This is a genomic window from Burkholderia alba (genome assembly GCF_034721475.1).
Classification (GTDB): Bacteria; Pseudomonadota; Gammaproteobacteria; order Burkholderiales; family Burkholderiaceae; genus Burkholderia; species Burkholderia alba.
The window spans coordinates 1-56790 of sequence record NZ_JAWJWL010000013.1 but is presented as its reverse complement, the minus strand read 5'-3'; the positions used below and the strand labels follow the sequence as shown (position 1 = coordinate 56790).

The 56790-nt window shown below is 66.7% G+C and carries 54 protein-coding genes and 1 tRNA gene (1 of these 55 only partly in view); 23 read left to right on the top strand and 32 right to left on the bottom strand.

Annotated elements, in window-relative coordinates; all coding sequences use genetic code 11:
* Positions 1 to 122 carry the final stretch of an aldose epimerase family protein gene (locus RZR99_RS16420; RefSeq protein ID WP_323120828.1) on the top strand. It extends 787 nt beyond the left edge of the window, so only the last 122 of its 909 coding nucleotides appear in the window; the start codon falls outside the window, past its left edge; its stop codon occupies positions 120 to 122.
* A gap of 170 nt (positions 123 to 292) precedes the next feature.
* Positions 293 to 1006 carry a peptidoglycan DD-metalloendopeptidase family protein gene (locus RZR99_RS16415; protein WP_323120827.1) on the top strand — a complete coding sequence of 238 codons (714 nt, stop codon included), beginning with the start codon at positions 293 to 295 and terminating at the stop codon, positions 1004 to 1006.
* A 73-nt stretch (positions 1007 to 1079) separates the two neighbouring features.
* Here RZR99_RS16415 and RZR99_RS16410 read toward each other — a convergent pair whose 3' ends face one another.
* Positions 1080 to 1253 carry a hypothetical protein gene (locus RZR99_RS16410; protein WP_323120948.1) on the bottom strand — a complete coding sequence of 58 codons (174 nt, stop codon included), beginning with the start codon at positions 1251 to 1253 and terminating at the stop codon, positions 1080 to 1082.
* 101 nt (positions 1254 to 1354) lie between these two features.
* Between RZR99_RS16410 and RZR99_RS16405 the strand changes: the two genes are divergently transcribed.
* From RZR99_RS16405 to RZR99_RS16395, 3 genes are all read left to right on the top strand, one after another.
* Entirely contained in the window at positions 1355 to 2977 is a 1623-nt protein-coding gene (locus RZR99_RS16405) for an acyl-CoA synthetase (RefSeq protein WP_323120826.1), read from the top strand.
* Between the two features lie 67 nt (positions 2978 to 3044).
* Positions 3045 to 3365 carry a DUF2288 domain-containing protein gene (locus RZR99_RS16400; RefSeq protein ID WP_323120825.1) on the top strand — a complete coding sequence of 107 codons (321 nt, stop codon included), beginning with the start codon at positions 3045 to 3047 and terminating at the stop codon, positions 3363 to 3365.
* A 9-nt stretch (positions 3366 to 3374) separates the two neighbouring features.
* The gene (locus RZR99_RS16395) at positions 3375 to 4760 is read left to right on the top strand and encodes an MATE family efflux transporter (protein WP_323120824.1); all 1386 of its coding nucleotides are present in this window, start codon (positions 3375 to 3377) and stop codon (positions 4758 to 4760) included.
* Positions 4761 to 4875: 115 nt separating this feature from the next.
* Here the strand turns inward: RZR99_RS16395 and RZR99_RS16390 are convergent, their stop codons facing one another.
* Positions 4876 to 5067 (bottom strand): hypothetical protein, encoded by a 192-nt coding sequence (locus tag RZR99_RS16390; protein WP_323120823.1) that lies wholly within the window; start codon positions 5065 to 5067, stop codon positions 4876 to 4878.
* A 392-nt stretch (positions 5068 to 5459) separates the two neighbouring features.
* Between RZR99_RS16390 and RZR99_RS16385 the strand changes: the two genes are divergently transcribed.
* Positions 5460 to 5630: a hypothetical protein gene (locus RZR99_RS16385; protein ID WP_323120822.1), complete on the top strand. Its 171-nt coding sequence runs from the start codon at positions 5460 to 5462 to the stop codon at positions 5628 to 5630.
* 9 nt (positions 5631 to 5639) lie between these two features.
* Here RZR99_RS16385 and RZR99_RS16380 read toward each other — a convergent pair whose 3' ends face one another.
* Positions 5640 to 6209 carry a helix-turn-helix domain-containing protein gene (locus RZR99_RS16380; protein ID WP_323120821.1) on the bottom strand — a complete coding sequence of 190 codons (570 nt, stop codon included), beginning with the start codon at positions 6207 to 6209 and terminating at the stop codon, positions 5640 to 5642.
* A 121-nt stretch (positions 6210 to 6330) separates the two neighbouring features.
* Between RZR99_RS16380 and RZR99_RS16375 the strand changes: the two genes are divergently transcribed.
* Positions 6331 to 7059, top strand: coding sequence for an SDR family NAD(P)-dependent oxidoreductase (locus tag RZR99_RS16375; protein WP_323120820.1), 729 nt, complete (start codon positions 6331 to 6333; stop codon positions 7057 to 7059).
* On the top strand, positions 7056 to 8150 hold the full coding sequence (locus RZR99_RS16370; RefSeq protein ID WP_323120819.1) for an S-adenosylmethionine:tRNA ribosyltransferase-isomerase: 1095 nt from the start codon (positions 7056 to 7058) through the stop codon (positions 8148 to 8150). The genes RZR99_RS16375 and RZR99_RS16370 overlap by 4 nt, the downstream gene beginning before the upstream one ends.
* A 96-nt stretch (positions 8151 to 8246) precedes the next feature.
* Here RZR99_RS16370 and RZR99_RS16365 read toward each other — a convergent pair whose 3' ends face one another.
* Together RZR99_RS16365 and RZR99_RS16360 are read right to left on the bottom strand one after the other, a co-directional pair.
* Positions 8247 to 9062 carry a GNAT family N-acetyltransferase gene (locus tag RZR99_RS16365; protein WP_323120818.1) on the bottom strand — a complete coding sequence of 272 codons (816 nt, stop codon included), beginning with the start codon at positions 9060 to 9062 and terminating at the stop codon, positions 8247 to 8249.
* Between the two features lie 150 nt (positions 9063 to 9212).
* Positions 9213 to 9671: a SixA phosphatase family protein gene (locus RZR99_RS16360; protein WP_323120940.1), complete on the bottom strand. Its 459-nt coding sequence runs from the start codon at positions 9669 to 9671 to the stop codon at positions 9213 to 9215.
* 122 nt (positions 9672 to 9793) lie between these two features.
* Here RZR99_RS16360 and RZR99_RS16355 point away from each other — a divergent pair.
* Positions 9794 to 9870: transfer RNA gene (locus RZR99_RS16355), tRNA-Pro, on the top strand.
* Between the two features lie 61 nt (positions 9871 to 9931).
* Here the strand turns inward: RZR99_RS16355 and RZR99_RS16350 are convergent.
* Positions 9932 to 10891, bottom strand: a complete 960-nt coding sequence (locus tag RZR99_RS16350) for a phosphatase PAP2 family protein (protein ID WP_323120817.1) — start codon at positions 10889 to 10891, stop codon at positions 9932 to 9934.
* 395 nt (positions 10892 to 11286) lie between these two features.
* On the opposite strand from RZR99_RS16350, the gene RZR99_RS16345 reads away from it, so the two are divergent.
* The 4 genes from RZR99_RS16345 to RZR99_RS16330 all read left to right on the top strand — a co-directional run bounded on the left by RZR99_RS16345 (position 11287) and on the right by RZR99_RS16330 (position 16696).
* Entirely contained in the window at positions 11287 to 13467 is a 2181-nt protein-coding gene (locus RZR99_RS16345; protein ID WP_323120816.1) for a S46 family peptidase, read from the top strand.
* A gap of 423 nt (positions 13468 to 13890) precedes the next feature.
* Positions 13891 to 15654: a S10 family serine carboxypeptidase-like protein gene (locus tag RZR99_RS16340; RefSeq protein ID WP_407655458.1), complete on the top strand. Its 1764-nt coding sequence runs from the start codon at positions 13891 to 13893 to the stop codon at positions 15652 to 15654.
* Positions 15655 to 15721: 67 nt separating this feature from the next.
* The gene (locus RZR99_RS16335) at positions 15722 to 16120 is read left to right on the top strand and encodes a hypothetical protein (protein ID WP_323120815.1); all 399 of its coding nucleotides are present in this window, start codon (positions 15722 to 15724) and stop codon (positions 16118 to 16120) included.
* Positions 16121 to 16258: 138 nt separating this feature from the next.
* Positions 16259 to 16696: a cupin domain-containing protein gene (locus RZR99_RS16330; RefSeq protein WP_323120814.1), complete on the top strand. Its 438-nt coding sequence runs from the start codon at positions 16259 to 16261 to the stop codon at positions 16694 to 16696.
* A gap of 30 nt (positions 16697 to 16726) precedes the next feature.
* Here the strand turns inward: RZR99_RS16330 and RZR99_RS16325 are convergent, their stop codons facing one another.
* A complete protein-coding gene (locus RZR99_RS16325) occupies positions 16727 to 18058 on the bottom strand; it encodes a polyhydroxyalkanoate depolymerase (RefSeq protein ID WP_323120813.1) in 1332 nt (443 codons plus the stop codon).
* 299 nt (positions 18059 to 18357) lie between these two features.
* Between RZR99_RS16325 and RZR99_RS16320 the strand changes: the two genes are divergently transcribed.
* Both RZR99_RS16320 and RZR99_RS16315 read left to right on the top strand, forming a co-directional pair.
* Positions 18358 to 19017 carry a glutathione S-transferase gene (locus RZR99_RS16320; RefSeq protein ID WP_323120812.1) on the top strand — a complete coding sequence of 220 codons (660 nt, stop codon included), beginning with the start codon at positions 18358 to 18360 and terminating at the stop codon, positions 19015 to 19017.
* Positions 19018 to 19210: 193 nt separating this feature from the next.
* Complete coding sequence (locus tag RZR99_RS16315; protein ID WP_323120811.1) at positions 19211 to 19663, top strand: hypothetical protein; 453 nt, start codon at positions 19211 to 19213, stop codon at positions 19661 to 19663.
* 80 nt (positions 19664 to 19743) lie between these two features.
* Here the strand turns inward: RZR99_RS16315 and ppx are convergent, their stop codons facing one another.
* A complete protein-coding gene (gene ppx, locus RZR99_RS16310) occupies positions 19744 to 21258 on the bottom strand; it encodes an exopolyphosphatase (RefSeq protein ID WP_323120810.1) in 1515 nt (504 codons plus the stop codon).
* A gap of 274 nt (positions 21259 to 21532) precedes the next feature.
* On the opposite strand from ppx, the gene ppk1 reads away from it, so the two are divergent.
* Positions 21533 to 23596: a polyphosphate kinase 1 gene (gene ppk1 / locus RZR99_RS16305; protein WP_323120809.1), complete on the top strand. Its 2064-nt coding sequence runs from the start codon at positions 21533 to 21535 to the stop codon at positions 23594 to 23596.
* 31 nt (positions 23597 to 23627) lie between these two features.
* Here the strand turns inward: ppk1 and RZR99_RS16300 are convergent, their stop codons facing one another.
* Complete coding sequence (locus tag RZR99_RS16300; RefSeq protein WP_323120808.1) at positions 23628 to 24227, bottom strand: TetR/AcrR family transcriptional regulator; 600 nt, start codon at positions 24225 to 24227, stop codon at positions 23628 to 23630.
* 101 nt (positions 24228 to 24328) lie between these two features.
* On the opposite strand from RZR99_RS16300, the gene RZR99_RS16295 reads away from it, so the two are divergent.
* Positions 24329 to 25120 carry an SDR family NAD(P)-dependent oxidoreductase gene (locus RZR99_RS16295; protein ID WP_323120807.1) on the top strand — a complete coding sequence of 264 codons (792 nt, stop codon included), beginning with the start codon at positions 24329 to 24331 and terminating at the stop codon, positions 25118 to 25120.
* Positions 25121 to 25214: 94 nt separating this feature from the next.
* Here the strand turns inward: RZR99_RS16295 and phoR are convergent, their stop codons facing one another.
* From phoR to RZR99_RS16240, 11 genes are all read right to left on the bottom strand, one after another.
* On the bottom strand, positions 25215 to 26525 hold the full coding sequence (gene phoR / locus RZR99_RS16290; protein WP_323120806.1) for a phosphate regulon sensor histidine kinase PhoR: 1311 nt from the start codon (positions 26523 to 26525) through the stop codon (positions 25215 to 25217).
* 70 nt (positions 26526 to 26595) lie between these two features.
* Positions 26596 to 27297: a phosphate regulon transcriptional regulator PhoB gene (gene phoB / locus RZR99_RS16285; RefSeq protein ID WP_017332664.1), complete on the bottom strand. Its 702-nt coding sequence runs from the start codon at positions 27295 to 27297 to the stop codon at positions 26596 to 26598.
* 31 nt (positions 27298 to 27328) lie between these two features.
* On the bottom strand, positions 27329 to 28033 hold the full coding sequence (gene phoU / locus RZR99_RS16280) for a phosphate signaling complex protein PhoU (RefSeq protein ID WP_323120805.1): 705 nt from the start codon (positions 28031 to 28033) through the stop codon (positions 27329 to 27331).
* Positions 28034 to 28051: 18 nt separating this feature from the next.
* A complete protein-coding gene (gene pstB, locus RZR99_RS16275) occupies positions 28052 to 28900 on the bottom strand; it encodes a phosphate ABC transporter ATP-binding protein PstB (RefSeq protein WP_323120804.1) in 849 nt (282 codons plus the stop codon).
* A 15-nt stretch (positions 28901 to 28915) separates the two neighbouring features.
* Entirely contained in the window at positions 28916 to 29809 is an 894-nt protein-coding gene (gene pstA / locus RZR99_RS16270; protein WP_323120803.1) for a phosphate ABC transporter permease PstA, read from the bottom strand.
* The gene (gene pstC / locus RZR99_RS16265; protein WP_323120802.1) at positions 29806 to 30792 is read right to left on the bottom strand and encodes a phosphate ABC transporter permease PstC; all 987 of its coding nucleotides are present in this window, start codon (positions 30790 to 30792) and stop codon (positions 29806 to 29808) included. Before pstC ends, pstA begins: the two co-directional genes overlap by 4 nt.
* A gap of 104 nt (positions 30793 to 30896) precedes the next feature.
* Positions 30897 to 31931 (bottom strand): phosphate ABC transporter substrate-binding protein PstS, encoded by a 1035-nt coding sequence (gene pstS, locus RZR99_RS16260; protein WP_323120801.1) that lies wholly within the window; start codon positions 31929 to 31931, stop codon positions 30897 to 30899.
* 481 nt (positions 31932 to 32412) lie between these two features.
* Complete coding sequence (gene glmM / locus RZR99_RS16255; RefSeq protein ID WP_323120800.1) at positions 32413 to 33771, bottom strand: phosphoglucosamine mutase; 1359 nt, start codon at positions 33769 to 33771, stop codon at positions 32413 to 32415.
* A 25-nt stretch (positions 33772 to 33796) separates the two neighbouring features.
* Positions 33797 to 34603 (bottom strand): dihydropteroate synthase, encoded by an 807-nt coding sequence (folP, locus tag RZR99_RS16250; protein ID WP_323120938.1) that lies wholly within the window; start codon positions 34601 to 34603, stop codon positions 33797 to 33799.
* A 191-nt stretch (positions 34604 to 34794) separates the two neighbouring features.
* Positions 34795 to 36684, bottom strand: a complete 1890-nt coding sequence (ftsH, locus tag RZR99_RS16245) for an ATP-dependent zinc metalloprotease FtsH (RefSeq protein ID WP_323120799.1) — start codon at positions 36682 to 36684, stop codon at positions 34795 to 34797.
* Between the two features lie 167 nt (positions 36685 to 36851).
* Complete coding sequence (locus RZR99_RS16240; RefSeq protein WP_323120798.1) at positions 36852 to 37514, bottom strand: RlmE family RNA methyltransferase; 663 nt, start codon at positions 37512 to 37514, stop codon at positions 36852 to 36854.
* Between the two features lie 197 nt (positions 37515 to 37711).
* On the opposite strand from RZR99_RS16240, the gene RZR99_RS16235 reads away from it, so the two are divergent.
* On the top strand, positions 37712 to 38254 hold the full coding sequence (locus tag RZR99_RS16235; RefSeq protein WP_323120937.1) for a YhbY family RNA-binding protein: 543 nt from the start codon (positions 37712 to 37714) through the stop codon (positions 38252 to 38254).
* Between the two features lie 48 nt (positions 38255 to 38302).
* Here the strand turns inward: RZR99_RS16235 and RZR99_RS16230 are convergent, their stop codons facing one another.
* The 8 genes from RZR99_RS16230 to gloB form a co-directional block, all read right to left on the bottom strand.
* On the bottom strand, positions 38303 to 38788 hold the full coding sequence (locus RZR99_RS16230) for a DUF4149 domain-containing protein (protein WP_323120797.1): 486 nt from the start codon (positions 38786 to 38788) through the stop codon (positions 38303 to 38305).
* Position 38789: 1 nt separating this feature from the next.
* The gene (gene greA, locus RZR99_RS16225; protein ID WP_323120796.1) at positions 38790 to 39266 is read right to left on the bottom strand and encodes a transcription elongation factor GreA; all 477 of its coding nucleotides are present in this window, start codon (positions 39264 to 39266) and stop codon (positions 38790 to 38792) included.
* Positions 39267 to 39384: 118 nt separating this feature from the next.
* Positions 39385 to 42639, bottom strand: coding sequence for a carbamoyl-phosphate synthase large subunit (gene carB, locus RZR99_RS16220; protein WP_323120795.1), 3255 nt, complete (start codon positions 42637 to 42639; stop codon positions 39385 to 39387).
* Between the two features lie 51 nt (positions 42640 to 42690).
* The gene (gene leuE / locus RZR99_RS16215) at positions 42691 to 43353 is read right to left on the bottom strand and encodes a leucine efflux protein LeuE (protein ID WP_323120794.1); all 663 of its coding nucleotides are present in this window, start codon (positions 43351 to 43353) and stop codon (positions 42691 to 42693) included.
* A gap of 19 nt (positions 43354 to 43372) precedes the next feature.
* On the bottom strand, positions 43373 to 44518 hold the full coding sequence (gene carA / locus RZR99_RS16210; protein ID WP_323120793.1) for a glutamine-hydrolyzing carbamoyl-phosphate synthase small subunit: 1146 nt from the start codon (positions 44516 to 44518) through the stop codon (positions 43373 to 43375).
* Between the two features lie 329 nt (positions 44519 to 44847).
* Positions 44848 to 46068, bottom strand: a complete 1221-nt coding sequence (locus tag RZR99_RS16205; protein WP_323120936.1) for an MFS transporter — start codon at positions 46066 to 46068, stop codon at positions 44848 to 44850.
* 156 nt (positions 46069 to 46224) lie between these two features.
* On the bottom strand, positions 46225 to 47838 hold the full coding sequence (locus RZR99_RS16200; protein ID WP_323120792.1) for a transglycosylase SLT domain-containing protein: 1614 nt from the start codon (positions 47836 to 47838) through the stop codon (positions 46225 to 46227).
* Between the two features lie 151 nt (positions 47839 to 47989).
* A complete protein-coding gene (gene gloB / locus RZR99_RS16195; RefSeq protein WP_323120791.1) occupies positions 47990 to 48796 on the bottom strand; it encodes a hydroxyacylglutathione hydrolase in 807 nt (268 codons plus the stop codon).
* Positions 48797 to 48815: 19 nt separating this feature from the next.
* Here gloB and RZR99_RS16190 point away from each other — a divergent pair, with 19 nt between their 5' ends.
* From RZR99_RS16190 to dnaQ, 3 genes are all read left to right on the top strand, one after another.
* Positions 48816 to 49628, top strand: coding sequence for a class I SAM-dependent methyltransferase (locus RZR99_RS16190; protein ID WP_323120790.1), 813 nt, complete (start codon positions 48816 to 48818; stop codon positions 49626 to 49628).
* The gene (gene rnhA, locus RZR99_RS16185) at positions 49625 to 50071 is read left to right on the top strand and encodes a ribonuclease HI (protein ID WP_323120789.1); all 447 of its coding nucleotides are present in this window, start codon (positions 49625 to 49627) and stop codon (positions 50069 to 50071) included. The genes RZR99_RS16190 and rnhA overlap by 4 nt, the downstream gene beginning before the upstream one ends.
* Before the next feature lie 70 nt (positions 50072 to 50141).
* Positions 50142 to 50846, top strand: a complete 705-nt coding sequence (gene dnaQ, locus RZR99_RS16180) for a DNA polymerase III subunit epsilon (protein ID WP_323120788.1) — start codon at positions 50142 to 50144, stop codon at positions 50844 to 50846.
* Positions 50847 to 51045: 199 nt separating this feature from the next.
* Here the strand turns inward: dnaQ and RZR99_RS16175 are convergent, their stop codons facing one another.
* Positions 51046 to 51378 (bottom strand): YnfA family protein, encoded by a 333-nt coding sequence (locus tag RZR99_RS16175; protein WP_323120787.1) that lies wholly within the window; start codon positions 51376 to 51378, stop codon positions 51046 to 51048.
* A gap of 531 nt (positions 51379 to 51909) precedes the next feature.
* On the opposite strand from RZR99_RS16175, the gene proP reads away from it, so the two are divergent.
* Positions 51910 to 53379, top strand: a complete 1470-nt coding sequence (gene proP, locus RZR99_RS16170) for a glycine betaine/L-proline transporter ProP (protein WP_323120786.1) — start codon at positions 51910 to 51912, stop codon at positions 53377 to 53379.
* Positions 53380 to 53469: 90 nt separating this feature from the next.
* Here the strand turns inward: proP and RZR99_RS16165 are convergent, their stop codons facing one another.
* The 3 genes from RZR99_RS16165 to RZR99_RS16155 form a co-directional block, all read right to left on the bottom strand.
* Complete coding sequence (locus RZR99_RS16165; protein WP_323120785.1) at positions 53470 to 53667, bottom strand: hypothetical protein; 198 nt, start codon at positions 53665 to 53667, stop codon at positions 53470 to 53472.
* Between the two features lie 121 nt (positions 53668 to 53788).
* Positions 53789 to 54421 (bottom strand): glutathione S-transferase family protein, encoded by a 633-nt coding sequence (locus tag RZR99_RS16160; protein ID WP_323120784.1) that lies wholly within the window; start codon positions 54419 to 54421, stop codon positions 53789 to 53791.
* 347 nt (positions 54422 to 54768) lie between these two features.
* Entirely contained in the window at positions 54769 to 55185 is a 417-nt protein-coding gene (locus RZR99_RS16155; RefSeq protein ID WP_323120783.1) for a hypothetical protein, read from the bottom strand.
* Here RZR99_RS16155 and RZR99_RS16150 point away from each other — a divergent pair.
* Positions 55172 to 56790, top strand: a 1619-nt coding sequence (locus tag RZR99_RS16150; protein WP_323120782.1) for a condensation domain-containing protein, incomplete at its 3' end; no start/stop codon positions are given. The genes RZR99_RS16155 and RZR99_RS16150 overlap by 14 nt on opposite strands.

Sequence of the window (56790 nt, the reverse complement as noted above, 5' to 3'; positions counted from 1 at the left end):
ACTGCGTGGAGCCCTGGCTCGGCCTGCCGGACGCCATCCATAACGGCCTCGGCCTGCGCGAACTGGCACCCGGCGCCATCGAAACCGCCGCGCTGCAAATCCGCGTGACCCCGCTCGGCTGAGCGGCTCCGCACCGGCGGCCGCGCATCGACGACGCCGTTCGCGCGCCGCCGATACACGCTGCGGCAGCCTGTTTTGCATCCCCAAATGGTTGCCGCGGCGTCGAACCCGTTAAAATCGGACGTTTTGTGTCCCCTGCCGCCGCTCGGGCGGCAGCGCTTTGCGAGGTTCAATGTTGGTGAAAACAACAAGACGGCTCATCGTGGCATCGCTTGCCGCCCTGCTCGCCGCCTGCGGTTCGGCTCCGGTCGGCCCCGGCTTCTACCGCGTGGAACGCGGCGACACCCTGTCGAAGATCGCGCGCGACAATCGCCAGTCGGTGCCCAGCATCGTCCGCTGGAACAAGCTGCCGAATCCCGATGCGATCGAAGTCGGCCAGGTGCTGCGCGTCGCGCCGCCCGCCGGCACCACCGCGTCCACGGTCGGCACGGGCAGCGCCGGCCGCGCGAACAGCGGCGGCGGCAACGCCAGCCGTCCGGCGCCGTCGGCGCCCGTCGAATCGGCCGTCAAGCCGCCGTCCAATATCGCGCTCATCTGGCCCGCGAGCGGCAATGTCATCCGCTCCTTCAACGGCGCGAACGCCAAAGGCATCGACATCGGGAACACGGCGGGCACACCCGTCGTCGCGGCGGCGGCCGGCACCGTGGTCTATGCGGGCAACGGCCTGCGCAGCTACGGCAACCTGCTCATCATCAAGCACAACGGAGATTTCCTGACGGCCTATGCGCACAATCGCGCGCTGCTCGTGAAGGAAGGCCAGGCGGTCACGCAAGGCCAGAAGATCGCGGAAATGGGCGACACCGACAACGACCGCGTCGCACTGCATTTCGAATTGCGCTACGGCGGCCGGTCGATCGATCCGTCGCGCTATCTGCCCGCACGCTGATACGCCGGCACGCGCGCACGGCATCGCACGGCGCCGGTGCGCGCCGCGAATCGGAGGAGGATGAGGAGAACGATCAGCGCTTGCGCAAACGGCCGTACAGACGGCCGGAGAGCGGATCGACATGTCGCGCGAACACAACCAGCACGCCGATTCCGATCAAGCTGAGCCCCGCAGCAATCAGAAACAAATTCATGGTCACATAGGTTATGGGTAAAACGATCATACGCATCATTTTGCCTACATGCATCGAGGGACACCTCGGTCCCGGACGAAATATGGCCCGAACGGCGTGACGAACCGGTGTAAGGTGCTGAAAAAGCCTGCGCAAACACGATCGGAGACACGCCCATGCTGCCTCATGCTGCTCATTACGAGGGTTTGTCCGAGCGCTTCGCGTGGGATATTCCCGCGCGCTACAACATCGGCGTCGACGCCTGCGACAAATGGGCGGACGGCAGCGGCCGTCTCGCGCTGATCCACGAGCGTCCCGACGGCGCGCTCGAACGCTACACGTTCGACGACCTCAAAGCCGCGTCCAACCGGCTCGCCAACAGCTTCGCGCGCGCCGGCATCCGCCCCGGCGACCGGATCGGCATCTTCATCGCGCAAGGCCCGGAAACCGCGATCGCGCATCTCGCGGCGTACAAGTCCGGCGCGATCGCCGTCCCGCTGTTCTCGCTGTTCGGCGCCGATGCGCTCGAATTCCGGCTCGCCAACAGCGGCGCGGCCGCACTTGTCACCGACCGCGCCGGCTATGCGAAGGTCGCGCAACTGCGCGCGCAGTTGCCCGCGCTCACGACCGTCTACTGCATCGACGACGCCCCCGATCTCGCCGAGCCGGGCGTGCTGTCGTTCGGCGCGGCGCTCGCGGCCGAATCGGCGGCATTCGACCCGGCCGACACCGGCAGCGACGATCCCGCGCTGATCATCTATACGTCCGGCACGACCGGCAAGCCGAAGGGCGCCCTGCACGCACATCGCGTGCTGCTCGGCCACCTGCCCGGCGTCGAGCTGTCCCAGGCACTGTTCCCGCGCAACGCGCGCCTGTTCTGGACACCTGCCGACTGGGCGTGGATCGGCGGGCTGCTCGACGTGCTGCTGCCGTCCTGGCATCACGGCGTGCCGGTGCTGGCGCGCCGCTTCGAGAAGTTCGACGGCGAAGCCGCCTTCGACCTGATCGCACGTCACGGCGTCACGCACACGTTCCTGCCGCCGACCGCGCTCAAGCTGATGCGTGCCGTCGAACGGCCGCGCGAGCGCTTCGCGCTGGCGCTCGAATCGGTCGCGAGCGGCGGCGAATCGCTCGGCGCGGAGCTGATCGCCTGGGGCCGCGACGCGCTGGGCGTGACGATCAACGAGTTCTACGGGCAAACCGAATGCAACATGGTGCTGTCGTCGTGCAGCGTGCTGTTCGACGCGCAGCCGGGCGCGATCGGCAAGGCCGTGCCGGGTCACCGGGTCGACATCGTCGACGACGCGGGCGAGGTGCTGCCGCCGGGTGTCGAGGGCCATATCGGCGTGGCGGCGCCCGATCCGGTGATGTTCGTCGGCTACTGGCACAACCCCGCCGCGACCCATGAAAAATTCGCCGGCAACTATCTGCTGACCGGCGACACGGGCGTCGCCGACGCGGCCGGTTTCATCCGCTTCGTGGGCCGCAACGACGACGTGATCACGAGCGCCGGATACCGGATCGGCCCCGGTCCGATCGAGGATTGCCTGCTGACCCATCCCGCCGTACGGATGGCCGCCGTCGTCGGCGTGCCGGACCCGACGCGCACCGAGATCGTCAAGGCGTTCGTCGTGCTCAACGCGGGGCACGAACCGGGCGATGCACTCGCCAAGGCGCTGCAGGAACACGTGAAGACGCGGCTCGCCGCGCACGAGTACCCACGCGCGGTCGCGTTCGTCGATGCTCTGCCGATGACCGCGACCGGCAAGATCATCCGCCGCGCGCTGCGTGACGCGTGAGCGGCCGCGCGGCCGTGGCGGCGCGATGGTTTATAGTGGCGCTCATCCGTTTTTCCCCACCCTGAACATGTCTTCGAACGATAGTCCCGCGGCCGCATCGCACAGCCCGCTTTACGTGAAACTCCTCGGCGAAACCGCGAAGATCGACTGGTGCGATCTCGAACGCTTCTTTGCGCAAGGCAAGCTGCTGGCCGTCGCGCGCGACCTCGATCTGGTCAGCGTCGCCGAGGCGATCGCGAGCGACGACAAGGAACAGGTCACCCGCTGGCTTGCCGCCGGGCACGTCGAGCGCATGACGGCCGACACCGCACAGGACTTTGCCGCCCGCACGCCCGAGCTGTGGGCCGTCGTCGTGTCGCCGTGGGTGTGCGTACAGGAACGCGGGTAACGCCCGCCGATGTCCGCCTCCTCTTCCACCGATACCCACGTCCCACCCGAGCCCGCGCCGCCGACCCACTGGCACGGCCGCGTGCTGGCGCTCGCGCTGCCGATCATCCTCGCGAACCTGACGCAGCCGATCCTCGGCGCGGTCGACACGGCGGTCGCCGGCCATCTCGCCGGCCCGCAGTATCTCGGCGGCATCGCCCTCGGCGGGCTGTTCTTCAGCTTCGTCTACTGGGGCTTCGGCTTTCTGCGGATGGGCACGACCGGGCTTGTCGCGCAGGCGTTCGGCGCGCACGACGCGGCCGCGATCCGGCTCAGCGTATTGCGCGCGCTGATCCTGGCATTCGTGCTCGGCGCCGCCGTGCTGGCGCTGCAGACACCGCTGCTCGCGGCCGCACTCGCCGCGCTCGGCGGCAGCGACGCGGTACGCGCCACCGCGCTCGACTATTCGCACGCGCGGATCTGGGCCGCGCCATTCGCACTCGCGAACTACGTGCTGCTCGGCTACCTGCTCGGCGTGCAGCGGGTGCGGCTCGCGCTCGTGATCCAGATCTTCATCAACGTGGTCAACATCGGCGCGGTGCTGTTGTATGTCTACCGCTTCGACGGTGGGGCCGCGGGCATCGGCGCCGCCACCGCGACGGCCGATTTCGCCGGCTTCGCGCTCGGCGCGCTGATCCTCTGGGCCCAGCGCACGCGCGGCCTGCCCCGGCCGACGCTCGGCGAACTGCTCGACCGCATCGCGCTGAAGCGCCTCGTCGCGCTCAATCGCGACATCTTCATTCGCACGCTGTGCCTGCTGAGCGCATTCGGCTGGTTCGCGCACCTCGGCGCAAAGCAAGGCGACGCGACGCTTGCCGCGAACGCGCTGCTGCTCAACTTCCAGACCTTCATGGCGTATGCGCTCGACGGCTTCGCGCACGCGGCGGAGGCACTGGTCGGCGCGGCCAAGGGCGCACGCGACCGGCGCGCGTTCCGCCAGTCGCTGCGGGTTGCGTTCCTGTGGGCGGGATGCGGGGCGCTCGGTTTCGCGCTGATTTATTGGAGCGCAGGCAGTTGGATCGTCGCGCAGCTGACCGATCAGGCCGCCGTGCGCGCCACGGCCGAACGCTATCTGCCGTGGGCAGCCGTATCGCCCGTGATTTCGGTATGGGGGTTCCTGCTCGACGGCGTATTCATCGGCGCGACGCAGACCCGCTCGCTGATGCGCGCGATGGCCGCGTCGCTCGCGATTTTCGTCGCCGCGACATTCGCGTTCGGCGGCGCATTCGGCAATCACGGGCTCTGGCTCGCGATGCTGATCTTCATGGCGGCGCGCGGCGCGACGCTCGTCCGCTATCTGCCTGCGCTCTCCCGCTCGATCGGCAGCGACGAACCCCGCACCCGAGCGACGGCATGACAGCATGACGGCGCGCCGTCATCCGTTCCGCGCCGATCGGTAAGCGCGGCGCGCGGACGCGCTTCGGCCCGCGCGCCGCGCATTCACCACGCTGGCGGCGTCTCTTGTTCGATGCTTACTGCGCGGGAGCGGATGCGGCGGACGGAGCTGCCGGCTCGCCGACCATTGCCGGCGGCGTCATGTCGGTCGGCACGCCGTGATAGTCGGCCGGATCCTGGGGCGGCGTACCGCGACGAGCGGCACGAGGGTCGCTCGAACAGCCGGCAAGCGCAGCCGCCACGAGCGCAGCGATGATGAAGCGGGTCATGAAACGTCCTGTGAACGAGGGAGGGAACGCAACGGCCGACACACCGGTGCGACGGGCCCGTGGAGTCTAATGGAAATCGGTGCGGCGGGCATCCGTGCGGCGGGCATCCGTGCGGCGGGCATCCGTGCGGCGGACATCCGTGCGGCGGGCATCCGTGCGGCGGGCATCCGGCAAAGGATCTCCACGCTGCGGCCTCCACGCCACCGGCCCGATGCACGGCAGATCCGTTCGACGCGCGTCTCGCCCCCCATACCTGCAATGCACCGCCGCCCGACCCGCCCTCGACGGCCTCATCCGGCGACATGCGGCCCCTGCGCACGCTCCCTACTTCGCCCGCGGCCGCCATGTCCTACTATGGAGACATGGCGCTGAACCGTGAAAGGAGGGCTGCCATGGATACCGAATCGATTGCGGGCCTGATCGGCCTGATCATTGGCGTGGGCGTGCTGGTCGGGCTGTCCGTGTTCGAGTCGCGCGAATACAAGCGCTCGCACAACGGCGAAGGCATGGTCCATCACTGGATGGCCGAACATCACCTGCTCGACTGGCGCCGCAAGCACTAGGCCGCGCCGTCACACCCCCGCCTTCGCCAGAATCACCACCGACACGCCGAGCGCCTCGCGCTCGCCGCTGTCGTTGCGGTACGAATGCGGCAGATGACCGGGAAACGCCAGCGCGTCTCCCGCGTCGAGGTCGTGCCGCTCGCCGGCAACGAAGATCGTCACCGCGCCCGCCAGACAGGTGAAGTACTCGCGCGTGCCCGGCAGATGCGGCGTGCCGCGCATCGAGCCGCCCGGCGCGAAGCGCATCGTCTCCAGGATGCCGTCCGGCATCGGCTCCGGCACCAGCGGCCGGATCAGCAGCCCCGTGCCGCGATTGTGCGCCGCCACATCCCCGCTCGCCCACTTGCGCACCTTCGCGCGCGGCGACGCGAGCAGTTCGTCGAGCGGCGCGCGGAGCGCATGCGCGACCTTCATCAGCACGGCAAGCGACGGATTGCCCTCCCCCGATTCGAGATTCGCGATCGTCGAGCGCGGCACGCCCGAGGCCTTGGCGAGCCCGTCCTGGGTCAGCGCGCGGGCATGACGCAGCGAGACCAGATTGCGGGCGAGGTGATGTGAGGTTTGTTCTATTTCGTCCATCGTATCGACTATCTGACAAGGCGTTGGACATCGGCGTCGGCTGCGAACCGCGCGGTCCCTATTATCAGCCCATCGGAGCACCGCCGACCCGGCGGCCCCAGACTGATCAAGGAGATTCACGATGTCTCAACGACAGGATTGCACCGGCTTGCGCGTCGCGATAACGGGCGGCACGTCGGGCCTCGGACGCGCGCTCGTCGACGCCTGGCACGCGCGCGGCGCGCAGGTCGCGCTGGTCGCCCGCGACGCCGCGCGCGTGCATGCAGTGGCCGCCGCGCGGGAACGCGTGATCGGCATCGCCGGCGACATCTCGGACAAGGCGTCGATCCACGGAATCGCGCTGCAGATGATGGGGTTGCTCGGCGGCATCGACGTACTGGTCAACAATGCGTCGTCGCTCGGGCCCGTGCCGCTCGCGCTGCTCGCGGACACCGATTGCGAAGCGTTCGAAACCGCGCTCGCCACCAACCTGCTCGGACCGTTTCGCCTGACCAGGGCGCTGCTCGGCGCGCTCGCGTCCGCCGCGCGCGAAACCGGCGCCGCCGCGATCGTCAACGTGTCGAGCGATGCGGCCGTCTCCGCGTATCCCGGCTGGGGCGCGTACGGCGCCAGCAAGGCGGCGCTGCGGCACCTGAGCGCCATCTGGCGGGCGGAACTGGCGCCGCACCGCATTGCGTGCCTGTCGTTCGATCCCGGCGACATGGACACGCCGCTGCACGCGCTCGCCGTCCCCGACGCCGATCGCCGCACGCTCCGGGCCCCGGCCGAATCGGCGCGCGAATGCATCGGCGTCGTCACCGCCGCGCTGCATCGCACGCGCCGGCCGGCGGCCGTGGCGGGAGACGCATGATGCGCGCCGCCGATCAAGCCATCCAGCGGCCGCCGCACGCGCGCCTGCTGACGATCGATTGCCGCGGCCGCATTCGCCATCGCCCGCGCGCGGCGCTCGCGACGCTGGTCGAACCGGGCGACTGCGTGATCGCCAACGATGCGGCGACGCTGCCCGCCAGTCTCGCGGCCATTCACGCGCGCACGGGCGCGGCGCTCGACGTGCGGCTCGCGGCGCGGGCCTCGCTCGAACCGGGCGCGCTCGCACAGTGCGCGGCGATCGTGTTCAGCGCCGGCGACCCGCATGAAGCGGTGGAGCGGCGCGCGCCGCCGCCCGCGCTGATGCCGGGCGACGTGCTGAGGTTCGGCGCCTGGCGCGCCCGCGTGACCGCGCGACTCGGCCATCCGCGGTTCGTCTCGCTGCGGTTCGACGGCGATGCCGCGCAGGTCTGGCGGGCAATCGCCGGACACGGCCGGCCGATTCAATACGAGTACCTGCGCGACCCGCTCGCGCTGTGGGACGTGTGGTCGCCCATCGCCGCGCAGCCGGCCGCGTTCGAAGCGCCGTCGGCCAGCTTCGCGCTCGACTGGCGGATGCTCGATGCGCTGCGCGCCCGGCACGCGACCTTCGCCACGCTCACGCATGCGGCCGGCCTGTCGACGACCGGCGATCCGGCGCTCGATGCACGCCTGCCGTTCGACGAGCCCTACCGGATCCCCGCCGCCACCGCGAGCGCGATCGTCCGGGCGAAAGCCCGTGGCGCGCGAGTCATCGCGATCGGCACGAGCGTCGTGCGCGCGCTCGAACACGCGGCCGCCGAAGACGGCATCGTGCGCGCCGGGACAGGCGTCGCCACCCAGCGCATCGGCCCCGCCACCCGCCTCGCGGTGGTCGACGCGCTTCTGACCGGCGCGCACGAACCCGACACGAGCCACTACACGCTGCTGCGCGCGTTCACCGACGCCGTCACGCTGTCGCACGCAAGCGCGGAGCTGGACGGGCGCGGCTATCGCACGCACGAGTTCGGCGATTCGATCTGGGTCGAGCGGAGGCAGGCCGGCGCAGCGCGCAGCGACCCGGCGCGGGTCGGGTGCACGCGAAACGCGGCATGAGCGCGGCGGCACCCGCCATCGCCGCTCCCGGCGCGCCACGACAAAACGGCACGGCGAGAACACTCGCCGTGCCGTCGTCGCGGGTCGCGCAGCGCGTCAGCGCGGCGGCGTCTCGCCGAGGAAGTGGCGCGCGTAGCGGGCGTTGATGTCCGACAGACGGAACAGCGTCAGGAAGTCCGCGCAGTTGAAATCGGGATCCCATGCGGGCGCGCCGCAGATTTTCGCGCCGAGACGCAGATAGCCCTTGATCAGCGGCGGCGGCGCGACCTTCGCGCCGGTCTGCAACTCATCGACGGGCAGCGGCGTATGCGGGAACGCGCGGTATTCCGGCGTCGTCAGCGATTCGCCGAGCGATTGATACAGGTTCGCCGCATAGTGACCGCCGTCCGCCATCGACACGCTGGCGCAACCGAGCATGGTCTCGTAGCCGTTCTGCATCATGTACGTGCCGAGACCGCCCCACAGCGACATGATCACCGACCCGCTGCGATAGTCGCGATGCACGCACGAGCGGCCGACCTCGACCAGCTTCGCGCGCAGGTGCGTCAGGCGCGACAGGTCGAATTCGCCTTCGGCGTACAAGCGGCCGACCCGCGCGGCCTGGTGCGGCGGCAGCACGCGATAGGTGCCGACGACCTTGAGCGTGTCGAGATCGCGTACCAGCAGATGATCGCAGTACGCGTCGAACGGATCGACGTCGAGGCCCGCCGGGCCGCTGACGTGCGCGCCCATCTCGTCGGCGAACACGTTATGGCGCAGGCGCTGCGCTTCGCGCAATTCGTCTTCGGTGCGCGCCCACGCGGCGCGCAGACGGAATTCGGAGGTAACGGTCTCGGCCGCGCGCGGCAAGCGGCGACGCGGCAGATCGATGAGCGAGGCAAAAGGGAGCGTGGGCGTCGGCAGTTCTCGCATGTAGCTTTCCTGGTCGTAAGGAAGGAGACGACATGCCCGCCAATGTAGTAACCAGCCGTGACGCTTGCGTGGCAAAACGGTGTCCGTTCGATGACGTGTCGCCGATTTGACTTTAGCGGAAAGCCCGAAATACCGTTTGATCCCGTCCAATCAAACCAGATCGGGCGAAATAGCCGCACGTAGCACCGCCCGAGGGAAGCCGTCGCGACTGCGGCTGGCAAGCCACAGCAGGCCGCCCTTGCGAACCGACCAGCCCTCGCCGTTGTTGGCGAGCAGCCGGGCGGCGACGCCGCCGAGCGTCGGCTGATGGCCGACCACGACCACGGTCGGCGCGATGCCGTCGGGCCAGCCGGCGGCGGCGAGCACGTCGCCGACGCCACCGCCCGGCGCAAGCTCGCGCACGGTCCGGTATTGGTCCGTCAACGCCTCGACGGTCTGCACGGTGCGCGCGGCGGGACTCGCGAGAATCACCGCGCCGCTTTCCAGGCGCGCGCGCAGCCATTTCGCCATCGCCTGCGCATCCTTGCGGCCCCGCGCGGTCAACTGGCGAGCTAGATCGCTGGACGCATAGTCTTCCGCTTCGGCGTGACGCCACAGGATCAGATTCATCATCGACGGTCTCCAGGATTCGTCCAGAGCGCGAAACGGCACAAGCAACCGGCCCCGGCTCCACATATTTGCACGATTTGATTGACCCCGTTACGGCAAACCCGCTAAAATCTTCGATTCCTCGGAGCGTAGCGCAGCCTGGTAGCGCATCTGATTTGGGATCAGAGGGTCGTAGGTTCGAATCCTATCGCTCCGACCAGGAACATGCAGTAGATTCAAAGGTCTGCGGGGCATGCAAGCATGTCCCGCAGACTCTCTCCTCACCCTCCAAGCCGCCGGCGCCCGCGCCACATCGTTTCGCCCCTCACCCATCTCGATCCGCCGATCACGACCGCCGCGAGCAGCAGTCCCGCGATCACGTCGATCAGATAGTGTCCTCCCTGGGTCGGCGTCGATACGATCATCAGCGCATTGAGCCCCAACGCCGCCACCGACAGCACCGGCACCCGACGCAGCGCGTAGGCGAACAAAACGCCCATCACCGCATGAAACGACGGCATCGATACCAATCCCTGCAATGCCGCCAGGTCGAACACCCGCAGCCCGCCATGCCTCAGCAGCGCGAAATCGGACACTGTGTCGGCCGTGTTCGGATCCGTCACGCCGAAATGGACGAACGCGCTGGCCGCCGGAAACGGCGCCGAAATCGCCACGGCCAGCAGACACGACGCCATGAACAGCCACACGAATTCGCGCAACGCCGCTCGGCGTCCCGTCACGCCGAGCAACACCGTGACGCCGATCAATTGCCACTTCGCGCTGTCGTACGCGAACGCGAAACCTGCCCGCACCGATGCGTGAGCGCGTCCCCACGCGTAGGCTGCCGGCCAGTCGAATCCCAGCCGGGCGTCGGTACGCAGCAGCGCTGCGTCGATCAATGGCGGGTCCAGCGTCACGCACAAATACGACAGCACGCTCGTCACCGACACGAACGTCGCGAGCAACGCCAACGCGAACAGGGTCTCCGCCACCTCGTGATAGCGGAACTGCACGGCCAGATCCCGATAGCGCGGAATGCGCGCGACGCCGCACAAGGCGCCGCCCAGCCCGACGCAGATCGCGATCACCTGCGCCACGGCCAGCGCGCCGTCCCACCGCACCGCATCGCCGCTCGCATCGAGCCACGCGATATCGACGACGAACACCGCCGCGACCACGCCCCATCCGCACCAATACGGATACGACGCCGGCACGCTGCGCCGCGCGTCCCGCCAAGCCACCCCCATCTCCCGCGCCATCCTCGCTCGCCCCCGTTTCGCCGTCCGTACCCGGTCTCCGGCTGTCGATCCTCGGCCGGCCCGTCTGACGAATCGCGGCCGCCGGTGCAGGAAACTAACACGCGCCGCATTCGGCCGGACGGCTCAGACGCGCACGCGCCCCCCGTCACGCGCGTTCGCCGCACCGCCTCCGTCAACGCCGCACCCGGTTGTTCAAACGATCCGATTAATGGCCGTGCGCGCGAATCGTTACACTGTCAGCCGATGCGGGCAGCCGTCCGCATGCTTTCGTTTTGTCAGCAGAACCCGGCGCGGATATCCGCCGCGCACGGCACAACCGGATCGCCCGCGCACAACGCGGCCGGCCCACGTGATAACAAGAAGAGATAGAGGATTCAATGCTTCCAAAATCATCACATGCCGCGAGCATGCTGTTGCTCGCGGCTGCCGCTTCGATTGCCGTCACCGCCCGCGCCGATGAAGGCATGTGGCAACCGCCGCAACTCCCCGGACTCGCTTCCACGCTCGAACAACGCGGCCTCGCGCTCGATCCGAACAAGCTCGCGACGCTCACCGCGTGGCCGATGGACGCCGTCGTCAGCCTCGGGTTCTGCACCGCGTCGTTCGTGTCGCCGGACGGACTGATCGTCACGAATCATCACTGCGGCTACGGTGCGCTGCAATACAACTCGACGCCGCAGAAGAACCTCATCGAGAACGGCTTCCTCGCCCGCAAGACCGGCGAGGAACTGCCCGCCGATCCGACCCAGCGCGTCTACGTCACCGATCAGATCAGCGACGTCACCGCGCGGATCAACGCGACGCTCAAGCCCGACATGGACGGCTATGCGCGCTACGTCGCGATCGACCTCGCGAAAAAACGCCTGGTGCAGGACTGCGAGCAGCCCGGGTATCGCTGCGACGTCTACACGTTCAGCGGCGGCTACAACTACCAGTTGATCCGGCAACGCGAGATCCGCGACGTGCGGCTCGTCTACGCGCCGCCGCTGTCGATCGGCAAGTTCGGCGGCGACATCGACAACTGGATGTGGCCGCGCCACACGGGCGACTTCAGCTTCCTGCGCGCCTATGTCGCGAAGGACGGCAGCTCCGCGCCGTTCTCGAAGGACAACGTGCCCTACCGTCCGAAGCACTGGCTGAGCGTCAACCAGAACGGCGTCGGCAACGGCGATTTCGTGATGGTCGCGGGCTACCCCGGCCGCACCGATCGCTACCGCCTGGCGGACGAACTGCAGAGCGCGATCGACTGGCGCTATCCGACCGAGATCGGGATCTTCAAGGATCAGCTCGCTATCGTCGACGCCGCCAGCCAGCAGCATCCCGACATCGCGGTCAAGTACGCGAACCTGGTCGCGGGGGTCAACAACGCGATGAAGAACTACCAGGGCAATCTGGACGGCCTCGCCCGCAGCGACGCGCTCTCGGTCAAGCGCGCAAAGGAAGCCGAACTCGATCGCTGGCTGGCGGCGCAACCCGCCGGCAGCGCCGCGCAGCCGGCCGACGTCACCGACCTGCGGCGCCTGATCGACAGCCAGATGAAGCTGCGGGAGCGCAATCTCGCGTTCCGGATCCTCGGCTACGGCGGCCTGTATCACCAGGCCTACCAGATCGTGCGGCTCGCGCAGGAAAAGCAGAAGCCGAACCTCGAACGCGAACCGGGCTACCAGAAGCGCGACGAGATCAGCCTCCAGGGCGAGGCACGCCGGCTCGACCGCGTGATGGACCCCGCGGTCGACCAGCAGTTGCTCGTCTACAAGCTGCAGCGCTACGTGAAGCTGCCCGCCGATCAGCGGCTGCCCGCGCTCGATCGCTGGCTCGACGGCGCGTCCGATCAGGCCGGGTTGAGCCGGAAAGTGGCCGACCTGTATCGCGGCTCGACGCTCACCGACACCGCGACGCGCCTGAAGTGGCTCGATGCCACGCCGGAGCAGATCGGCGCCAGCAACGATACATGGCTGAAGCTGATGACCGCGCTGATGCCCGACCTGCTCGCGTACGAACACGAGCAGAAAGCGCTGGACGGCGACGAATCGCGGCTGCGCGCCCGCTACATGGGCGCGCTGATCGCCTTCGACACGTCGCACGGCCGGCCGATCTACCACGACGCGAACAGCTCGCTGCGCGTGACGTTCGGCACGGTGGGCGGCTACGTCCCGCGCGACGGGGTCAGCTACGCGCCGTTCACCACGGTCGACGGCATCGTGCAGAAGAACACCGGCATCGAGCCGTTCAATGCGCCGGCAGCCGAGATCGACGCGATTCGCGCGAAAGCGTTCGACGGATTCGCAAGCCCCACGCTCGGCACGCTGCCGGTCGACTTCCTCGCGAACCTCGACATCACGGGCGGCAACTCGGGCTCGCCGACGCTCGACAAGAACGGCCAGCTCGTCGGCCTCGCCTTCGACGGCAACTGGGAAGGCGTGAGTTCCGGCTGGCTGTTCAACCCGGCCGAAACCCGCTCGATTCACGTCGACGTCCGCTACATGCTGTGGGTGATGCATCACCTCGATCACGCGGACAATCTGCTGAAGGAAATGCGCGTCGACATCGCGCATTGATGCAAGGGGCGGCCGGATGGCGCGACCGCCCTTGCTCGGGGCGGCCGCTCGTGCGGCCGCTCACTCGATTATTTCGGAACGATCGATACTCGACACCGAAAGACGCGGAACAGCAAATCCCATTAGTCAATATCGCAAAATCCGCGAGCGATTCATTTCATTTACCCGCCGCCAGCCTCTCTCTTCAGGCGAAAAGCACGGCCGCATTACCTCTCCCCGAGCCCACGCACACAAAACTCGACACGATTCCCACTCGAGCCGGTTGACGCTCTCATTTTGGATTTTTACGATTTATTAAAATCACACGTGATAATAAAAACGAAAGAATTTATTAAAATAAACGTAATATTCAAGCTCGGCGATCGAGGTTTTACCCTTGCTGCAATTGCTTCGTTAATTAATCGAAAGGCAAAAAGGATAAAAATGAAAGACAGGAATTTCAGGAACAGCACCGGGCATGGCCGACAAGCCCGGGCGATGGGAGGGACGATGCTGGCGCTGGGCATGCTCGCGCTGGCAGGATGCGGCGGCGACGGCACGAGCACGACGCCTCCCCCGCCCGATCAACCTTATGCCGACAATGTCGCTTACTCCCCGAACGCCGGCGACAGCCTGCCCGCGGCGCAAGTGTCGGAAAAAGCCGCCGTGATGCATCACACGTGGACTTCCGGCAGCACCACCGTCAACTACACCACCACCACCGGGCATTTGACCGCTTCCGATCCGAGCGGCAACGCGGAAGCGACGATGTCCTACGTCGCGTACACCGCGCCGAGCGCGGACGGCTCGCCCCGCCCCGTCACGTTCTTCTATAACGGCGGGCCGGGTTCGTCGTCGATATGGCTGCGGCTCGGCTCGTTCGCGCCCACGCGCGTCGCGACGCCCGACCCGCTGATGACGGGCTGGCCGAACTTCCCGCTGGTCAACAACCAGGAAAGCCTGATCGCCACCACCGACATGGTGTTCATCGACCCGCCCGGCACCGGCCTGTCCGAAGCGATCCAGCCGAACACGAACAAGACGTTCTGGGGCGCCGATCCCGACGTGCAGGTGATGCGCGACTTCATCCGCCGCTACCTGAACGTGAACAACCGCGCCAGCTCGCCGATCTATCTGTACGGCGAATCGTACGGCACGCCGCGCACCAACATGCTCGCGCTGTCGCTCGAATCGGCGGGCGTGAAGCTCACGGGCATCGTGCTGCAATCGTCGATCCTCAACTATTTCGCGGATCCGGGCGAGACGTATGCGATCACGAACCAGAATTCGGCCAACTATCAGGTCGAGTTGAAGTACACCACCGACGGGATGATCGGCTACTTCCTGAGCTACGCGCAGGTGGCCAACTACTTCAACCAGGTGTCGCCCGCGCCCACCAGCCTGGCCACCTACGCGCTGCAGGTGCAGAACTTCGTGACCGCGCAGTACACGTCGCTGTCTCAGTACGCACCGACCTTCTTCTTCAGCGGTTCGGCCCCGCAGACCACCCCTGCGACGTTCCCGAACAACACCACGCTGTCGGCCTGGTCGTCGCAGACGAACATGACGGTCGCATCGCTCAACGCGTACTTCGGCAACAGCTACTACGGCACCGCGCTCGTGCCAGGCTCGACCATCGGCCGCTACGACGGCCGCGTGTCGCTGCCGAGCACCGATCCGCGCCTGCAGGCCGACTCCGATCCGTCCGACATCCTGATCTCGCAGCCGTTCACGACCGCGCTGGCAACGCAGATGCCGAACTACCTCGGCTATACCGCGCCGAACGCGACCTATCAGACGCTCAACAACGCGATCATCGGCGCATGGAACTTCAGCCATGCGGGCCAGGCCGTGCCGGATACGATCCCCGACCTGTTGGCCGCGCTGACGCTCAATCCGCAGCTGAAGGTGCTGTCCGCGAACGGCTACCACGATCTCGCGACGCCGTTCTTCATCACGGAGAACCAGCTGGCCCGCCTGCAGTCCACGGGGCTCAATCCGAACCTGCAGGTGACGTTCTACCAGGGCGGACACATGATCTACCTGGACAACGTCGCGCGGCCGCAGCTTCAGGCCGATCTGCAGTCGTACTACCAGAGCCAGCCGATCTCGAACGCGCTCACGCTCGCGAAGCTGCCGCCGCCGTGGCCGGACGAAAACCCCGCCAACACGCCGACGGTCAAGACCGCACTGGCGGCCGCCCGCTGAGCCCAACGACGAGCGGGCCGCGATTCACGGCCCGCTCGCGCGACCCCTATTTCTTGCGAGTTACGTTATGTCCCAGACTTCCTTGTTGCGGCGCCTCCCCACGATGATCGCGCTCGCGCTTGCCGCCACGGCGGCAAGCGGTGCCCTGGCCGCGTCGATCCAGGCCGTGTCGCCCGCCGCGCCGCCCGGCGGCGGCGGCGTCGACGGTCCGTTCTTTCCGCGCGCCAAGATCGCCGCGCCCGCGTCGGCGACGACGGGCGCCGAACTGCAGCAGCAGGCCCAGGCGCGACTGGCCGCGAGCCTCGGCGCGAACAGCGTGCTGAGCGACGGCGCGGCAATCTCGAAGACGCAGGCGCAAACCAACGGCCTCGGCTACGTCGCCCAGCATTTCGAGCAGATCGATACCGCGCACACGGGCAAGGTCACGATGAAGCAGGTGCAGCAGTATCTCCAGCAACAGCAATAAGCGTCATCGATCGCCGCGTGAAGCCGTCGCCTGCCGGGCGACGGTTTTTTTTCGGCCGTGCGATGTGCCCGACCGGGCTCGCCCCTGGAACGGGAAATGCTTCGATGCGAGCGGACCCCTTGTTCGAGGAACGCCGCCATGACCCCTTCGCTCGTCACCGAATTCGCCCACGTCAAGCCGCAGGACACCGCCTTCCAGGGCGACGGCCTGCGCGACTTCTTCCTCTACCGCGACCTGGGCATCGCCGCCGCGACGCACGGCAAGGTCGTCGCGCAACTCGTGAAGGCCAACCATGCACCGCGGCAAGGCACCGGCTGGCACCGGCACGAGGCGGATTTCCACATCGTGATCATGCTGAAGGGCTGGGCGCGCTTCATGTACGGCGACCGGGAGACGCGGGTCGAAGCCGGCGACTGCGTCCATCAAGCGCCGGGCATCGTCCACTACCTGTTCGACTACTCCGAGGACATGGAGTACCTGGAAGTCGTCGGCCCCGCCGATTTCACGTCGATCGACGTGGAAGGACCGTGCGCGGTGCCCCCGGCGACGCCGTGGAGCGGCAGCGCCGCCGCGTGACGCGGGTACGCGCGGCGGCGCGAGGCCGGATCAGTGCGCCAACGCGGCGCCCGATCCGGCCATCGCATCGAGCCGCGCGCGCAGCGTCACCCAATCGCCTCCGGCCGCGCCGGATGCCGCTGAACGGCCGGCGTCGTACGGCTCGTTGTCGTGGATGGTCGCGCGCACCATCGGGTAGATCTGCGTTTCCCACTTGTGTCCGTTGAACACGCCGTAGTGGCCGACGCCCGTCTGCACGTGATGGGTTTTCATGTAAGGCCGCAGACCGCGGCACAGCTCCTGCGCGGCCAAGGTTTGCCCGACCGCGCAGATATCGTCCTTCTCGCCCTCGATCGTCAGCAGCGCGGTGCGGTGGATCGCCGCCGGCTCGATCAGCCGGCCGCCGACCGTCAGCTCGCCGCGCGGCAGCGCATAGTGCTGGAATACCTTGTCGACGGTTTCCAGATAGAACTCCGCGGTCAGATCCGTGGTCGCGAAATATTCGTCGTAGAAGCCGCGGATCGAATCGGCGCGCGCCGGATCGCCTTTCGCCCGTTCGTAGTACAGATCGGAGAACGACGTCTCGTGCCGTTTCAGGTTCATCGACATGAAGGCGCACAGCTGCACGAAACCCGGATAGACGCGGCGCTGCGCGCCGGCGAAGCCCGGCGGCACCACGCCGATCAGGTGCCGCTCGAACCACTCGAGCGGCCGGCTGTTCGCCAGGTCGTTGACTCGCGTCGGATTGATCCGGCAGTCGATCGGCCCCGCCATCAGCGTCAGGCTCGCCGGCTGCGCGGGATCGTCGTCCGCCGCCATCAGCGATACCGCCGCCAGCGCCGCGACGGTCGGCTGGCAGATCGCGACGAGATGCGCGTCCGGGCCGATATGCCGGACGAAATCCATCACGTGCCCGACATACTCGTCGAAGCCGAAGCGCCCGGCCGACAGCGGGATGTCGCGCGGGTTGTGCCAGTCGGTGATATAGACGTCGTGATCGGCCAGCATCGTGCGCACCGTGCCGCGCAGCAGCGTCGCGAAATGGCCGGACATCGGCGCGACGATCAGCACGCGCGGCTGACGCGCCGGCATCGCCTTGCGAAAGTGCAGCAGCGAACCGAACGGCGTGCCGGCCGTCACTTCCTCGACGACCGGCACCCGCTGGCCGTCGACCGTCACGGCCTCGATCCCGAACGCCGGGCGCCGATGCGACAGGCCCGCGCATTCGAACAGCTCGCACCACGCGTCCAGGGTGCGGCTCTGCGGGTCGGCCGCGAACGGCGGCCACGCCGACAGCACGGCGCGCGCGCACGACGCCCACGCGCGCGACGGCCGCATGCACTCCGACAGCCACTGATAGAGGGGATAGGCAAGCGTATTCATGGGCGTCTTGCTCCAGGCCGTCGATAGCCAATCGACAGGCAATACATATGCCAGGCGAACGCGCTGGCACGACGCTTGCGCGTGATGACCCGTCCGCGGACGCCCTACCCCGCGCCCGCGCCGCCATCGGGAACGCGCGGCGCACGCCGCCCGAGAAAGCGCGGCCGGGTGCGCGCACCCGGCGCCGCGCCGGCTCGGCATCGCGATGCACCAGCGTGAACGCGCGGCATGGTGCGCCGCACTGCGGCGGTGCGCACGGGCGCGCGCCGGACACGACGTCTGATCCGAAGGGAGCCGACATGAAACAGACTGAAGAAACCACGTTGACGATCAGTAGTCGGAATTATTCGTCCTGGTCGATGCGCGGCTGGCTGCTCGCGAAACTGAGCGGCCTGCCGTTCGAAACGGTGACGGTCCCGATCGACGCGGCCGCGCGCGCGGAGCTGCTGCTGCTCTCCCCGTCGATCCTCGTGCCCTGCCTGAGCCACGACGGCATCCAGGTCTGGGACACGCTCGCGATCGCCGAATATCTGAACGAGATCCGGCCCGACGCCCGGCTGCTGCCGTCCCGGCGGCACGAACGAGCGCACTGCCGCGCGATCTCGGGCGAAATGCACTCCGGCTTCAGCGCGTTGCGCTCCGCGCTGCCGATGAACCTGCGCGCGCACTTTCCGGCATTTCGGATCTGGTCGCGCGCGCAGCACGACATCGAGCGCATCGTGACCGTCTGGCGCGACTGCCTCGCGACCTACGGCGGTCCCTGGCTGTTCGGCGAGATCAGCATCGCCGACGCGATGTACGCGCCGGTCGTCACTCGCTTCCTGACCTATGACGTGAAGCTCGACCCCGTCATCGCCGACTACTGCATGCGGGTGCTCGCGCATCCGTTCGTCGCCGAGTGGATCGACGGCGCGAAGGCGGAAAGCGACGACATCGACGAGCTGGACATGGAGTTCTGAGCCCTGCCGCACGGCGCGGTCGCGGCGTTTTCGCTATCATCGGACCTCGACGGCTTCAGACCCTGCGGCACGCGGCCACGCGGCGCGGCATCGCCGCGGCGGGCACGCCGGCGCGACCGCGCGTCCGCCCGCGCCCCGGACGAAGCCATTCCGGGCCAACGACCATCACGCGCCGCTGCGGCGCGCTCATTGCATGCATACTTTTTTCCGCCCGGCCGCGGGACTGCTGATCGCCGCGCTGGCTTGCGCGGCCCCCGGCCTCGCGACGTCCGCGTTCGCGGCCGCCCCGGCGCTCGACGCCGCGCTCGACTGCTCGTCGACCGGCCATGCGTTCGTCGCGCCGCTGCTCGCGGACGGCGACATCAAAACCAAACCGATGCACGTCGAAGCCAATTCGATGAATGCGTTCCGCACGAACCGCTCGCTGAGCGCGTACGGCTTTCCGGTATTCGTGGTGCTCGGCTATCAGGCGAACGACCCGATCTTCGAGCACGGCGACGGCAAGCCGATCGGCGACTGGGCGTACGGCGTGGTGGTGAGGGGATCGAAAGACGCGGTCGAGGCGAAAGTCCGGCAGGCGGGCAGCCAGGCGGTCGTGAAGGACGCGTTTCCGTTCCTGACCGCGATCGTCTGCACGTCGCCGTAACGCATGGCCTTCCCCGGCGACAGGCGCCCTTGGGCGCCGCGTGTGTCCGAACCGTCTGAACGGGCAGCGGCCCGCCCTGCTCACGCGCCGGTATACACGACCCGGTACGGAATACCGACCTTCTCCCATTCCGCCGTTTCCTGGCTGAGGCTGTAGTCGGTCAACGGGTTCTGCTCGACCCAGTCGTTCGGCAGCCGCACTTCATAGCCGCCCTTCTTCATCTGCGCGACCGAGATATCGGGCAGGCCCGTATCGGTCCGGCGCCGGCACAGCAGCGCCGCGAGCCGCAGACAGAACAGCAGCGGCCACTCGACGTCGCGCGCCTGCGACAGCTTGCCGAGCTTGCCCGCATGACCGAGCACCAGCGCGGCCAGCCGAGCCTGGTCGGTGCGCGAGAAGCCGGGCATGTCGGCATTGCTCGCGATATACGCCGAATGCTTGTGATACGCGCTGTGCGAGATCGACAGGCCGATCTCATGCAGCGCCGCCGCCCAGCCGAGGAACATCCGGCTTTCCTCGCGGCGCTCGTCGTCCGGCTCCCCGAGCTGATCGTAGAAGCGCACCGACAGCGCGCCGATCCGCTCGGCCTGCGCGCGATCGACGCCGTAGCGGCGCATGAAGCCTTCGACCGTCACCGCGCGCATGTCCTCGTGCTGGGTCCGGCCGAGCAGGTCGTACAGCACGCCGAGGCGCAGCGCGCCGTCCGTCGTGTCGACATAGTCGATGCCGAGCTCCTCGAACACCGCCAGCATGATCGACAGGCCGCCCGCCAGCACGGGAATGCGATCGGGCTTCAGCGCGACGAGCTTCAGGCGATTGACGTTTTCCGCCTTGATGAGCGCGCGCTTCAGTCGCTCGAGGCCGCCGCGCGAAATGCCGTGCGTGATGCCCGAATCGTTGAATCCGTTGGCCTCGACCAGTTCCGCGAGCGCGCGCGCGGTGCCGGACGAGCCGATCGCCTGATCCCAGCCCGCTTTCTTGTAATCGCCCGAAATGATCTGGATTTCGCGTTTCGCGGCCAGCTCGGCCTGCCGCATCGTGTATTCGTCGACGTTGCCGGCCGGGAAGAAGGCCCGGCTGTGGCTCACGCAGCCGATGTAGAGGCTTTCCATCACGAGCGGCGTGTAATGCGAGCCGATGATGAATTCGGTCGACCCGCCGCCGATATCGACGACCAGCCGCTTGCCCGCATTCGCCGGCACCGAGTGCGCGGCGCCCGCGTAGATCAGGCGCGCTTCCTCGCGCCCGGCGATCACCTCGATCGGGAAGCCCAGCGCGGCCTGCGCTTCGCCCAGGAACTCCCCGGCATTCTTCGCGACGCGCAGCGTGTTGGTGGCGACGGCCCGCACGTGGTCGGGGTGGAAATCGCGCAGACGCTCGCCGAAGCGCTTGAGCGCCTCCCAGCCGCGCTCTTGCGACGCGCGGTCGAGCATCTTGTCGCCCGACAATCCGGCGGCGAGCCGGACCGATTCGCGCAGTGCGTCCACGGGATAGATCTGGCTGCCCGCGGGCGTTTCCTCGACGCGCCCGACGATCAGCCGGAAGCTGTTCGAGCCGAGATCGACGGCAGCCAGTAAATGCGGGGATGTAACCATCGAGGTGGGGCTCCGTTCTCGTCCGGCCGCGCGGCGGTGCCGCGCCGGCCTGAAAAATCAAAGGCGCCATTTTAAGCGCTGTACGCCCTTGGGTGTCACATCCGACGCGCAGGTGCGCCCCTTCATTGTATATAGCGGAAACGGAGGTGAGATTTATGGATTTCAAGCGTATTATTTGGCGATAAACATCAAATTGTCATCAAGACGTCATCGCACCGTGAGAATTTCCGAGCGTCCTTTCGAGCCTTCGCCTGACCTTCCGTATTCTCTGCCGATGTCCATCCGTTATCCGCTTCTCAATCGTGAATTGGGCATCCTGGGGTTCAACGAGCGCGTGCTCGCCCAAGCCGCCGATCCGCACATCCCGCTGCTCGAGCGCCTGCGCTTCATCTGCATCACCAGCAGCAATCTCGACGAATTCTTCGAAGTCCGGATGGCCGGGCTGCACGAGCAGATGCGCGACAACCCCGGCGCGGTCTCGCCCGACGGCATGTCGCTGCAGCACGTGTACGATCTCGTCGTCGAACGCGCGCAGCGGCTCGTGCACCGCCAGTACACGCTGCTGCACGAAACGGTGCTGCCCGCGCTCGAACACGAAGGCATCTACTTCCACGATCCCGACTCATGGAGCGACGCGCAGGTCGACTGGGCGCGCCGCTACTTCGTCGACGAGCTGCTGCCGGTGCTCACGCCGATCGGGCTCGATCCCGCGCACCCGTTCCCGCGCGTGCTCAACAAGAGCCTGAATTTCGTGGTCGAGCTGGAAGGCCGCGACGCGTTCGGCCGCCAGGCGGTGATGGGCATCGTGCAGGCGCCGCGCGCGCTGCCGCGCCTCGTGCGGATGCCGCAGGCGCTGTCCGGCTTTCAGCATGGTTTCGTGCTGCTGAGCTCGCTGATGCAGCACTTCGTCGGCGAGCTGTTCCCGAAGCTCGTCGTGAAGGGCTGCAACCAGTTTCGCATCACGCGCAACAGCGAGCTGTTCGTCGACGAGGACGAAATCACCAACCTGCGCGTCGCGCTGCAAGGCGAATTGCCCGCGCGGCATCTCGGCAACGCGGTACGGCTCGAAGTGTCGGCGGATACGCCGGCGCACCTGGTGCGCCGGCTGCTCGACGAAAGCGCGCTGAACGACAAGGATTGCTACCGCGTCAACGGCGCGGTCAATCTCGTGCGACTGATGCAACTTCCGGATCTGGTCGATCTGCCCGAGCTCAAGTTCACGCCGTTCACGCCGTCGATTCCCGCCGCGATCGCCAATGCGCCGACGATCTTCGACGCGATCGATCACGGCGACATCCTGCTGCATCATCCTTACGAAAGCTTCCAGCCCGTGCTCGAACTGCTGCAGCAGGCGGCCAGGGATCCGAGCGTCGTCGCGATCAAGCAGACGATCTACCGTACCGGCACCGACTCGCCGCTGATGGACGCGCTGATGGAGGCCGCCCGCAACGGCAAGGAAGTGACGGTCGTCGTCGAACTGCTCGCGCGCTTCGACGAGGAAACCAACATCAACTGGGCGTCGCAGCTCGAAGCGGTCGGCGCGCATGTCGTGTACGGCGTGGTCGGCCACAAGTGCCACGCGAAAATGATGCTGATCGTGCGGCGCGTGATGCGCAACGGCCGCGCGACGCTGCGCCGCTACGTGCACCTGGGTACCGGCAACTACCATCCGCGCACGGCCCGCCTGTACACCGACTTCGGGCTGATGTCGGCGGAGCCCGCGATCTGCGAGGACGTGCACCACGTCTTCCAGCAGCTGACCGGCATCGGCGGCGAACTGAAGCTGCACGAGCTGTGGCAATCGCCGTTCACGCTGCATCCCCGGATCATCGACGGCATCCGCGCCGAGATCGCCAACGCGCGCGCGGGCAAGCGGGCGCGCATCGTCGCGAAGATGAACGCGCTGCTCGAGCCCAGCGTGATCGCCGAGCTGTACGAGGCGTCGCAGGCGGGCGTCAAGGTGGACCTGATCGTGCGCGGCGTCTGCGCGTTGCAGCCCGGCGTGCCGGGCCTGTCGGAGAACATCACGGTGCGCTCGATCGTCGGGCGCTTCCTCGAACACCACCGCATCTACTACTTCCACGCCGACGGCGAGGAGCGCGTCTACCTGTCGAGCGCCGACTGGATGGACCGCAACCTGTTCCGCCGCGTCGAAGTCGCGTTCCCGATCCAGGAGCGCAAGCTGAAGCGCCGGGTGATCGCGGAAGGCCTGTCGGTGTTCCTCGGCGACAATCAATCCGCGTGGCTGATGCAGAGCGACGGCCACTACCGCCGCCGCCGCGCGGGCAAGACGGCGCGCAGCGCGCAGCTCGGGCTGATGGCGAAGTTCTGCACGTAAGCGCGCGGCGCGTCCGCCGGACGCGCCGCCGCTACGGATTCGCGGGCCACGCGCGCATCGCCGTGCGCGCCACCGCTTCCAGTTGCTCGCGCGACGCGCCGTCGCGCGCCTGAATCGACATCCCCTGCAGCACGGTCTCGAAGAAAGCCGCGAGCGGCTCCGTCGGCGTGCCGGCCGGCAACTCGCCGCTCTGCACCGCCAGCGCAAGACGATCGCGAATCAGCCGGCCGACGCGCGCGCGACAGTCGTACAGCAGCCGGTGCGCATCGCCGTCCGACGGCGCGCCGCCCGCCGCGCCCAGCACGACCAGGCAGCCATGCGGCCGCGCCTCGAGCGTCAACGCCATCGCCCCCGCCAGCAACATCCGCTCCACCCCGTCGCGCGCGCCGCCGCCGCCGCACAGCGCGTCGACGGTATGCCGCCCGTCCGTGCGCGCATAGCGTTCCACCGCCTCGCGAAACAGCGCCTCCTTGCCGCCGAACGCCGCGTACAGGCTGGGCGCGGCAACGCCCATCGCCGCCGTCAGATCGGCCATGCTCGTGCCCTCGTAGCCGTGCGCCCAGAAGAGTTCCATGGCACACGCCAATGCTGCCTCGCGATCGAAACCGCGCGGACGTCCTCGCTCCGCCATCGCATATCCCTATTTCTATAACTGTCATTACATAAATCGTTTGACGGCACCGGGCGCCGTCACGCACCATTTTATAACGATCACTACATAAAGGAACGATCATGTCGTCACCCGTGGCTTCCACCGCTGTCGTCCAACCGCCGGTTTCCGGCCGCACGCCGCTGACCGGCAAGGTCGCGCTCGTCACGGGCGCGAGCCGCGGCATCGGGGCGGCGATCGCGCGCCGCCTCGCCGCGGACGGCGCCGACGTCGTCATCACCTACGCCCGTTCGGCCGACGCCGCTCAGGCCGTGGTGCGCGATATCGAAGCGCTCGGCCGCCGCGCGCTGGCGCTGAAGGCCGATGCCGAGGATGCCCGCGCCGCCGCCCGGGCGGTCGATCAGGCTGCCGAGGCGTTCGGCCGGCTCGACATACTCGTCAACAACGCGGGACGCTGGCTCTTCAAGCCGCTCGCGGAGGCCACGCTCGACGACTTCGACCAGTTAGTCGCCGTCAACGTGCGCGCCGTGTTCGCGGCAACCCAGGCAGCGTCGCGCCATCTGCGCGCGGGCGGCCGGGTCATCACGATCGGCAGCTGTCTCGCGGAGCGGGTCGACAACGGCTCGGCCGCCCTCTATGCGCTCACGAAAGCCGCGCTGATCGGCCTGAACAAAGGCCTCGCGCGCGAATTCGGACCGCGCGGCATCACCGCGAACCTCGTCCATCCCGGCCCGATCGACACCGACATGAACCCCGCGGCCGGCCCGCATGCGGACTACCAGCGCGGCCGGCTCGCGCTCGGTCACTACGGCGCGCCGGCCGACATCGCGGGCGCGGTCGCCTATCTCGCGAGCGAGGAAAGCCGCTTCGTCACGGGCGCGTCGATCTCGATCGACGGCGGCGCGAACATCTGAGCCCCGCCGGGCGGCGCACGTCGATGCGAAAGGCGCGTCGATAAAAAAAGGGGCGGCTCGGGCCGCCCCTTTTTGCTTTACCTTGCGCCGCGCGCTACGCGGCCTGCCTGCGCACGATGGTCCGATGCGCGGGAAACCGGGCGGTGAAGGTGCTGCCGCGCCCTTCCTCGCTCTGGATCAGCAACTGCGCGTCGTGCCGCTGCAGCACGTGCTTCGCGATCGCCAGCCCGAGCCCCGTGCCGCCCGTATCGCGCGACCGGCTGCGGTCGACCCGATAGAAGCGCTCGGTCAGGCGCGGCAGGTCCGCCGCCGGAATGCCGAGCCCGCTGTCGACGACGGAGAACAGCGCCTGCCCTCCGTCGCGCCGCCACGCGACCTGGATCCGGCCACCTTCGGGCGTATAGCGCACCGCATTGGTCACCAGGTTGCCGAGCGCGCTGAAGATCTCGGTCTGCGCGCCCGTCACCGCGAGCGTCTCGTCGATCTCGAAGCTGATCTGGTGATGTCCGTTCGACAGCGTGTTCGCGTCTTCCTGCAGATGGTTCAGCACGCCCAGCATGTCGACCGCGCGATCGGCCGGCGGCTTGCTCTCGCCTTCGAGCTTCGCCAGTACCAGCAGGTCGGTGACGATCGAGCGCATCCGCGACGCCTGCTGCTCCATCAGCTCGAGATAGCGCGAACGCTCGTCCTCGGACAGCGGCAGCTCGCGCATCGTTTCCAGGAAGCCCGACAGCACCGTCAGCGGCGTCTTCAGCTCGTGCGACACGTTCGCGACGAAGTCGCGCCGCATCGCATCGGTGCGTTCGATCTCGGTGATGTCCTGCGTCAGCAGCAGCTTGCGGTTGTCGCCGTAGGGAAACACCTGCACCGCCAGCACGTTCTGCCGCGCGCCGCCCATTCCGCGCATCACGAGCATCTCGTCGTAATGCTGCGCGCTCAGGTAGCGCACGAAATCGGGATGCCGCACCAGGTGCGTGATGTGCTGGCGCAGGTCGCGCTTCGCATCGAGCCCGAAGTGCACCTCGGCGATCGCGTTGCACCACTCGATCTGATCGCGGTCGTCGAGCATCGCGACGCCGTTCGGCGACGCCTGGATGGCCTGAATGAAGCGCGAATGCTGCTGCTCGACCTGGCGCACCTGCGCGTGCCACTGCTTCGCGAGCTTGTGCAGCCGGTAATAGATTTCGCCCCAGATGCCGGGTGCGCTGGGCACTTCGCCGTACACGGGCGCATCGAGCAGGCGCCACAGGCGCTGCGTGTGAAACGTGCTGAAGAAACTCTGTGCGACGAGCATCACGAGTGCGAAGACAAGCGCGGTGCGAACGCCGATGAAGACGCCGACGATCGCGCTCAGCAGCGCGAGCAGCACGAGCGACACCAGAAAGCGCGCCCAGATGATGTTCATGGTTCGGCGCTCAACAAAGAAGAGAACAGTCGGGATCGTACGGCGCGCACCCCCTCGCGCCGCGTGGCCGTCAGGCGTGCTTGGCGAGCCGGTAGCCGCTGCCGCGCACGGTTTCGATCATAGCATCGCAGCCCGCCGGCTTGAGCGCCGCGCGCAGGCGCTTGATGTGCACGTCGACGGTGCGCTCCTCCACGAACACATGATCGCCCCACACCTGATCCAGCAGTTGCGTGCGGCTGTGCACGCGCTCCGGATGGGTCATGAAGAAATGCAGCAGGCGGAACTCCGTCGGACCGAGATCGAGCTTGATCTCGCTGCCTTCGGCATGCGCCGCGACACGATGCGTCGCCGGATCCAGACGCAGGCCGTTGATCGACACGACGTCCTCGGTCAGTTGCGGCGCGCGGCGGCGCAGCACCGCCTTGATGCGCGCCATCAGCTCCTTCGGCGAGAACGGCTTCGTGACGTAGTCGTCCGCGCCGATCTCGAGCCCGAGCACCTTGTCCTGCTCGTCGCCGCGGGCGGTGAGCATGATGATCGGGATGTGCTTGGTGCGCTCGTTGTTGCGCAGGTCGCGGGCAAACGCGATGCCGGACTTGCCCGGCAGCATCCAGTCGAGCAGCACCAGATCCGGCAGCACGTCGCTGATCAGGTTCTGCGCCTGTTCGGCGTTGTACGCGCGAATCGGGCAATGTCCCGCGTGCTGAAGATTCACCGAAATCAATTCGGAAATCGCGGGCTCATCTTCAATGACGAGAATATTGCTGGGCATCGGCACCTCTGTCCGTCCTTAACGTGACGTGTTAACTATTGGCTTCGCGGTCGAGCAGGTCGCGCGGCTGGTGCCGCACGTCGGTGCCCTTCACGATATAGATGATGAATTCGGCGATGTTCTTCGCGTGGTCGCCGATCCGCTCGATCGCCTTCGCGATGAACAGGTAGTCGAGGCCGACCGAGATCGTGCGCGGATCTTCCTGCATGTAAGACACGAGCTTGCGCACGAACGCGCGGAATTCCTGGTCGATCTCCTTGTCGTCCTTGACGATCTGCGCGGCCGCGACCGTGTCGAGACGCGCGAACGCGTCGAGCGCGCGGCGCAGGATCGTCACCGCCATCTCGCCCGAGATCTTGATCTCGGCGATGTTGACCGCGCGCGCGGCCGGCTCGTCGACCAGACGGCGCACGCGCTTCGCGATCTTCTCCGCCTCGTCGCCGGCGCGCTCGAGGTTCGTGATCGTCTTCGAGATCGACATCAGCAGGCGCAGGTCGCGCGCGGCCGGCTGGCGGCGCGCGATGATGTTGCCGCACTCCTCGTCGATCTCGACTTCCATGTGGTTCAGGCGCTCTTCCGCCACGATCACGCGCTCGGCCGCGTTGCGGTCGAACTCGTTGAGCGCATGCATCGCTTCCGTGATCTGCGATTCGACCAGGCCGCCCATTTCCAATACCTTCGACGACACCGCATTCAGATCGGCGTCGAACTGGCTCGACAGATGTTTATCCGACATATCGTATTCTCTCCGTCATCAACCGAAGCGGCCGGTGATGTAGTCCTCGGTTTCCTTGCGCACCGGCTTGATGAAGATCTTTTCGGTCTCGCCGAATTCGATCAGGTCGCCCAGGTACATGTACGCCGTGTAATCCGAGCAGCGTGCCGCCTGCTGCATGTTGTGCGTGACGATGACGACCGTGTAGTCGCTCTTCAGCTCCGCGATCAGCTCTTCGATGCGGCCGGTCGAGATCGGATCGAGCGCCGAGCACGGCTCGTCGAGCAACAGCACTTCCGGGCGGATCGCGATGCCGCGCGCGATGCACAGACGCTGCTGCTGGCCGCCCGACAGACCGTAGCCGCTCTGGCTGAGCTTGTCCTTCACTTCGTTCCACAGCGCGGCCTTGGTCAGCGCCCATTCGACGCGGTCGTCCATTTCCGAGCGGGTCAGCTTCTCGAACATCTTCACGCCGAACGCGATGTTGTCGTAGATCGACATCGGGAACGGCGTCGGCTTCTGGAACACCATGCCGATCCGCGCGCGCAGCAGCGAGATGTCGCGCTTCGAGTCGAGCAGGTTCTCGCCGTCCATCAGGATCTGGCCTTCCGCGCGCTGCTCCGGATAGAGCGCGTACATCTTGTTGAAGGTGCGCAGGAGCGTCGACTTGCCGCAGCCCGACGGGCCGATGAACGCCGTCACCTTGCCTTCCGGGATGCGCATGTTGATGTTCTTCAGCGCATGGAACTTGTTGTAGAAGAAGTTCAGGTTGTTGACTTCGATCTTCGCGTTCAGCGGGGCGAGCGGCGTCTGGCCGGGCTCCGCGTGGCTGCCTGCGGGCGCCGCGGCGCGATCGACGGGGTTGAGGTGGCTCTCTGCCATATTCATCGGATTACTCCGCCGTTACTTTTTCGAAAAGATCGAGCGCGCGAGGATGTTGAGTCCCAGCACCCCGAGCGTAATCAGGAACACGCCCGCCCACGCGAGCGACTGCCACTCCGCGAACGGACTCATCGCGAACTTGTAGATCGTCACCGGCAGGTTGGCGATCGGCTGGCTCATGTCGAGCGAGAAGAACTGATTCGACAGCGCGGTGAACAGCAGCGGCGCCGTTTCGCCCGAGATCCGCGCGACCGCCAGCAGCACGCCCGTCACGATCCCGCCGACCGACGCGCGCAGCGTGATCGCCATCACCATCCGCCACTTCGGCGTGCCGAGCGCGAATGCCGCTTCGCGCAGCGCGTTCGGCACCAGCTTCAGCATGTTCTCGGTCGTGCGGATCACGATCGGCACCTGCAGCAGCGCCAGCGCGATCACGCCGGCCCAGCCGCTGAAGCGGCCCGACTTCGCGACCACGAGCGCGTACACGAACAGGCCGACGACGATCGACGGCGCCGACAGCAGGATGTCGTTGATGAAGCGCATCAGGCTCGCGAGCCAGTTCTTCTGACCGTATTCGGCCAGGTAGACGCCGGCGAGAATGCCGATCGGCGTGCCGACGAAGGTCGCGAAACCGACCAGCATCAGGCTGCCGACGATCGCGTTCGCCAAACCGCCGCCCGCGGTGTTCGGCGCGGGCGTCGACTCCGTGAACAGCGTCAGCGACAGGCCGCCGATGCCGAGATGCAGCGTCGTATAGAGAATCCAGACCAGCCAGATGAGGCCGAAGATCATCGCCCCGAGCGACGCGGTGAGCGCGACCACATTGGTCGCCTTGCGGCGGCGCTGCAGGCGTTCGCGCATCGCGTCGAGCGCGGCGCCGCCCGGTCCGGGCAGATTCAGAATGGGCTCGCTCATTTCTTGCCCTCTCCTTTTTCAAGTCGCATCAGCATCAGCTTGGAGATGGCGAGCACGATGAAGGTGATCACGAACAGGATCAGGCCGAGTTCCATCAGCGCGGACGTATGCAGGCCCGGCGACGCTTCGGCGAATTCGTTCGCGAGCGCCGACGTGATGCTGTTGCCCGGCGAGTACAGCGAGATGTTGTCGAGCAGGTTGGTGTTGCCGATCACGAAGGTCACGGCCATCGTTTCGCCGAGCGCGCGGCCGAGGCCGAGCATCACGCCGCCGATCACGCCGGTCTTGGTAAAGGGCAGCACGATCTTCCACATCACTTCCCACGTCGTGCAGCCGATCCCGTACGCCGATTCCTTCAGCAGTACCGGCGTGACTTCGAACACGTCGCGCATCACCGAGGCGATGTACGGGATGATCATGATCGCGAGAATCACGCCCGCGCTCAGGATACCGATGCCGATCGGCGGGCCCTGGAACAGCGCGCCGATGAACGGCAGCGGCCCGAGCAACTGGCCGACCGGCTTCTGGAAATATTCCGCGAAGATCGGCGCGAACACGAGCAGGCCCCACATGCCGTAGACGATCGACGGGATCGCGGCGAGCAGTTCGATGGCGATGCCGAGCGGACGGCGCAGCCACACGGGCGCCAGTTCGGTGAGGAACAGCGCGATGCCGAAGCTGACCGGCACCGCGATGATGAGGGCGATCACCGACGTGATGATCGTGCCGTAGATCGGCACCAGCGCCCCGTAGATATCGGAATTCGGATCCCATTCGGACTGCCACAGGAAGCCGAGACCAAATTTCTCGATGGTCGGCATCGACGCGACGATCAGCGACACGATGATGCCGCCGAGCACGAGCAAGGTCACGATTGCCGCGAGACGCGTGAGACCGCCGAAGATGAGATCGCCGAGTCGGCCGGGCGCGCGCTGCGACGCCTGGCTGGCCGATCGGTTCGACGCGAGAGGGATGTCAGACATGGGAGCCTGTTATTCAGTGGCAGGGGCGACTTGAGCCGCCCTGCCGGTACCGCACACGCCGCCCGGCCTTGCCGGGCGGCGAACCGCTACAACTTGGAAGCTGCTTACTCGGTGGCGACCGACTTGCCGGCAGCGTCCGTCACCTTGACCTTCCACTGCTTGCGGATTTCCGTCTCGACCGCCGGCGGCAGCGAGATGTAGTCCAGTTCGTCCGCGGCCTTCGAACCGTTCTTGAAGGCCCAGTCGAAGAACTTCAGCGTTTCCGTGCCCTGCGCCGGCTTGTCCTGCTTCGCGTGCACGAGCACGAACGTCGCGCCCACGACCGGCCATGCGTCCTTGCCCGGCTGGTTCGTGAGGATCTGGTAGAACGACTTCGACCAGTTCGCGCCGGCTGCCGCCGCCTTGAAGGTTTCCGTCTTCGGTTCGACGACGTTGCCCGTCGAGTTCTTCAGGTCCGTGTAGACCATGTTGTTCTTCTTCGCGTACGCCCATTCGACGTAGCCGATCGCGCCCGGCAGACGCTGCACGAAGGCCGCGACGCCGTCGTTGCCCTTGCCGCCCGTGCCCGTCGGCCAGTTGACGGTCGTGCCTTCGCCGATCTTCGACTTCCACTCGTCGTTGACCTTCGACAGGTAGTTCGTCCAGATGAAGCTGGTGCCCGAACCATCGGCGCGGCGGACCACGGCGATGTCGGTATCCGGCAGCTTGACCTTCGGGTTCAGCGCGGCGATCGCCGGGTCGTTCCACTTCTTGATCTTGCCGAGGTAGATGTCGCCGAGCACCGGGCCCGACAGCGTCACTTCACCGGCCTTCACGCCCGGCACGTTGATGACCGGCACCACGCCGCCCACCACCGTCGGGAACTGGAACAGGCCTTCCTTCGCCAGTTCGTCATCCTTCAGCGGAGCGTCCGAGCCCGCGAAATCGACCGTCTTCGCGATGATCTGCTTCAGGCCGCCCGACGAACCGATGCCCTGGTAGTTGATCTTGGCGCCGCCCGACTGCTGATAGTCGGCTGCCCATTTCGTATAGATCGGCATCGCAAAGGTACTGCCCGCGCCGGTGATGTCGGCAGCGTGCGCGGCGACCGCGAAAAGCGCGCCAGCCAGGCCGGCAAACGCGGTTTGCATCAATTTCATGAGACCTCCAGTGTGTGAGCGGATGACTACGGCACCGCGAAGATTAGGGGCTGCTCATGACAGTACCGTGACAATCGATGAAACTGGCGTGACAGTAACATGACTGTTTGAAAGGCGGCAACGAAGGGGGAAGGCCCGCGGCGGGCGGGGGCGCCGAGCGCTTGTAGAGCGTAGGCGAAAAGTCACGCAATGGAAAAGATTCGCGTGGCTCGGAGAGGGATGGACGGCACAGCATGGCAGCGGCAAAGCCGCGCATCGGTGCGCTCGGCCGCCATTCTAATGGAGAACGCAGCCGTGGAAACGCAGCGCGATGTAAAAGCAGCGGGATGGAATCGGGGGTGGATCGCCGGCTGCCGGGCGGCGAACGCGCAGGGAAAGCCGATGCCGGCGGGATGGAGCCGCATGCGGTTGCAGCTGGAGCGAGTCGCAAGCCCGCCGAGCGACGGAGCAGCCGGCGCGAAGCCGGCTGCCGCTCTTTGCATCAGGTCGTCGCGCGCTTCACAGCATCGGCGATCGCCTCGGCGTGGCGCGTCGCATCCGCCGCGTCCTCGGCCTCGACCATCACCCGCAGCACCGGCTCGGTGCCCGACGCACGGATCAGCACCCGCCCGCTGCCCGCCAGCGCTTGTTCGGCGGACGCGATCGCATCGCGGATCGCCGTGCTGCTCTTCCAGTCCGCATCCGGCTTCATCCGGACATTGATGAGCTTCTGCGGAAACAGCGTGACGCCCTTCAACATCCTCGCGAGCGTCTGCCCGCTGCGCTTGAGCGCCGCCAGCACGAGCAGCGCCGACACAATGCCGTCACCCGTCGAATGGCGGTCGAGCGACAGGATATGCCCCGACCCTTCCGCGCCGAGCTGCCAGCCCCGCTCGCGCAGCTGCTCGAGCACATAGCGGTCGCCGACCGCCGCGCGCACGAACTGCACGCCGGCCTGCTTCAGCGCAACCTCGACGGCGAGATTCGTCATCAACGTTCCCACCGCCCCTTCGACTTGGCCGTTAGTTGCGATCCGATCCTTGACCAATATGTAGAGCAGTTCGTCGCCGTTATAGAGCCGGCCCGCGCTGTCGACCACCTGCAACCGGTCGGCGTCGCCGTCGAGCGCGATGCCCAGATCGGCATGGTTCGCGCGCACCGCGCGCACCAGCGCATCGGGCGCGGTCGCCCCCACCGCGTCGTTGATATTGAAGCCGTTCGGCGCAACGCCGATCGGGATCACGTCGGCACCCAGTTCGTGAAATACGTGCGGCGCGATCTGGTACGCGGCGCCGTTCGCGCAGTCGATCACGAGTTTCATCCCCCGCAGATCGAACGCGGCCGGGAAGGTGCTTTTGCAGAATTCGATGTAGCGGCCCGCTGCGTCGTCGAGCCGGCGCGCTTTGCCGAGGCCGTCCGACGGCGCGCATTCGAGCGGTTTGTCGAGCCACGCCTCGATATCGGCTTCGGTCTCGTCCGGCAGCTTGTTGCCGTCGCCCGAGAAAAACTTGATGCCGTTGTCGTGATACGGATTGTGCGACGCGCTGATCACCACGCCGGCCGACAGGCGCAGCGCGCGGGTCAGATAGGCGACGCCCGGCGTCGGCATCGGGCCGGCCAGCATCACGTCGACGCCGGCCGCCGAGAACCCGGCTTCGAGCGCGGCTTCGAGCATGTAGCCCGAAACGCGCGTGTCCTTGCCGATCAGCACCGTCGGGCGCGCGCCCCCCGCCGCCCGCCCGGACGCATTCGCGAGCACCTTGCCGGCGGCATAACCGAGCCGCAGGACGAAATCGGGCGTGATCGGCGCCGCGCCGACCGTGCCGCGAATGCCGTCCGTACCGAAAAAACGACGTCCCATAGGGAATGATCCTCCTTGTTTCGACTTATCCTTGCCGCGCGGCTGTGCGCACGGCATCCCATATTTTCAGCGCGTCGACGGTCGGGGCGACGTCGTGCACCCGCACGATCGCCGCGCCCCGCTCCGCCGCGCAGACCGCCGCGGCGACACTCGCCGCGATGCGCTCCGGCGCCGGTTTGCCGATCACGGCGCCCAGCATCGATTTGCGCGACATGCCCGCGAGAATCGGATATGCCCGCCCGCCGGGCTTCGCCGGCGCAGTGTCCGGCAAATGCGCGAGCAACGCATAGTTGTGTTCGATCACGGCCTTGCCGAAGCCGAAGCCCGGGTCGACGCTGATCCGCTCCGCCGCGATCCCCGCACGCAGCAGCGCATCCGCGCGCTCGGCGAGAAACGTGCGCACGTCGCTGACCACATCGCGATACGCGGGTTCGTGGATCTGCATCGTCTGCGGTTCGCCGAGCATGTGCATCACGCAGAGCCCGCACGAGCTGTCCCGCACCGCGTCGAGCGCGCCCGGCTGACGCAGCCCCCAGATGTCGTTGATCAGGTCCGCGCCCGCGGCGAGCGCCGCACGCATCACGGCGGGCTTGTAGGTATCGACCGACAGCGGCACCTGCATCCCGCGCAGCGCATCGAGCAGCGGAATCACCCGTTCCAGTTCCTCGTCGAGCGGCACGGGCGGCGCGCCGGGCCGGGTCGACTCCCCTCCGATATCGATGATGTCCACGCCTTCCGAGCGCATCTGCTCGGCCTGCCGCAGTGCGGCATCGCGTGCGATATAGCGCCCCCCGTCCGAAAACGAATCAGGCGTGACATTGAGGATGCCCATCACGAGCGGACGCTCGAAGGTCAGCGTGAAGCGCCCGCATTGCAGGGGCTCGGGAACGGAGGGAGTGGAAACGGCGAGCGTGGACACGAGAGACAGCGTCGGATGAAACCGCGAAAGAAAATATCAGGCAAAGAATGCAAAACGGGCCGGTGTGACAGCCACACCAGCCCGTGCATCCCACACCCGTCCGATCAGGCCGGGGCGGTGGCGTTGCCCGGCTTGACTTCGGTGCCGGCGCTGCCGCCCGACGACGGATCGCTCGCCGGCGGCGGCGCGTTCTTCGGCGAACGCGGCGGACGGCCTTCCATGATGTCGTTGATCTGGTCGGCGTCGATCGTTTCCCACTCCATCAGCGCCGCGGTCATCGCTTCGACCTTGTCGCGATTCTCGTCGAGCAGACGGCGCGCGAGGTTGTACTGCTGATCCAGCACGCTGCGGATCTCCGCATCGACCTTCTGCTGCGTCGCTTCGGAAATCGTCCGGGTGAAGCCTCGGCCGAACGGCGATGCGTCGTTTTCGTCGTCGACATAGACCATCGGTCCGAGCGCGTCGGTCATCCCGAAACGGGCCACCATCGCGCGCGCCGTTTGCGTCGCCTTGTTGAAGTCGTCCGATGCCCCCGTGCTAACCAGGTTCATGAACAGTTCTTCGGCAACCCGGCCGCCGAACAGGATCGCCAGGCGATCCAGCAGGTAGTCCTTCGAGTATGTTTCGTTGTCGTGCTCCGGCAGTTGCCACGTGACGCCCAGCGCACGACCGCGCGGAATGATCGTGACCTTGTGCACCGGATCGGCCTTCGGCAGCAGCTTGGCGACCACCGCATGGCCCGATTCGTGGTACGCGGTGGCGCGCTTCGCTTCTTCGCGAATCACGGCCGATTTGCGCTCCGGACCCATGAAGATCTTGTCCTTCGCGTCCTCGAAATCCTGCATCTCGACGATCCGCTTGCCGCGACGCGCCGCGAACAGCGCGGCTTCGTTGACGAGGTTCGCGAGATCGGCGCCCGAGAAGCCCGGCGTGCCGCGCGCGATCACCGCGGCGTCGACGTCGTTCGAGATCGGCACCTTGCGCAGGTGCACGCGCATGATCTGCTCGCGACCGCGGATGTCGGGCAGGCCCACGAACACCTGGCGGTCGAAACGGCCCGGACGCAGCAGCGCCTTGTCGAGCACGTCGGAACGGTTGGTGGCCGCGATCACGATCACGCCGGAATTCGCCTCGAAGCCGTCCATCTCGACCAGCATCTGGTTGAGCGTCTGCTCGCGTTCGTCGTTGCCGCCGCCCATGCCCGCGCCGCGATGACGGCCGACCGCGTCGATTTCATCGATGAACACGATGCACGGCGCATGCTTCTTCGCCTGCTCGAACATGTCGCGCACGCGGGCCGCGCCCACGCCGACGAACATTTCGACGAAATCGGAACCCGAGATGCTGAAGAACGGCACCTTCGCCTCGCCGGCGATCGCACGGGCGAGCAGCGTCTTGCCGGTACCCGGAGGGCCGACGAGCAGCACGCCGCGCGGAATCCGGCCGCCGAGTTTCTGGAATTTCTGGGGATCGCGCAGGAAGTCGACCAGCTCGGACACCTCCTCCTTCGCTTCGTCGCAGCCCGCGACGTCGGAGAAGTTGACCGCATTGTTGTTCTCGTCGATCAGGCGCGCGCGCGATTTGCCGAACGAGAACGCCCCGCCCTTACCGCCGCCCTGCATCTGCCGCATCATGTAGAACCAGAAGCCGATGATCAGGATCGTCGGACCGAGGTAGTAGAGCGCGGACACCAACGCATTCGGCTCGTCGTCGGCCTTGCCGCTGACTTGCACGCCGTACTTCATCAGGTCGCCGACCATCCAGATGTCGCCGGGCGACACGATCTGGTATTTCTGGCCATCCGCGGGAGTGACGGTGAGGTTGCGTCCTTGCACGATGACGTTCTTGACCTTGCCGCTCTTCGCGTCGTCCATGAACTGCGAATAGGAGACACCTTCCTGGACGCGGGGCTTGTCAAACTGCTTGAACACCGTAAACAGCACCAGTGCGATCACCAGCCACACTGCTGCCTTCGAAAACATATTGTTGTTCAAAGCACCACTCCTTCACTCATAGACGAGCGCCTACATTTTCCTTGCGGCGCTCCTCAGGCATTCTAATCCAGTCCGCAGGCCCCTGCCATAACGATTCATTACCGCCCTGATAGGCGAACCGCATGACTGACAAGGGCCGGGACGCGGCCTGCGGCATTGCGCAACCCCTAGCGGGGATGCTTCAGATGCCGACCCAAAATAAACGTTTCGGACGATTTGTCGCGGGAAGCTTTCGGCTTGCGCGGGGACACCGTCTTGAATTGATGCTTGAACTTTTCGACAATCTGGCTGTAGCCGCTGCCGTGAAAGCACTTCACTAAAAGGGCGCCATCCGGCTTCAGATGATTCTGCGCGAATTCAAGCGCCAGATCGCATACATGCTCGATCCGCGCCGCGTCCGCCAGCGCCACGCCGGAAAGGTTGGGGGCCATGTCCGAAATTACAAGATCGACCGGCCGGCCCGCGAGCAGTTCCTCGAGCTGGCTCAGCACGTCGTCCTCGCGGAAGTCGCCCTGGATGAAGTGCACGTCGGCGATCGGCTCCATCGGCAGCATGTCGAGCGCGATGATCGTGCCGTCGATTCCGCCTTCGCGAACCGCGTCGCGCTGCTTGCCCTGCGCGAGCTTGTTGCGCGCGTACTGGCTCCAGCTGCCGGGCGCGGCGCCGAGGTCGACGATCACCTGGCCCGCGCGGACCAGCTTGTCCTGCTCGTCGATCTCTTTGAGCTTGTACGCCGCGCGTGCGCGATAGCCTTCCCGCTGCGCCATTTTGACGTACGGATCGTTGATGTGGTCGTGCAACCAGTTTTGGTTAAAGCGATTCTTTGCCATTCAGTGGAGAGATTGCTGCCAATTGCTTCGTGAAGCCGCGCTTTTAGCGGATAATACGCGTCTTGTTCGCGCGGCTCCCGGCCAACAGCTGGCCAGAGCCGCGATTTTACGTGGTTTCGGCGCGCCGCCGTGGAAAAGCCTGGAAGCTTTCCCCGACGCGCCCTCGCCAGACGCCCTTATTTGAATTCATCGTCTCCATGCCAGCCCTTTCGCTTTCTCCCGCCGAGCGCTCCGCGCTGCGTTCCCAAGCTCACGCGCTCAAGCCCGTCGTCCTGATCGGCGCCGAGGGCCTGACCGACGCGGTGCTCGCCGAAATCAAGGTGCACCTCGCCGCGCACCAACTCATCAAGATCCGGGTGTTCGGCGACGAACGCGATGCGCGTATCGCCATTTACGACGATATCTGCGACCGCTTGAGCGCAGCGCCGATCCAGCACATCGGCAAGCTGCTGGTGATCTGGAGGCCCGAACAGGCCGCGCCCGTCGCGCCGGCGCGCAGCCGCCGCGGCGTGCCGAGCGCCCGCGAAGCCGCGCTGCGCGGCGAGCCGGAAACGCCGGCCAAGGGACGTGCGCCGCGCGTCGTCAAGGTGGTCAAGCAAACGGCCGACAAGCCCATGCGCAAGCCGAAGGCGCAGAAAGTCGTGGTGCGCGGCAACGAGCGCGTCACGGCGGGCGGCAACGTCAAGCGCGCGAAAAAGCGCCAGACGAGCGCGAAGCGCCAGTATCAGAGCGACAAGTAAGCCGGGAATCGGCGCGGCGCCGATGCGCCGCACGATACGGGCAGCGTGTCAGGCGGGGCGCGCGCCGCCCTGCCCGGGCAACGTCCAGACGAGCCACAGCCCCAGCACGCTTTCGACCAGATAGAACAGGCTCGACACGCCGTGCAGCATCCCGAAGCGCCCCGCGTAGGCCGAATGGCCGACGTCGGTGCCCGCTTCCATCGCGGCGATCCGCAGCGCGTTCATGAACGGCTGCAACGCGAAATAGCCGACCAGCACGCACACCAGCATCGCCGCCACCAGCCAGCGCAGCCGGCGATACGCGGCGTGGCCGCGACGCGTCAGCCCGTTCGCGAGCACGAGCAGCAGCACGCCGCTCGCACAACCGACGAACGCCTCGATCCTGAACAGCTGGGCCGCGACCGATCCGGCCGTCATCCGCTCGAGCGTCGTAAACAGCACGGGCGCAACGACATAGCCGATCGTCAGCAGACTGCCGACCCATGCCATCGACAGCAGACGGAACACGCGATGCGGCAACCCGGACCCCGTCATCTCAAACGTAGCTGACCGAGATGATTTCATACTCGCGCACGCCGCTCGGCGCCTGCACGGCGGCGACGTCGCCTTCGGTCTTCCCGATCAGCGCGCGGGCGATCGGCGAACTGACGGAGATCAGGCCGTGGTCGATGTCGGCTTCGTCGTCGCCGACGATCTGATACTTCACCGTGTCGCCCGACCCCAGATCTTCCAGCTCGACCGTGGCGGCGAACACCACGCGGCCGTCCGCGTCGAGCGAAGCCGGATCGATGACCTGCGCGGCGGACAGCTTCGATTCGAGGTCCGCGATGCGACCCTCAATGAAACCCTGCTTTTCCTTGGCGGCGTCGTACTCGGCGTTTTCGGATAAATCGCCCTGCGCGCGCGCTTCGGCGATCGCATTGATGACAGCCGGCCGCTCGACCGACTTGAGGCGCTGCAATTCATCGCGCAGCTGCTCGGCGCCACGTTTTGTCAACGGAATGGTGCTCATAAACGACTCAATAGCTAAAAACGGCTATAAAAAAAATCACCGCGATTAAGCGCATTTCCGGCATGCCGGAAACGCCGCTTAATCGCGGCACGTGTTGCTTGAACAGGTAACTGAAGGCTTAGTTTAGGCGAGCATGCAGACCTTGTAAATCATAGACTTCCAGGTTCTTCAGATAGCGCAAGCCTTCGACCGCCGCGCGCGCACCCGACATCGTCGTGTAGTACGTGACCTTCTGCGCCTGCGCGCTCATGCGGATCGAACGCGAATCGGCGATCGCCGCGCGGGTCTCGTCGACCGTCGTGAACACGAGCGCGATCTCGCCGTTCTTGATCATGTCGACGATGTGCGGACGGCCGTCCTTCACCTTGTTCACGACCTTCACCGGCACGCCGGCCGCCTCGATCGCGGCAGCCGTGCCGCGGGTCGCGACGATCGGATAACCGAGCTCGTGCAGCATGCGCGCCACCTCGACCGCCTTCGGCTTATCCGCATCCATCACGGTCAGCAGCACCGTGCCCGACTCCGGCAGGCGCGAACCGGCCGCGAGCTGCGACTTGAACAGCGCCTCGCCGAAGGTTTCGCCAACGCCCATCACCTCGCCCGTCGAACGCATTTCCGGTCCGAGGACCGGATCGACGGTCGGGAACTTGATGAACGGGAACACCGCTTCCTTCACGCTGAAGTACGGCGGCTCCACTTCCTTCGTCACGCCCTGCTGCGCAAGCTTCTGGCCGACCATCGCGCGCGCCGCGATCTTCGCGAGCGGCAGGCTCGTCGCCTTCGACACGTACGGCACCGTGCGCGACGCGCGCGGGTTCACTTCGAGCACGTAGATCACGTCGAGCTTCGAGCCGTCGTCCTGCGGCACCTGCTGGATCGCGAACTGCACGTTCATCAGGCCGATCACGTTCAGCGCGCGCGCCATCGCGCCCGTCTGGCGCTTCAGCTCGGCAACGGTTTCCTTCGACAGCGAATACGGCGGCAGCGAGCACGCCGAATCGCCCGAGTGCACGCCCGCCTGCTCGATGTGCTCCATCACGCCGCCGATGAACACCGCCTCGCCGTCGCAGATGCAATCGACATCGCATTCGATCGCATCGTTCAGGAAGCGGTCGAGCAGCACCGGCGAATCGTTCGATACCTTCACCGCTTCGCGCATGTAGCGCTCGAGATCGCGCGGCTCGTGGACGATCTCCATCGCGCGGCCGCCCAGCACGTACGACGGGCGCACGACGAGCGGATAACCGATTTCCTCGGCGAGCTTGAGCGCCTCGTCTTCCGCCCGCGCGGTGCGATTCGGCGGCTGGCGCAGGCCGAGATCCTGCAGCAGCTTCTGGAAGCGTTCGCGGTCTTCCGCGGCGTCGATCATATCGGGCGACGTGCCGACGATCGGCACGCCGTGCGCTTCCAGGTCGAGCGCCAGCTTCAGCGGCGTCTGCCCGCCGTACTGGACGATCACGCCGACCGGCTTTTCCTTGTCGACGATCTCGAGCACGTCCTCGAGCGTCAACGGCTCGAAGTACAGGCGGTCGGACGTGTCGTAGTCGGTCGACACCGTTTCCGGGTTGCAGTTGACCATGATCGTTTCGTAGCCGTCCTCGCGCATCGCGAGCGCCGCGTGCACGCAGCAGTAGTCGAACTCGATGCCCTGGCCGATCCGGTTCGGGCCGCCGCCCAGCACCATGATCTTCTTGTTGGCGGTCGGCTGCGCCTCGCACTCTTCCTCGTAGGTCGAGTACATGTATGCGGTCTTGGTCGCGAATTCGGCCGCGCACGTGTCGACGCGCTTGTACACCGGACGCACGTTCAGCTCGAGACGGCGCGCGCGCACGTCGGCCGGCGACACGCCGAGCAGTTTCGCGAGGCGGCGGTCGGAGAAGCCGCTCTGCTTCAGATAGTGCAGCTCTTCCTTCGTGAGGCTCGCGAGCGCGCGGCCCGACAGCGCCTTTTCCTTCAGCACGATCTGCTCGATCTGCGCGAGGAACCACGGATCGATCGCGGTTTCCTCGAAGATCTGCTCGCGCGACATGCCCGCGCGGAACGCATCGCCGACATACCAGATGCGGTCCGGGCCCGGTTCACCGATCTCGCGGACGATCTCGTCGCGATCGGTGGTCTTTTCATCCAGGCCGTCGACGCCCACTTCGAGGCCGCGCAGCGCTTTCTGGAACGATTCCTGGAAGGTGCGGCCGATCGCCATCACTTCGCCGACCGACTTCATCTGCGTGGTCAGGCGCGAATCGGCCTCGCGGAATTTCTCGAACGCGAAACGCGGAATCTTCGTGACCACGTAGTCGATCGTCGGCTCGAACGACGCCGGCGTCTGGCCGCCCGTGATGTCGTTCCTCAGTTCGTCGAGCGTATAGCCGACCGCGAGTTTCGCCGCGACCTTCGCGATCGGGAAGCCGGTCGCCTTCGACGCGAGCGCCGACGAGCGCGACACGCGCGGATTCATCTCGATGACGACCATCCGGCCGTCCTTCGGATTGATCGAGAACTGCACGTTCGAACCGCCGGTATCGACGCCGATCTCGCGCAGCACGGCGAGCGATGCATTGCGCAGGATCTGGTATTCCTTGTCGGTCAGCGTCTGTGCCGGCGCGACGGTGATCGAGTCGCCGGTGTGCACGCCCATCGGGTCGAGATTCTCGATCGAGCAGACGATGATGCAGTTGTCGGCGCGGTCGCGCACGACTTCCATCTCGTATTCCTTCCAGCCCAGCAGCGATTCCTCGATCAGCAGCTCGCGGGTCGGCGACAGGTCGAGGCCGCGCTTGCAGATCTCCTCGAATTCCTCGCGGTTGTACGCGATACCGCCGCCCGATCCGCCCAGCGTGAACGACGGACGGATCACCGTCGGATAGCCGCTGCCGCCCGTGATGGCCGCGATCTCGGCCTGCACCTTGAGCGCTTCCTCCATCGAATGCGCGATCCCCGACTTGGCCGAGCCGAGGCCGATCTTGGTCATCGCATCCTTGAATTTCAGGCGGTCTTCCGCCTTGTCGATCGCGGCGGGCGACGCGCCGATCAGCTCGACCTCGTACTTCTCCAGCACGCCGTGCTGATGCAGGTCGAGCGCGCAATTGAGCGCCGTCTGGCCGCCCATCGTCGGCAGGATCGCGTCCGGGCGCTCCTTCTCGATGATGCGCTCGACCACTTCCCAGGTGATCGGCTCGATGTAGGTGACGTCGGCCGTATTCGGGTCGGTCATGATCGTCGCCGGATTGCTGTTGACGAGGATGACCTTGTAGCCCTCCTCGCGCAGCGCCTTGCATGCCTGCGCGCCCGAGTAGTCGAACTCGCACGCCTGGCCGATGATGATCGGGCCGGCGCCGATGATGAGGATGCTGTTGATGTCTGTGCGTTTTGGCATGGCTCTAATAATTCAAGAAATAATCGTTAATGCTCGGACCGCGTGCCGCGCTCAGTTCATCGTCGCCAACGCGAGCTTCACGCCGAAGCCGATGAAGAGGCCGCCCACCCCGCTTGCCGCGCCCGCCGCGAGCTTGCGGCGCCGGCGGAAATGCTCGGCGAGGCGCGCGCCCGTGAAGATCAGCGTGCTCAGGTACAGGAAGCTCGCGCATTGCGAGATCGCGCCGAGCACGAAGAACGGCAGCACGGGATGCGGGAAGGCCGGATCGACGAACTGAATGAAAAACGAGATGAAGAACAGGATCGCCTTCGGATTCAGCAGGCTCACGATCAGCGCCTTGCGGAACGGCCGCTCGCCGTCCACCGCGGGCGCCGTCGCCGCGCCCGGCTGAGCGGGCGGCTGGCGCAGCCGGCGCCACGCGCCGCGCAGCATCCCGACGCCGATGTAGAGCAGGTATGCGGCGCCGCCGTACTTCACCACCGCGAACAGCAGCGGATTCGCCTTCAGCAGCGACGCGACGCCCGCGGCGGACAGCACCATCAGCACGGTGTCGCCGACGAAGACGCCGCATGCCGCGCGATAGCCGGCCTTCACGCCGCGCTGCGCCGCGAGCGACAGCACGTACATCGAGTTCGGCCCCGGCAGCAGAATGATGAACACCACGCCGAACACATAGGTCCAGAGGTCAGTGATGCCGAGTGTATGGCCGAACATGAGGGTCTCCGTGATGCGCTCAGGCGCTGCGGGTCTTCGCCGCGTCCATCAGCGCCGTGAAGCGGTCGAACAGGTAGCCGATGTCGTGCGGGCCGGGCGACGCTTCCGGGTGGCCCTGGAAACAGAACGCGGGCTTGTCGGTCAGCTCGAAGCCCTGCAGCGTGCCGTCGAACAGCGACACGTGGGTCGCGCGGGCATTGGCCGGCAGCGAATCGGCGTCCACCGCGAAACCGTGGTTCTGCGACGTGATCACCACGCGGCCGTCGCCGAGATCCTTCACCGGATGGTTCGCGCCGTGATGGCCGGTCTTCATCTTCAGGGTTTTGGCACCGACCGCGAGGCCCATGATCTGGTGGCCGAGGCAGATGCCGAACGTAGGCACGCCGCGTTCGATGAACTCCTTCGTCGCCGCGATCGCGTAGCCGCACGGCTCGGGATCGCCCGGGCCGTTGGACAGGAAAATGCCGTCCGGGTTGAGCGCGAGCGCTTCGGCCGCGCTGGCCTGCGCGGGCAGCACCGTGACGTGGCACCCGCGCTCGGCCAGCATCCGCAGGATGTTGTACTTCACGCCGAAGTCGTATGCGACGACCCGGTACTTGGGCGCTTCCTGCATGCCGTAGCCGCTGCCGAGACGCCATTCGGTCTGCTTCCACTCGAACGGCTTGGTGGTCGACACGACCTTCGCCAGATCCATCCCGGCCAGGCCCGGGAACGAACGCGCGAGCCCGATCGCCTTCGCTTCGTCGTCGGAGCCCGTCAGGATGCAGCCGTTTTGCGCGCCCTTGTCGCGCAGCACACGCGTGAGCTTGCGGGTATCGATGCCGGCGATCGCGACCACGCCTTCGTCGCGCAGGTAGTCGCCGAGCGTGCGCTCCATCCGGAAATTCGAGGCAAGCGCCGGGAGATCGCGCACGATCAGGCCGGCGGCGTGGACCTTGGTCGCCTCGACATCCTCGGCGTTGACGCCGACGTTACCGATGTGCGGATAGGTGAGCGTCACGATCTGGCGCGAGTAGCTCGGATCGGTGAGGATTTCCTGATAACCGGTGATCGCGGTATTGAACACGACTTCGCCGATCGTCTGGCCGGCCGCGCCGATCGAAACACCACGAAAGACCGTGCCGTCGGCAAGTGCGAGCAAAGCGGGAGAAAAAGACGGCAACACGGGAGGCTCCTTGGGGAACACCCTTGCTGCCGACCTGTCTGTCCTGCCGCGCGTTCGGGCGCGCCGAAACGGCGCGCGGGGACGCTCGCTGGACGCGGCTGGCGGGTCGAAGCGCGAAACCGGCGCGCGGCGCGGGCGGTTTCGCGACTCGCCGGCGGAAGCGGCGTGCGGCGGATGAACGGGATGGTGGAGGTAGGCGCTAGGGTGCGAGGTTGATTAGCACAAACCTTCAAATTATAGCTTGAAACCGACCCCGCCTTCAATCGATTAGCACACTTGCCGCAGCTTTTCGCGGCGCTTGCGGCCGCCCGGCCGCAAGCGAGCCCGTCTCAACGGGCCGGCTGGGCGGGCTTCGCGAGCGCCCGGCCGGGCAGCACATACCAGACCGCGCTCGCGAGCTGCAGCGCGACCAGCGCGCTCCACGCGGTCAGGTGCGCGGCGGCCGGATAGCGCCCCGCCACGACCGGCCACTGCGACAGCACGGCCCCCACGCCCACCTGGAACGCGAAGATGAGCACGAAGATCACGAGGGTCAGCGTGGTATTCGCGCGGCCGATCAGATGCGCGGGGAAATGCTCGGCCAGCACCGCGTAGCTGAGGATGCCGACCCCGCCGAAGATGCCGTAGGCCGCCCACAGCAGCGCGGCGGGCAGCGGTGCGCGCAGCATGATCGCGAGCTGGGTCGCGACGAACAGCGCCATGCCGATCCCGCAGAACGCGTACACCGAGACGCCGCGCCGCTCGAGGCTGCGCGCCGCCGCGCCGAACCCCACGCAGCCCGCCATCATCGCGAGGCCGAGCACCGACACGAGCGCCGCCGCGCCGTGTGCATCGAACCCCATCACGTCGCGCAGATACTGGCCGACCCATAGCGACTGCATCGCGTAGAACACGCCCTGCGTGACGACCGAGAACGACGCGATCTTCCAGAACGCGCGGCTTTTCAGAATGTGCCAGGTTCCCTTGAACTGGCTGGCGACGCTCGCCTGATGGTGGGTATTCCTGACTTCCGGCGCGACGAGCCACAGCGCCGCCGCGACGGCCACCGTCATCACGCCGAGCCCGACGCACACCGCGCGCCAGCCGGCGAAGCCGAGCAGCCAGGTGAGCGGCGAGCCCACCGCCACGCCGCCCAGGCCACCCACCGCCATCACGAGGCCGTTCATCAGCGGCAGCCGCGCGACCGGGAAATGCTGCGCGAGCGCCTTGAACGCCGCGCCGAGACAAACCGATACGCCGATGCCGATCAGCAGGCGTCCGAACATCATCACGCCGAGGCTGTGCGCGGCGCCGAACACCCAGACGCCCGCCGCCGCGAACAGCAGCATCGCGGCGCTGACGCGGCGCGGACCGTAGTGGTCGAGCAGCACGCCGGCCGGGATCTGCGCACCGGCGAAACCCAGGAAATAGAGGCTCGTCAGCAGGCCGAGATCGGCGGCCGACAGCCCGAGATCGTGCGTGATCAGCGGCGCGAAGCCGAGATTCACGCCACGAAACACGTAGGAAACGAAATAACCGATCGCGAACAGCGCGAACACGCGAAACTGCATCGAAGACATGCCTACCACCCTTCAACCGGCCGTCCGGACAACGAACGGCGCACCAACAAAAAAGCCGTCACCTGGGCGACGGCGGATGGGTGCGGATGATAGTCGATCGGCCGGCGCGGCATCGAATGCCCCCGCGCCGGGTGCGACCGATTCACGCTACTTCTGCTTCGCCTTGTGGCTCGCGGTCTTGGTTGCCGGCTTGTTGGAGGTGGATTTGGCCGGCGCCGCCTTGGCGGCGCTCCTGGCGGGCGCCTTCGCGCTCTTCGCGGCAGGTGCCGCCTTGCGGCCCCGTGCCGCCTTGCCGCCCGTATGCAGGCTGGCCTTTTCGATGTGGCCGCCGCCCACCGACGTCTCGATCCGCTCGGGACCGGGCTCGGCCGGCACCGAGCGGCCGACCGGCACGTGCAGCACCATCGTCTGGCCCGGCATCACGATCGCGCGATGCGTGCGGTTCCACGCGCGCAGTTGCCCGACCGACACGCCATAGCGGCTCGCGAGCGCTTCCATCGACTGCTTGCGGCGCACGCGGATCAGCATCTTGCGCGTGTCCGGCACGTCGGGCTCCATCGCGAGCGCGCCGTTTTCGGCAACGTCCGCGCTGATGTCTTCGTCGTCGTCGTCGTTGCGCGGCACGACGATGGTCGAGCCCGGCTTCAGGCGCATGCCCGCGGGAATCCGGTTGACCTGCATCAGCGTGTCGGCGTCGACGCCGATCTTCTCGGCGATCGCGGCCGGACGCGAGCGCTCGGTCACGGTGTAGGTCGTCCACGACGACAGCGCGCCGTCGTAGGTCTTCAGATTCTTCTCGAATGCGGCCGCGTTATCGAACGGCAGCAGGATCTGCGGCCCCGTCGCGCCCAGGATCACCGGCTTCGAGAACGACGGGTTGAGCGACTTGAACTCGTCGAGCGACAGGTTCGCGAGCTTCGCGGCGACCTTCACGTCGATGTCGCGCGCCGTCGTCACGGTGACGAAATACGGGTGGTTCGGGATATCGGGAAGCGTCAATCCGTACTGCTGCGGATTCGCGATGAGGTTCTTCACCGCCTGCAGTTTCGGCACGTAGTTGCGCGTCTCGTTCGGCATCCGCAGGCTTTGATAGTCGGTCGGCAAGCCCGCCGCCTGATTGCGCGCGATCGCCCGCTGCACGTTGCCCTCGCCCCAGTTGTACGCGGCGAGCGCGAGATACCAGTCGCCGAACATATCGTGCAGACGAGACAGGTAGTCGAGCGCGGCGCTGGTGGAGGCCAGCACGTCGCGGCGCTCGTCCTGCCACATGTTCTGCTTGAGGTTGTAGGTGCGGCCGGTGCCCGGAATGAACTGCCACATCCCCGCCGCCTTCGCGACCGACAACGCCTGCGGGTTGTACGCCGACTCGATGAACGGCAGCAGCGCAAGCTCGGTCGGCATGTGCCGCGCCTCGAGCTCCTCGACGATGTGATACAGGTATTTCTGCGACCGCTCGGTCATCCGCTGCACGTAATCGGGACGCTGCGTGTACCACGTCGTCTGCATGTCGACGAGGTCGCTCTGCAGGTCGGGCATCTGGAATCCGCGGCGGATACGCGCCCACAGATCGCTGTCGGCGGTCGTCAGATCAACGACCGACTGCTTGTCGACATCGACGGTTTCCGTGGCGGCGGCGGACTTGCGGAGGAAATTGGACGTTGCCTGCGGATCGGAAGCGGCAACGGGACTTTGGGCCGTGGGGCCCGGGCTCGCGCATGCCGCGAGCATCAGGACCACGAGCGCACTGAGGAAAAATCGCATGAAAATCTCGGCTTCCAACGGCTGGAAATTGCAGGCGATGGTACGGAAGTGCGTCGTTCGCGTCAATAAAAACGCCGAAAAACCCAATAAATCTTGTATTTGGGGACGATTCTGGAGATTCGGGATGAGCTTGGGACTACTCCCGACAGGGTTAACGAAAGCGGTTCTTCCACGCCCTCATCAGCGTGAAGGCCGTCAATCGGTCCGGCACCGTTTCGTGCAGTTCGGCCGCGAGCGTCGCATGGATCGCCGCGCTGTCCGCGCGCAGGAACGGATTGACCGCCCGCTCGTGCTCGATCGTCGTCGGCAGCGTGGGTTCGTTGCGCGCGCGGCGCGCGCGCGCTTCGTCGCGCCACGCGACGAGCGCCGCGTTGCCGGGTTCGCAGGCCAGCGCGAACTTGATGTTCGACAGGGTATATTCGTGCGCGCAGTGCACGTGGGTCGCGCCGGGCAGCGCCGCGAGCGCGTCGAGCGACGCGAGCATCTGCGCGGGGGTGCCCTCGAACAGGCGACCGCAGCCGCACGAGAACAGCGTGTCGCCGCAGAACAGGTGCGGCGCACGATGGGTCGCGCCCGCCGCCTGGAAATACGCGATATGGCCGCTCGTGTGGCCCGGCACGTCGAGCACCTCGAAGTCCAGCGCGGGGGCGGCCACGCCGACCCGGTCGCCGCCCGCGACGCGCGCCGTCAAATGCTCGATCGCCTCGCCCGCCGGCCCGAAAACCGGCAGCGGCGCACCATCCGGCTGGCCGTTCAGCAGATCGGCCACACCGCCGACATGGTCGGCATGATGGTGCGTGAGTAAAATAGCGGTCAGCCGCCAGCCCCGCCGGTCGAGATATCGACGCACCGGGGCGGCCTCGCCCGGATCGACCGCGACGGCATGAATGCCGTCCGACACGAGCCAGATATAGTTGTCTTCGAATGCCGGCACCGGCACATATTCCAGCTCGTTCATGGGGCGTGCAATCACCGATATGTCTGACCGTCCGATTATAGACTGGCCTGCGTGGACCGACTCCCCGCCCGGCCGCTACGTGCTCGACTGGGAGCAGGCGCAGCTCGACCGCATCGTGTCCGACGTGTTCGGCTTCCATGCGCTGCAGCTCGGCCTGCCCCAGCTCGACACGCTGCGCGAGAACCGCATGCCGTGCCGCGGCCTCGTGCTGGACCCGGCGAGCGGCGCCAGCGCGCCGTACCACTACCCGTGGGCCCGCGAAGCGCATAGCGCGGGCCATGCGCCCGCGGGACGCAGCACCGTCTGGTGCGACCTGCTCGATCTGCCGTTCGAGTCGCAAAGCGTCGACCTGATCGTGATGCCGCACACGCTCGAATTCACGTCGGACCCGCACCGCCTGCTGCGCGAGGCGGAACGGGTGCTGATGCCCGAGGGCCAACTCGTGATCACGGGCTTCAATTCGCTGAGCCTGTGGGGCGCGCGGCAGTCGTTCGGCCGGATCGCGAACCGGCCGTTCGTGCCGGCTACCCGCGACCAGATCGCGTTCATCCGGCTGAAGGACTGGATCAAGTTGCTCGGCTTCGACCTGGAGCGCGGGCGCTTCGGCTGCTACCGGCCGCCGCTCGCCACCGACAAATGGCTGTCCCGCTATGCATTCATGGAAGCCGCCGGCGACCGCTGGTGGCCGATCTTCGGCGCCGTCTACATGGTGACGGCGATCAAGCGCGTGCGCGGCATGCGGCTCGTCGGCCCGATCAAGGTCAAGAAGCCGGTGCTGGCCGCCGGCCTGTCGCCCGCCGCCAGCCCGACCACTCATCAAGAACACTCATGACCCAACACATCATCGACATCTACACCGACGGCGCCTGCAAGGGCAATCCCGGCCCCGGCGGCTGGGGCGCGCTGCTGCGCTACGGCACGCAGGAAAAGGAACTGTTCGGCGGCGAGCCCGGCACCACCAACAACCGGATGGAGCTGATGGGCGTGATCGCCGCGCTCGAGGTGCTGAAACGCCCGTGCCAGGTGATCGTCCACACCGATTCGCAATATGTGCAGAAGGGCATCAGCGAGTGGATTCACGGCTGGAAGAAGAAAGGCTGGGTCACCGCCGCGAAGACGCCCGTGAAGAACGCCGACCTGTGGAAGCGCCTCGATGCGCTCGTCGCCCAGCATGAAATCGAATGGCGCTGGGTGAAGGGCCACGCCGGCCACCCGGAGAACGAACGCGCCGACGCGCTCGCGAACCGCGGCGTCGAATCGCTGACGCAGGCCTGAGCCGGCCGCGCCTGGCTGGCCGCCCTGTACCATCCCGTTTTCAAGACCGACCCGAACCCGCCTCTCCGACATGCGCCAGATTATTCTCGACACCGAAACCACCGGCCTCAACGCCCGCGCGGGCGACCGCATCATCGAAATCGGCTGCGTCGAAATGCTGAACCGGCGCCTCACCGGCAACAACCTGCATTTCTACGTGAATCCCGAACGCGACAGCGACCCCGGCGCGCTCGCGGTGCACGGCCTCACGACCGAATTCCTCAGCGACAAGCCGAAGTTCGCCGAGATCGCCAACGCGCTGCGCGACTTCGTCCGCGACGCGGAGCTGATCATCCACAACGCGCCGTTCGACCTCGGTTTTCTCGACGCGGAATTCACGCGGCTCGACCTGCCGCCCTTCACCGAGCATTGCGGCGGCGTGATCGATACGCTGGTGCAGGCGAAATCGATGTTCCCCGGCAAACGCAACTCGCTCGACGCGCTATGCGACCGCTTCGACATCAGCAACGCGCACCGGACCCTGCACGGCGCGCTGCTCGACTCGGAACTGCTCGCGGAGGTGTATCTCGCGATGACCCGGGGCCAGGAAAGCCTCGTCATCGACATGCTGGGCGACGGCGGCTCGGCCGACGGCAACGGCGACACGCCCCGCATCGCGTTCGGCACGCTCGATCTGCCGGTGCTCGCCGCGAGCGACGACGAACTCGCCGCGCATCAGTCGCAGCTCGACGAGCTCGACAAATCGGTCAAGGGCGCGTGCGTGTGGCGACAGTAACGCGCGGGCGGCGCGGGGGGGGGCGGGGGGGGGGGGGGCCCTCCCCGGGGGGGGGGGGGGCCCTCCCCGGGGGGGGGGGGGGCCCTCCCCGGGGGGGGGGGGGGCCCTCCCCGGGGGGGGGGGGGGCCCTCCCCGGGGGGGGGGGGGGCCCTCCCCGGGGGGGGGGGGCTCGCGCGCCCCCCGCCACCCGCCGGCCGCGCTAGCCGCGCGGCTGCAGCGCGATCACCGCCATCCCGGCGAGCGCGAGCGCGGCGCCCAGCCCGTCCCAGCGCGACAGCGGCACCCCGTCCACCACCCGCAGCCACAGCAGCGCCACCGCGATGTAGACGCCGCCGTAGGCGGCATAGGTACGGCCCGCCGCCGCCGGATGCAGCGTCAGCAGCCACGCGAACAGCGCGAGCGACAGCGCGGCGGGCAGCAGCAGCCAGACTGGACGGCTGCCCTTCAGCACCAGCCAAGGCAGGTAGCAGCCGACGATTTCGGCCAGTGCGGTCAAGCCGAACAATCCGGCAATCTTGAGAAACGAAGTCATGTCGATGCGGCGCGCGAAGCGCCCGTCAAAAAGCCGCGACGGCGCGGCGGGCCCCACGCGTGATTATGCCGCCCAGCGCCCGCCACCATGGGGGTTGGGCGGCAATTTGCACGATCGTCTGCCATCGTGCTATCATGTCGCTTCGTTCAACAGTCTTTCCCTGTCATTCGATTTCGGTTGCCGAGCTTCCGGCGGTCTATCCCGGCCTCCCCGACCGAAATTTCGCTCACAAGAAAGCGCGCCTCCGGGCTGCTTTTTTCGTTTCGACGCCCATCAGGGCATCCGCCGGTGGCCGGCGCCGCGCCGCCCCGGTTTGCCGTCCGTCCCGCACGGCGGCAGTTTCACTCTCGAGTGCTTTTCGCGACGGCCCAGCGCCCGCGACAGTCCGGCCTTCGTCTGGATTAAATGCTTAATTGCATGATCCGCCGTTTCCGGCTTTCGTTCGCGAAACCGCACTCTCCGGCAAACCGTGGGCGAACCCGCACAAGCGCCACCGTGCGATTCGGCCGCAGTCACAGGAGCGTTTCAACCTTGACCGCAACACACGCCAGCCCGTCAGCTGCCTCGTCCTCCTCCCCGCTCGCCGTCGACGACATCACCGTCGTCGACCAGGGCCTTCTCAAACGCGCCGTCAGCGCCATGGCGCTCGGCAATGCGATGGAATGGTTCGATTTCGGCGTCTACAGCTATATCGCCGTCACGCTCGGCCAGGTGTTCTTCCCGTCGAGCAACCCGTCCGCGCAGCTGCTCGCCACCTTCGGCACGTTCGCCGCCGCCTTCCTCGTGCGCCCGCTCGGCGGCATGGTGTTCGGGCCGCTCGGCGACCGCATCGGCCGCCAGCGCGTGCTCGCGATGACGATGATCATGATGGCCGTCGGCACCTTCGCGATCGGCCTGATCCCGAGCTACGACTCGATCGGCATCATGGCGCCCGTGCTGCTGCTCGTCGCCCGCCTCGTGCAGGGTTTCTCGACGGGCGGCGAATACGGGGGCGCCGCCACCTTCATCGCCGAGTTCTCGACCGACAAGCGCCGCGGCTTTATGGGCAGCTTCCTCGAGTTCGGCACGCTGATCGGCTATGTGATGGGCGCGGGCGTGGTGGCGCTGCTGACCGCCGCGCTGTCGCACGAAGCGCTGCTGTCGTGGGGCTGGCGCGTGCCGTTCCTGATCGCCGGCCCGCTCGGCCTGATCGGGCTGTACATCCGGCTGAAGCTCGAGGAGACGCCCGCGTTCAAGCGCCAGGCCGAAGCCCGCGAAGCACAGGACAAGGCCGTGCCCGCCGTGCGCTTTCGCGAAACGCTGCTGCGCAACTGGCACGCGCTGCTGCTGTGCGTCGGCCTCGTGCTGGTCTTCAACGTCGCCGACTACATGGCGCTGTCGTACCTGCCGAGCTATCTGTCGTCGACGCTGCATTTCGACGAGGCGCACGGCCTCGCGCTGGTGCTGATCGTGATGGTCCTGATGATGCCGATGACGCTCGCCGCCGGCCGCCTGTCCGACCGCGTCGGGCGCAAACCGGTGATGCTAGCGGGCTGCATCGGGCTGTTCGCGCTGTCGATTCCGGCGCTGCTGCTGATCCGCACGGGCGCCACGCTGCCGGTGTTCGGCGGGCTGCTGATCCTCGGTGTGCTGCTGTCGTGCTTCACCGGCGTGATGCCGTCGGCGTTGCCCGCGCTGTTTCCGACCGAGATCCGCTACGGCGCGCTCGCGATCGGCTTCAACGTGTCGGTGTCGCTGTTCGGCGGCACCACGCCGCTCGTGACCGCATGGCTCGTCGACGCGACCGGCAACCTGATGATGCCGGCCTATTACCTGATGGGGGCGGCGGTGATCGGCGCCATCTCCGTGCTGGCGCTGCACGAAACCGCCCGGCAGCCGCTCAAGGGCTCCCCGCCCGCCGTTGCCTCCCGCCGCGAAGCGCACGCGCTCGTGCGGGCGCTGAAAGAGGACCCGGCGGTTCGCGACGACGATTACCCGGCGGTGTCCGCAGCTCGGGCTTGAGGGCTTGAGCACCGCGCAGCAAACAAAAAGCCCTGGCCGACGCCAGGGCTTTTTCGCATCCGGCGCCCGCACGCCGGCGCCGCCAGCGTTTCAGTGCGCCGCGTGCGGGCAATGCAGGCCCGACACCAGCGAGCGCGAGCGCTCCACCGCCGCGCGAGCCCCCTTCGCCGCGACCACCAGCCCGACCTGGCCGAGATTGAAATCGAGCGTCACCATCAATTGCATCAACGACACCATCGGCAACACGACGGACGGGTGATACAGACGTTCTTCGAACAAGGCTTTCATGGCGGGCTCCATCGGATGGCGGCGAATCGATGGAGTGAATTCTAGAGAGCCGGGCGCCCCGGATAAACGGGGCGCCGGCGAAGTCACTTGTCGGCCCAGCAGAACAATCGACGCGGCGCTCTCAATCCAGCGGCGTATCCGCGAATTCCGGCAGCGCCTCCGCCCGCTCGGAGAACCCGGCCAGCGCCGGAAAGCGGGCCTGATCGAACGGAGCCAGATCCGGGTAGTCGGCCGCGACGAACCGGGTGAAACGCCACACCGCCGCGACCGTCACGTCCGCCTGCCCGATACGCTCGCCGGTCAGCCAGCCCGGCGGCCGGCCGGCGATGTGCGCCTCCAGCGCCTGGTAAGCGCCGTCGAGCTGGCCGAGCACACGGTCGAGCCAAGGCTGGTGCTGCTTCTCGCCGGGGCGCAGACCGTGTTCGTACACCACCTGGACGGTTTTTTCCGCGGCGGCGAGCGCCAGGCCGATCAGCGCGAACGCGCGCACCCGTGCGGCCGCATCCTGCGGCATCAGACGCCGCTCCGGCGCGACGCGCTGATCGAGATAGTCGACGATCAGCGACGAGTCGAGCAGCATCGTGCCGTCGTCGAGGATCAAGGTCGGCGCCTTCACGACGGGATTGAGCGTCTTGAATTCGTCGAAGTGACGAAACACCGACAACGGCCGGTGCTCGAACGGCAGGCCCAGCAACTTGGCCGAGATCGCGACGCGGCGCACGAACGGGGAATCCAGCATGCCAATCAGCTTCATCGGATGACGCTCCGCTTCAGGTAGGGGGACGATCGCTGAATTTAGCAGCCTTCGTCCCGCTCCGGTTGACGCGCGACGATTTTCGCGCGGGGCAGCATTCCCGGGCACGCCCATCCGACCCTCGCGGCGGCACACCGCCTGCACCTGCCATTTATGCCAGCCCAATTCCATTGATTATTCCCGGCGACGAAACTACCGGCTGATATTTGAGCTCTATTGCAATTATATTTATTACTCATTTCATGAAATAAAAATTCACCACCCTTTGCACTGGACACCTATCAGGCTTGAAATTAAGATGAGGCGACATTACAGGATAGCCACGTCACGAAACAGTAAAAACTCCCTTATTTTAATAAGGAATCTGAATCATGAAATATCCATTTTATAAAAATGGAATGCCCGGCACGCTTGCCGATCGCGAGGTCCGTTTCCTGCCTTAGCGCGACGCTCGATGCCGCGAGACCGGCGCCGTCACCCTGGCGCCACGGCAGCGGACCTAGATACGCCGGCGTCATCGCAGTGTCAGGCGGTGTCTGCCCCTCGCCACCGGCATGGCTACCGGCAGGCTGGCGCCTGCCCGCTCGTTTTGCATGCGTCATGACAACGTAGTCCGGCGGGCCGGCGCCGCACCATGACGACAGTCCACCAGCCGATTGCCCAATGCCATGGAAAATACATAGGACTATTAATAATCCGGTTATAAAACGGACTATTTTTTGATCATTCATTTTTCCGAGATCTGCCGCCATGAACGAATTCATGAAAATCGCATTACAAGCTTTGACTACACCGCAATTGGAAATGTGGTTTGCCCAGCAACTCGATCCCAGCAATCCCCGGTTCGACAGTTGCGGTTATGTGAATATTCATGGATCCGTCGAGGTGGCCGTATTCGAACGCGCGCTGCGGCAATTCCTGGACGAAGCGGAAGCCCTGCACGTGCGCTTCGTCGAGATGCCCGGCGGACCGACGCAGGAAATCTCCGGCCCGCCGCCGCTGTCGCTGGAACGCATCGACCTGTCCGGCTACGCCGATCCGTTCCAGGCCGCGCTCGATGCGATGCACGCCGATGCCGCCGGGGTCTTCGATCTGCTCGCCGGACCGCTGTTCAGTCACCGATTGTTCAAGCTGGATGCGCAGCGCACCCTCTGGTACCAGCGCTATCACCATATCGCGCTCGACGGCGCCAGCATCCCGCTCGCCACACGGCGGGTCGCGGCGATCTATTCGGCGCTGATGCAGGGGCAGCCGGTTCCGCCGGGCGACTTCGCTCCGCTCGGCGTGCCGCTGCAGAGCGACACCGCGTACCGGCAATCCGCGCGCCACGCCGGCGACCGCGACTACTGGCGCGACTATCTCGCGGCACTGCCCGCCGCGACGACACTGGCGGGCGGCACGCCCGACGCCGGCGGGCTGTTCCGGCGGCGCTCGGTGGACCTCCCTCCGGCAGTGACAGAAGCCCTGTCGGCCGCTGAAGCGCAGATCGGCAAGTGGCCTCAACTGCTGACCGCGATCGTGGCCGCCTACATGCTGCGGGTCGCAAACGTCCGCACCGGCGTCTTCGATTTCCCGGTCACCGCCCGCGCGAAGGACACGCGCGCCACGCTCGGCATGTTCGCCAACGTGGTGCCACTCAAGGTGTCGATGACGGCCGACGATACGCTGGCCACGCTGACCGAGCGCGTCAACAACGAGATCTTCAAGCACCTGAAGCATCAGCATTTTCGCGGCAAGGACATCCGGCAGATGCAGGGCGCGTCCGCCGCACCGACCTTCGGCCCGCGGATCAACATCATCCCGTTCGACAACGAATGGGGCTTCGACGGGCATCCCGGCACCCTGCACTCGCTGTCGAACGGCCTCGTCAACGACTTCGCCGTGACGGTGCTGGGACAGCCGGGCAAGCCCGGCTTCGCCCTGCACGTCGACGGCAACACGAACCTGTACGACGAAACCAGCGTCGAGGCGCACGGCCGCCGGCTGCTGCATTTCATCGAGCGTGTGCTGGCCGATCCGCAGCAGCCGATCAGCCGGATCGATCTGCTCGGCCCCGACGAGCGCCGCCTCCTGCTCGACACCTGGAACGCCACCGACCGGCCCTATCCCGACCAAGCCTGTATCCATCAACTGGTCCAGCAACAGGTCCAGCTGCACCCCGACGCCCTCGCCATCGTCTGCGGCCCGACCTCCGTCACCTACGCCCAACTCGACGACCGCGCCAACCAGCTCGCCCATCACCTGCTCTCCCTCGGCCTCTCCCCCGACGCCCGCATCGCCCTCTGCGCCCAGCGCACCCCAGAACTCGTCGTCGCCATGCTCGCCGTCTCCAAAGCCGGCGCCGCCTACCTCCCCCTCGATCCCGAGTC

Coding starts and splice junctions, on each gene's coding strand:
- RZR99_RS16315 (WP_323120811.1), top strand. CDS start 19,211: ATGCATACTTTTTTCCGCCCGGCCGCGGGACTGCTGATCGCCGCGCTG.
- RZR99_RS16240 (WP_323120798.1), bottom strand. CDS start 37,514: ATGGCAAAGAATCGCTTTAACCAAAACTGGTTGCACGACCACATCAAC.
- RZR99_RS16390 (WP_323120823.1), bottom strand. CDS start 5,067: ATGACCCGCTTCATCATCGCTGCGCTCGTGGCGGCTGCGCTTGCCGGC.
- RZR99_RS16400 (WP_323120825.1), top strand. CDS start 3,045: ATGTCTTCGAACGATAGTCCCGCGGCCGCATCGCACAGCCCGCTTTAC.
- RZR99_RS16405 (WP_323120826.1), top strand. CDS start 1,355: ATGCTGCCTCATGCTGCTCATTACGAGGGTTTGTCCGAGCGCTTCGCG.
- pstB (WP_323120804.1), bottom strand. CDS start 28,900: ATGAATATGGCAGAGAGCCACCTCAACCCCGTCGATCGCGCCGCGGCG.
- RZR99_RS16160 (WP_323120784.1), bottom strand. CDS start 54,421: ATGAAGCTGATTGGCATGCTGGATTCCCCGTTCGTGCGCCGCGTCGCG.
- pstC (WP_323120802.1), bottom strand. CDS start 30,792: ATGTCTGACATCCCTCTCGCGTCGAACCGATCGGCCAGCCAGGCGTCG.
- RZR99_RS16345 (WP_323120816.1), top strand. CDS start 11,287: ATGCTTCCAAAATCATCACATGCCGCGAGCATGCTGTTGCTCGCGGCT.
- folP (WP_323120938.1), bottom strand. CDS start 34,603: ATGGGCATCCTCAATGTCACGCCTGATTCGTTTTCGGACGGGGGGCGC.
- RZR99_RS16395 (WP_323120824.1), top strand. CDS start 3,375: ATGTCCGCCTCCTCTTCCACCGATACCCACGTCCCACCCGAGCCCGCG.
- RZR99_RS16320 (WP_323120812.1), top strand. CDS start 18,358: ATGAAACAGACTGAAGAAACCACGTTGACGATCAGTAGTCGGAATTAT.
- greA (WP_323120796.1), bottom strand. CDS start 39,266: ATGAGCACCATTCCGTTGACAAAACGTGGCGCCGAGCAGCTGCGCGAT.
- RZR99_RS16375 (WP_323120820.1), top strand. CDS start 6,331: ATGTCTCAACGACAGGATTGCACCGGCTTGCGCGTCGCGATAACGGGC.
- RZR99_RS16385 (WP_323120822.1), top strand. CDS start 5,460: ATGGATACCGAATCGATTGCGGGCCTGATCGGCCTGATCATTGGCGTG.
- pstS (WP_323120801.1), bottom strand. CDS start 31,931: ATGAAATTGATGCAAACCGCGTTTGCCGGCCTGGCTGGCGCGCTTTTC.
- phoB (WP_017332664.1), bottom strand. CDS start 27,297: ATGCCCAGCAATATTCTCGTCATTGAAGATGAGCCCGCGATTTCCGAA.
- RZR99_RS16340 (WP_407655458.1), top strand. CDS start 13,891: ATGAAAGACAGGAATTTCAGGAACAGCACCGGGCATGGCCGACAAGCC.
- phoU (WP_323120805.1), bottom strand. CDS start 28,033: ATGTCGGATAAACATCTGTCGAGCCAGTTCGACGCCGATCTGAATGCG.
- ppk1 (WP_323120809.1), top strand. CDS start 21,533: ATGTCCATCCGTTATCCGCTTCTCAATCGTGAATTGGGCATCCTGGGG.
- carB (WP_323120795.1), bottom strand. CDS start 42,639: ATGCCAAAACGCACAGACATCAACAGCATCCTCATCATCGGCGCCGGC.
- RZR99_RS16335 (WP_323120815.1), top strand. CDS start 15,722: ATGTCCCAGACTTCCTTGTTGCGGCGCCTCCCCACGATGATCGCGCTC.
- RZR99_RS16190 (WP_323120790.1), top strand. CDS start 48,816: ATGTCTGACCGTCCGATTATAGACTGGCCTGCGTGGACCGACTCCCCG.
- RZR99_RS16300 (WP_323120808.1), bottom strand. CDS start 24,227: ATGGCGGAGCGAGGACGTCCGCGCGGTTTCGATCGCGAGGCAGCATTG.
- RZR99_RS16330 (WP_323120814.1), top strand. CDS start 16,259: ATGACCCCTTCGCTCGTCACCGAATTCGCCCACGTCAAGCCGCAGGAC.
- RZR99_RS16175 (WP_323120787.1), bottom strand. CDS start 51,378: ATGACTTCGTTTCTCAAGATTGCCGGATTGTTCGGCTTGACCGCACTG.
- RZR99_RS16230 (WP_323120797.1), bottom strand. CDS start 38,788: ATGACGGGGTCCGGGTTGCCGCATCGCGTGTTCCGTCTGCTGTCGATG.
- RZR99_RS16165 (WP_323120785.1), bottom strand. CDS start 53,667: ATGAAAGCCTTGTTCGAAGAACGTCTGTATCACCCGTCCGTCGTGTTG.
- RZR99_RS16235 (WP_323120937.1), top strand. CDS start 37,712: ATGCCAGCCCTTTCGCTTTCTCCCGCCGAGCGCTCCGCGCTGCGTTCC.
- phoR (WP_323120806.1), bottom strand. CDS start 26,525: ATGAACATCATCTGGGCGCGCTTTCTGGTGTCGCTCGTGCTGCTCGCG.
- RZR99_RS16380 (WP_323120821.1), bottom strand. CDS start 6,209: ATGGACGAAATAGAACAAACCTCACATCACCTCGCCCGCAATCTGGTC.
- RZR99_RS16205 (WP_323120936.1), bottom strand. CDS start 46,068: ATGCAGTTTCGCGTGTTCGCGCTGTTCGCGATCGGTTATTTCGTTTCC.
- ppx (WP_323120810.1), bottom strand. CDS start 21,258: ATGGTTACATCCCCGCATTTACTGGCTGCCGTCGATCTCGGCTCGAAC.
- RZR99_RS16155 (WP_323120783.1), bottom strand. CDS start 55,185: ATGAATTCGTTCATGGCGGCAGATCTCGGAAAAATGAATGATCAAAAA.
- pstA (WP_323120803.1), bottom strand. CDS start 29,809: ATGAGCGAGCCCATTCTGAATCTGCCCGGACCGGGCGGCGCCGCGCTC.
- RZR99_RS16325 (WP_323120813.1), bottom strand. CDS start 18,058: ATGAATACGCTTGCCTATCCCCTCTATCAGTGGCTGTCGGAGTGCATG.
- RZR99_RS16365 (WP_323120818.1), bottom strand. CDS start 9,062: ATGCGAGAACTGCCGACGCCCACGCTCCCTTTTGCCTCGCTCATCGAT.
- RZR99_RS16295 (WP_323120807.1), top strand. CDS start 24,329: ATGTCGTCACCCGTGGCTTCCACCGCTGTCGTCCAACCGCCGGTTTCC.
- leuE (WP_323120794.1), bottom strand. CDS start 43,353: ATGTTCGGCCATACACTCGGCATCACTGACCTCTGGACCTATGTGTTC.
- RZR99_RS16370 (WP_323120819.1), top strand. CDS start 7,056: ATGATGCGCGCCGCCGATCAAGCCATCCAGCGGCCGCCGCACGCGCGC.
- rnhA (WP_323120789.1), top strand. CDS start 49,625: ATGACCCAACACATCATCGACATCTACACCGACGGCGCCTGCAAGGGC.
- RZR99_RS16360 (WP_323120940.1), bottom strand. CDS start 9,671: ATGAATCTGATCCTGTGGCGTCACGCCGAAGCGGAAGACTATGCGTCC.
- gloB (WP_323120791.1), bottom strand. CDS start 48,796: ATGAACGAGCTGGAATATGTGCCGGTGCCGGCATTCGAAGACAACTAT.
- RZR99_RS16415 (WP_323120827.1), top strand. CDS start 293: ATGTTGGTGAAAACAACAAGACGGCTCATCGTGGCATCGCTTGCCGCC.
- glmM (WP_323120800.1), bottom strand. CDS start 33,771: ATGGGACGTCGTTTTTTCGGTACGGACGGCATTCGCGGCACGGTCGGC.
- RZR99_RS16200 (WP_323120792.1), bottom strand. CDS start 47,838: ATGCGATTTTTCCTCAGTGCGCTCGTGGTCCTGATGCTCGCGGCATGC.
- dnaQ (WP_323120788.1), top strand. CDS start 50,142: ATGCGCCAGATTATTCTCGACACCGAAACCACCGGCCTCAACGCCCGC.
- RZR99_RS16410 (WP_323120948.1), bottom strand. CDS start 1,253: ATGCATGTAGGCAAAATGATGCGTATGATCGTTTTACCCATAACCTAT.